This window comes from Curtobacterium sp. Leaf261, assembly GCF_001422205.1.
In the GTDB taxonomy this organism is placed as follows: Bacteria; Actinomycetota; Actinomycetes; order Actinomycetales; family Microbacteriaceae; genus Curtobacterium.
Window position 1 is genome coordinate 632,353 of record NZ_LMMJ01000001.1, and the last position, 57,671, is coordinate 690,023.

The 57,671-nt window shown below is 71.6% G+C and carries 49 protein-coding genes (2 of these 49 only partly in view); 11 read left to right on the forward strand and 38 right to left on the reverse strand.

Features of this window, described 5'->3' with window-relative positions; translation table 11 throughout:
- From ftsZ to ASF23_RS02845, 14 genes are all read right to left on the reverse strand, one after another.
- Positions 1-994 carry the 5' portion of a cell division protein FtsZ gene (gene ftsZ, locus ASF23_RS02780; protein WP_055948482.1) on the reverse strand. Its footprint begins 167 nt before the window's first position, so 994 of the gene's 1,161 nt are visible here — the first part of the coding sequence; its start codon is at positions 992-994; its stop codon lies beyond the left edge, outside the window.
- Positions 995-1,122: 128 nt separating this feature from the next.
- Positions 1,123-2,355, reverse strand: a complete 1,233-nt coding sequence (locus tag ASF23_RS02785; protein ID WP_055948484.1) for an FtsQ-type POTRA domain-containing protein — start codon at positions 2,353-2,355, stop codon at positions 1,123-1,125.
- The gene (gene murC / locus ASF23_RS02790) at positions 2,352-3,803 is read right to left on the reverse strand and encodes a UDP-N-acetylmuramate--L-alanine ligase (RefSeq protein ID WP_055948487.1); all 1,452 of its coding nucleotides are present in this window, start codon (positions 3,801-3,803) and stop codon (positions 2,352-2,354) included. Before murC ends, ASF23_RS02785 begins: the two co-directional genes overlap by 4 nt.
- Complete coding sequence (gene murG / locus ASF23_RS02795; RefSeq protein ID WP_055948490.1) at positions 3,800-4,912, reverse strand: undecaprenyldiphospho-muramoylpentapeptide beta-N-acetylglucosaminyltransferase; 1,113 nt, start codon at positions 4,910-4,912, stop codon at positions 3,800-3,802. The genes murC and murG overlap by 4 nt, the downstream gene beginning before the upstream one ends.
- Positions 4,909-6,285, reverse strand: a complete 1,377-nt coding sequence (gene ftsW, locus ASF23_RS02800) for a putative lipid II flippase FtsW (RefSeq protein ID WP_082473732.1) — start codon at positions 6,283-6,285, stop codon at positions 4,909-4,911. The genes murG and ftsW overlap by 4 nt, the downstream gene beginning before the upstream one ends.
- Positions 6,233-7,945, reverse strand: a complete 1,713-nt coding sequence (murD, locus tag ASF23_RS02805) for a UDP-N-acetylmuramoyl-L-alanine--D-glutamate ligase (RefSeq protein ID WP_442855007.1) — start codon at positions 7,943-7,945, stop codon at positions 6,233-6,235. The genes ftsW and murD overlap by 53 nt, the downstream gene beginning before the upstream one ends.
- Positions 7,946-7,973: 28 nt before the next feature.
- Entirely contained in the window at positions 7,974-9,080 is a 1,107-nt protein-coding gene (gene mraY, locus ASF23_RS02810; protein WP_055948493.1) for a phospho-N-acetylmuramoyl-pentapeptide-transferase, read from the reverse strand.
- Positions 9,077-10,540 carry a UDP-N-acetylmuramoyl-tripeptide--D-alanyl-D-alanine ligase gene (locus tag ASF23_RS02815; protein ID WP_055949178.1) on the reverse strand — a complete coding sequence of 488 codons (1,464 nt, stop codon included), beginning with the start codon at positions 10,538-10,540 and terminating at the stop codon, positions 9,077-9,079. The genes mraY and ASF23_RS02815 overlap by 4 nt, the downstream gene beginning before the upstream one ends.
- Positions 10,537-12,117: a Mur ligase family protein gene (locus ASF23_RS02820; RefSeq protein ID WP_055949181.1), complete on the reverse strand. Its 1,581-nt coding sequence runs from the start codon at positions 12,115-12,117 to the stop codon at positions 10,537-10,539. The genes ASF23_RS02815 and ASF23_RS02820 overlap by 4 nt, the downstream gene beginning before the upstream one ends.
- 14 nt (positions 12,118-12,131) lie before the next feature.
- Positions 12,132-13,919 (reverse strand): peptidoglycan D,D-transpeptidase FtsI family protein, encoded by a 1,788-nt coding sequence (locus ASF23_RS02825; RefSeq protein WP_055948496.1) that lies wholly within the window; start codon positions 13,917-13,919, stop codon positions 12,132-12,134.
- A gap of 149 nt (positions 13,920-14,068) precedes the next feature.
- Positions 14,069-14,752 carry a hypothetical protein gene (locus ASF23_RS02830; RefSeq protein WP_055948499.1) on the reverse strand — a complete coding sequence of 228 codons (684 nt, stop codon included), beginning with the start codon at positions 14,750-14,752 and terminating at the stop codon, positions 14,069-14,071.
- A gap of 1 nt (position 14,753) precedes the next feature.
- Positions 14,754-15,728 carry a 16S rRNA (cytosine(1402)-N(4))-methyltransferase RsmH gene (rsmH, locus tag ASF23_RS02835; protein WP_055948502.1) on the reverse strand — a complete coding sequence of 325 codons (975 nt, stop codon included), beginning with the start codon at positions 15,726-15,728 and terminating at the stop codon, positions 14,754-14,756.
- 105 nt (positions 15,729-15,833) lie between these two features.
- Entirely contained in the window at positions 15,834-16,265 is a 432-nt protein-coding gene (gene mraZ, locus ASF23_RS02840) for a division/cell wall cluster transcriptional repressor MraZ (protein ID WP_055948507.1), read from the reverse strand.
- A gap of 357 nt (positions 16,266-16,622) precedes the next feature.
- Positions 16,623-17,027 (reverse strand): DUF3040 domain-containing protein, encoded by a 405-nt coding sequence (locus ASF23_RS02845; protein WP_055948510.1) that lies wholly within the window; start codon positions 17,025-17,027, stop codon positions 16,623-16,625.
- An 81-nt stretch (positions 17,028-17,108) separates the two neighbouring features.
- Here ASF23_RS02845 and ASF23_RS02850 point away from each other — a divergent pair, with 81 nt between their 5' ends.
- The gene (locus tag ASF23_RS02850; protein WP_055948514.1) at positions 17,109-18,227 is read left to right on the forward strand and encodes a polyprenyl synthetase family protein; all 1,119 of its coding nucleotides are present in this window, start codon (positions 17,109-17,111) and stop codon (positions 18,225-18,227) included.
- 192 nt (positions 18,228-18,419) lie between these two features.
- On the opposite strand, the gene ASF23_RS02855 is transcribed toward ASF23_RS02850, so the two are convergent.
- Complete coding sequence (locus ASF23_RS02855) at positions 18,420-18,773, reverse strand: Rv2175c family DNA-binding protein (protein WP_326998985.1); 354 nt, start codon at positions 18,771-18,773, stop codon at positions 18,420-18,422.
- 206 nt (positions 18,774-18,979) lie between these two features.
- Between ASF23_RS02855 and ASF23_RS02860 the strand changes: the two genes are divergently transcribed.
- Positions 18,980-20,215 carry a LysM peptidoglycan-binding domain-containing protein gene (locus tag ASF23_RS02860; RefSeq protein ID WP_055948518.1) on the forward strand — a complete coding sequence of 412 codons (1,236 nt, stop codon included), beginning with the start codon at positions 18,980-18,982 and terminating at the stop codon, positions 20,213-20,215.
- 259 nt (positions 20,216-20,474) lie between these two features.
- Positions 20,475-22,649, forward strand: a complete 2,175-nt coding sequence (locus ASF23_RS02865; protein ID WP_235510769.1) for a protein kinase domain-containing protein — start codon at positions 20,475-20,477, stop codon at positions 22,647-22,649.
- Between the two features lie 321 nt (positions 22,650-22,970).
- Here ASF23_RS02865 and ASF23_RS02870 read toward each other — a convergent pair whose 3' ends face one another.
- From ASF23_RS02870 to ASF23_RS02880, 3 genes are all read right to left on the reverse strand, one after another.
- Positions 22,971-24,326, reverse strand: coding sequence for a class II 3-deoxy-7-phosphoheptulonate synthase (locus tag ASF23_RS02870; RefSeq protein ID WP_442855008.1), 1,356 nt, complete (start codon positions 24,324-24,326; stop codon positions 22,971-22,973).
- Between the two features lie 127 nt (positions 24,327-24,453).
- Positions 24,454-25,143 (reverse strand): lysophospholipid acyltransferase family protein, encoded by a 690-nt coding sequence (locus tag ASF23_RS02875; protein WP_055948528.1) that lies wholly within the window; start codon positions 25,141-25,143, stop codon positions 24,454-24,456.
- 46 nt (positions 25,144-25,189) lie between these two features.
- A complete protein-coding gene (locus tag ASF23_RS02880) occupies positions 25,190-26,146 on the reverse strand; it encodes an ROK family glucokinase (protein WP_055948531.1) in 957 nt (318 codons plus the stop codon).
- A 134-nt stretch (positions 26,147-26,280) separates the two neighbouring features.
- Here ASF23_RS02880 and ASF23_RS02885 point away from each other — a divergent pair, with 134 nt between their 5' ends.
- Positions 26,281-28,107, forward strand: a complete 1,827-nt coding sequence (locus ASF23_RS02885) for an AMP-dependent synthetase/ligase (protein ID WP_055948534.1) — start codon at positions 26,281-26,283, stop codon at positions 28,105-28,107.
- A 103-nt stretch (positions 28,108-28,210) separates the two neighbouring features.
- Here the strand turns inward: ASF23_RS02885 and ASF23_RS02890 are convergent, their stop codons facing one another.
- Together ASF23_RS02890 and ASF23_RS02895 are read right to left on the reverse strand one after the other, a co-directional pair.
- Complete coding sequence (locus ASF23_RS02890) at positions 28,211-28,714, reverse strand: peptide deformylase (RefSeq protein WP_055948537.1); 504 nt, start codon at positions 28,712-28,714, stop codon at positions 28,211-28,213.
- A complete protein-coding gene (locus ASF23_RS02895; RefSeq protein ID WP_055949189.1) occupies positions 28,711-32,124 on the reverse strand; it encodes a pyruvate carboxylase in 3,414 nt (1,137 codons plus the stop codon). Before ASF23_RS02895 ends, ASF23_RS02890 begins: the two co-directional genes overlap by 4 nt.
- A 128-nt stretch (positions 32,125-32,252) precedes the next feature.
- Here ASF23_RS02895 and ASF23_RS02900 point away from each other — a divergent pair, with 128 nt between their 5' ends.
- Positions 32,253-33,059 carry a ParA family protein gene (locus tag ASF23_RS02900; RefSeq protein WP_055949192.1) on the forward strand — a complete coding sequence of 269 codons (807 nt, stop codon included), beginning with the start codon at positions 32,253-32,255 and terminating at the stop codon, positions 33,057-33,059.
- A gap of 338 nt (positions 33,060-33,397) precedes the next feature.
- Here the strand turns inward: ASF23_RS02900 and ASF23_RS02905 are convergent, their stop codons facing one another.
- From ASF23_RS02905 to ASF23_RS02935, 7 genes are all read right to left on the reverse strand, one after another.
- Entirely contained in the window at positions 33,398-33,883 is a 486-nt protein-coding gene (locus ASF23_RS02905; RefSeq protein ID WP_326998989.1) for a MerR family transcriptional regulator, read from the reverse strand.
- A 351-nt stretch (positions 33,884-34,234) separates the two neighbouring features.
- Positions 34,235-34,891 (reverse strand): transcriptional regulator FtsR, encoded by a 657-nt coding sequence (gene ftsR / locus ASF23_RS02910; RefSeq protein WP_055949199.1) that lies wholly within the window; start codon positions 34,889-34,891, stop codon positions 34,235-34,237.
- A gap of 83 nt (positions 34,892-34,974) precedes the next feature.
- Positions 34,975-35,517 (reverse strand): FHA domain-containing protein, encoded by a 543-nt coding sequence (locus ASF23_RS02915; protein ID WP_082473736.1) that lies wholly within the window; start codon positions 35,515-35,517, stop codon positions 34,975-34,977.
- Positions 35,518-35,642: 125 nt separating this feature from the next.
- On the reverse strand, positions 35,643-37,310 hold the full coding sequence (locus ASF23_RS02920; RefSeq protein WP_235510749.1) for a chitinase: 1,668 nt from the start codon (positions 37,308-37,310) through the stop codon (positions 35,643-35,645).
- 205 nt (positions 37,311-37,515) lie between these two features.
- Positions 37,516-39,969: a glycosyltransferase family 2 protein gene (locus ASF23_RS02925; RefSeq protein WP_082473738.1), complete on the reverse strand. Its 2,454-nt coding sequence runs from the start codon at positions 39,967-39,969 to the stop codon at positions 37,516-37,518.
- Positions 39,970-40,324: 355 nt separating this feature from the next.
- On the reverse strand, positions 40,325-41,404 hold the full coding sequence (locus ASF23_RS02930) for a FecCD family ABC transporter permease (RefSeq protein ID WP_235510750.1): 1,080 nt from the start codon (positions 41,402-41,404) through the stop codon (positions 40,325-40,327).
- Positions 41,401-42,447 (reverse strand): FecCD family ABC transporter permease, encoded by a 1,047-nt coding sequence (locus ASF23_RS02935; protein ID WP_055948544.1) that lies wholly within the window; start codon positions 42,445-42,447, stop codon positions 41,401-41,403. Before ASF23_RS02935 ends, ASF23_RS02930 begins: the two co-directional genes overlap by 4 nt.
- Positions 42,448-42,663: 216 nt before the next feature.
- Between ASF23_RS02935 and ASF23_RS02940 the strand changes: the two genes are divergently transcribed.
- Positions 42,664-44,142, forward strand: coding sequence for a S1C family serine protease (locus ASF23_RS02940; protein ID WP_235510751.1), 1,479 nt, complete (start codon positions 42,664-42,666; stop codon positions 44,140-44,142).
- 194 nt (positions 44,143-44,336) lie between these two features.
- Here the strand turns inward: ASF23_RS02940 and ASF23_RS18620 are convergent, their stop codons facing one another.
- Together ASF23_RS18620 and ASF23_RS02950 are read right to left on the reverse strand one after the other, a co-directional pair.
- Positions 44,337-45,785 carry a hypothetical protein gene (locus ASF23_RS18620; RefSeq protein WP_055948547.1) on the reverse strand — a complete coding sequence of 483 codons (1,449 nt, stop codon included), beginning with the start codon at positions 45,783-45,785 and terminating at the stop codon, positions 44,337-44,339.
- 125 nt (positions 45,786-45,910) lie between these two features.
- Complete coding sequence (locus tag ASF23_RS02950; RefSeq protein ID WP_055948550.1) at positions 45,911-46,174, reverse strand: hypothetical protein; 264 nt, start codon at positions 46,172-46,174, stop codon at positions 45,911-45,913.
- An 82-nt stretch (positions 46,175-46,256) separates the two neighbouring features.
- On the opposite strand from ASF23_RS02950, the gene ASF23_RS02955 reads away from it, so the two are divergent.
- Positions 46,257-46,619, forward strand: a complete 363-nt coding sequence (locus ASF23_RS02955; protein WP_055948552.1) for an RNA-binding S4 domain-containing protein — start codon at positions 46,257-46,259, stop codon at positions 46,617-46,619.
- 39 nt (positions 46,620-46,658) lie between these two features.
- Here the strand turns inward: ASF23_RS02955 and ASF23_RS02960 are convergent, their stop codons facing one another.
- The 3 genes from ASF23_RS02960 to ASF23_RS02965 all read right to left on the reverse strand — a co-directional run bounded on the left by ASF23_RS02960 (position 46,659) and on the right by ASF23_RS02965 (position 48,783).
- Positions 46,659-47,606 (reverse strand): J domain-containing protein, encoded by a 948-nt coding sequence (locus ASF23_RS02960; RefSeq protein ID WP_055948556.1) that lies wholly within the window; start codon positions 47,604-47,606, stop codon positions 46,659-46,661.
- A gap of 148 nt (positions 47,607-47,754) precedes the next feature.
- On the reverse strand, positions 47,755-47,907 hold the full coding sequence (locus ASF23_RS18095) for a hypothetical protein (protein ID WP_156364060.1): 153 nt from the start codon (positions 47,905-47,907) through the stop codon (positions 47,755-47,757).
- A 132-nt stretch (positions 47,908-48,039) separates the two neighbouring features.
- Positions 48,040-48,783 carry a phosphotransferase enzyme family protein gene (locus ASF23_RS02965; RefSeq protein ID WP_055948559.1) on the reverse strand — a complete coding sequence of 248 codons (744 nt, stop codon included), beginning with the start codon at positions 48,781-48,783 and terminating at the stop codon, positions 48,040-48,042.
- A 198-nt stretch (positions 48,784-48,981) separates the two neighbouring features.
- Here ASF23_RS02965 and pcp point away from each other — a divergent pair, with 198 nt between their 5' ends.
- The gene (pcp, locus tag ASF23_RS02970) at positions 48,982-49,629 is read left to right on the forward strand and encodes a pyroglutamyl-peptidase I (protein ID WP_055948561.1); all 648 of its coding nucleotides are present in this window, start codon (positions 48,982-48,984) and stop codon (positions 49,627-49,629) included.
- A 14-nt stretch (positions 49,630-49,643) separates the two neighbouring features.
- Here pcp and ASF23_RS02975 read toward each other — a convergent pair whose 3' ends face one another.
- The 3 genes from ASF23_RS02975 to ASF23_RS02985 form a co-directional block, all read right to left on the reverse strand.
- The gene (locus ASF23_RS02975; protein WP_055948564.1) at positions 49,644-50,594 is read right to left on the reverse strand and encodes an NUDIX domain-containing protein; all 951 of its coding nucleotides are present in this window, start codon (positions 50,592-50,594) and stop codon (positions 49,644-49,646) included.
- 77 nt (positions 50,595-50,671) lie between these two features.
- Positions 50,672-51,175, reverse strand: coding sequence for a metallophosphoesterase family protein (locus tag ASF23_RS02980; RefSeq protein WP_055948566.1), 504 nt, complete (start codon positions 51,173-51,175; stop codon positions 50,672-50,674).
- 3 nt (positions 51,176-51,178) lie between these two features.
- Positions 51,179-51,685, reverse strand: a complete 507-nt coding sequence (locus ASF23_RS02985; RefSeq protein WP_156364062.1) for a MarR family winged helix-turn-helix transcriptional regulator — start codon at positions 51,683-51,685, stop codon at positions 51,179-51,181.
- Positions 51,686-51,772: 87 nt separating this feature from the next.
- Between ASF23_RS02985 and ASF23_RS02990 the strand changes: the two genes are divergently transcribed.
- Positions 51,773-52,987 carry a hypothetical protein gene (locus tag ASF23_RS02990; RefSeq protein WP_055948571.1) on the forward strand — a complete coding sequence of 405 codons (1,215 nt, stop codon included), beginning with the start codon at positions 51,773-51,775 and terminating at the stop codon, positions 52,985-52,987.
- A 453-nt stretch (positions 52,988-53,440) separates the two neighbouring features.
- Here ASF23_RS02990 and ASF23_RS02995 read toward each other — a convergent pair whose 3' ends face one another.
- Entirely contained in the window at positions 53,441-53,905 is a 465-nt protein-coding gene (locus ASF23_RS02995) for a VOC family protein (RefSeq protein WP_055948574.1), read from the reverse strand.
- Between the two features lie 94 nt (positions 53,906-53,999).
- On the reverse strand, positions 54,000-54,284 hold the full coding sequence (locus ASF23_RS03000; RefSeq protein WP_055948577.1) for a GNAT family N-acetyltransferase: 285 nt from the start codon (positions 54,282-54,284) through the stop codon (positions 54,000-54,002).
- Here ASF23_RS03000 and ASF23_RS03005 point away from each other — a divergent pair.
- Positions 54,283-55,014 carry an NADPH-dependent F420 reductase gene (locus ASF23_RS03005; RefSeq protein WP_156364064.1) on the forward strand — a complete coding sequence of 244 codons (732 nt, stop codon included), beginning with the start codon at positions 54,283-54,285 and terminating at the stop codon, positions 55,012-55,014. The two genes, ASF23_RS03000 and ASF23_RS03005, sit on opposite strands and share 2 nt — an antisense overlap.
- A gap of 134 nt (positions 55,015-55,148) precedes the next feature.
- Here the strand turns inward: ASF23_RS03005 and ASF23_RS03010 are convergent, their stop codons facing one another.
- Positions 55,149-56,114 carry an aldo/keto reductase gene (locus ASF23_RS03010; RefSeq protein ID WP_055948583.1) on the reverse strand — a complete coding sequence of 322 codons (966 nt, stop codon included), beginning with the start codon at positions 56,112-56,114 and terminating at the stop codon, positions 55,149-55,151.
- Positions 56,115-56,212: 98 nt separating this feature from the next.
- On the opposite strand from ASF23_RS03010, the gene ASF23_RS03015 reads away from it, so the two are divergent.
- Positions 56,213-57,671, forward strand: partial view of a hypothetical protein gene (locus ASF23_RS03015; RefSeq protein ID WP_055948585.1) — the 5' portion only. The gene runs 809 nt beyond the window's last position; the window shows 1,459 of its 2,268 coding nt (coding positions 1-1,459); it begins with the start codon at positions 56,213-56,215; its stop codon lies beyond the right edge, outside the window.

Consider the following 57,671-nt stretch of genomic DNA (forward strand, 5'->3'; position numbering starts at 1 on the left):
CCGGGTCGACGTAGCTCGCCCGACGGTCCTTCTGCGGGGTCGTCGGCTCGCCACCGTCGAAGCCGGCCGCGATGACCGTGACGCGGACCTCGTCGCCGAGGGTGTCGTCGATGACGGCACCGAAGATGATGTTCGCCTCGGGGTGCACGGCCTCCTGCACCAGACGCGCGGCGTCGTTGATCTCGAAGATGCCGAGGTTCGAACCGCCCTGGATCGAGAGCAGCACGCCGTGCGCTCCGTCGATCGACGCCTCGAGGAGCGGCGACGCGACGGCCAGCTCGGCCGCCTTGATCGCCCGGTCGGCCCCGCGCGAGGACCCGATGCCCATGAGCGCCGACCCGGCGCCCTGCATGACGCTCTTGACGTCGGCGAAGTCGAGGTTGATGAGCCCGGGGGTGGTGATGAGGTCGGTGATGCCCTGGACACCGGCGAGGAGCACCTGGTCGGCGGTCGCGAAGGCCTCGACCATGCTGATGCCGCGGTCGCTGATCTCGAGCAGTCGGTCGTTCGGGACGACGATGAGGGTGTCGACCTCGTCCTTCAGCGTCGCGACGCCGTTCTCGGCCTGCGACTGACGGCGCTTGCCCTCGAAGCCGAACGGCTTCGTGACGACACCGATGGTCAGCGCACCGATGGACTTGGCGATGCGGGCGACGACGGGAGCGCCACCGGTCCCGGTCCCACCACCCTCACCGGCCGTGACGAAGACCATGTCGGCCCCGGCGAGGGCCTCCTCGATCTCCTCGGCGTGGTCCTCGGCGGCACGACGGCCGACCTCGGGGTCCGCGCCGGCACCGAGGCCACGGGTGATCTCACGACCGACGTCGAGCTTGACGTCGGCATCGCTCAGCAGGAGCGCCTGGGCGTCCGTGTTGATCGCGATGAACTCGACGCCGCGGAGGCCGAGCTCGATCATGCGGTTGACGGCGTTGACGCCGCCGCCGCCGACACCGACGACCTTGATGACGGCGAGGTAGTTGTGGTTCGTGGTCACGTCAGTCAGGCCTCCGGTGGGAACCTTGAACCTCTAGTTGAAGTTCAAGGACTTTGCTGGTATGTGGGGTGCTCAGCTCGACGCTACGGGGGTGCGCGGTGCGCTGGACACCCGCCACGCCGAACGGTTCAGGACTGGGTGCGGATGATGCCGTTGTCCGGCGCGGACACGTCGTACTCGACAGCCGTGGACGGGTCCCTGGCCTCGTGGTCCTTGACGAGCGCCGCGAGGAGCGCGGCCTTGGCATCCGAGTCGTCGGGGCTCCCCCACACGACCTTCGCACCCGAGTTCAACGTGAGTGTGACGTCGTCGGACGTCGTCGCGGTGACGTCGGTGACGGTCGACCGGACCGACGCGGGGAGCGCCAGCACGACGCTCGCCATCGTCCGGTAGGCCGCACCGCCGATCTGCGAGGGTGTGACGTCCGCGAGGGGCATGCCGTCCGGCCGGTTCGGGTCGGACTCCACGACGATGCCCGCCGGGTCGACGAGGTCGAAGCCGGAGGCGGTCTGCACGGCTACGATCGGCTCGCGCTCGGTGACCGTGATCACGAGGGTGTGCGGCGGCGCTTCCTCGGTCACGTAGCTCTCGATGAGGGGGAACCCGGCGAGCTGGTGCTTGAGCTCGCCGAAGTCGATGCGCGCGAGGGGTGTGCCGAGCTGGCCGTCGACGGCCGAGAGCAACTGCGACCGGTCGATGCGGTCGGTGCCCTTGATCTCGATCTTCGTGAGGGCCATGAGCGGCGAGAACACCGCGACGACGATGGAGAGCACCAGCACGACGAGGACGGCACCGCTCGTGATCCAGATCGATCGGCGGTGGCGGCTCCGACGGGTGAACCGACGGACCTCCTGCCGCTCGACGAGACGACGGCGCTTCCGGGCGGCCCGCGCTTCGCGAGCCGTCTCCGCGGCGCGCGCGCCGGCATCCGGGATGTGGTCGTCGTCGTCGCTGCTCGGCGTGGACCGGACCGGAGCGTTCGGGTCGACGTAGTCCTCGTCGGGGCTCAGCTCCTGGAACCGCCCGCGCACCGATGCGAGACCGGCGCCGAACCGCTTGCCGGCGACCCCCGCCAGCCGGGAGGCGCGGCTGGCGTCCGACGGGTCCGCTGCGGGCTCCGAGACGGCATGTTCGGCCGGTGGCGCGTCGTCGGACGCGCGCCGTGCCTCCAGTCCGTCGTCCGGAGCGTCCTGGGCGGCGACCTCGTCCTGTCGGCCGCGTCCGAACCGGCGACCGAGACCGCCGAGGAATCCGTCACCCTGCGACGAGGCTCCGCCGTCCCGGGACTCCTGCTGCGCCGCGGGCTGGTGCCGGCGCTCGTCCGCGTCGGTCCGGTGGTCGAACCCCTCGGGCCGCTTCACCGGGCCGGTGCCTCGGCGGGGCGGCCGTCGGCCGGGACACCGTCGTGCAGTGCCGCGAGGACCTGCGGGATGATCCGGTACACGTCGCCGCAGCTCAGCGTCATGATGATGTCGCCCGGTTCGGCGATCTCCGCGGCGCGCGCCGACGCCTCGGCCCAGTCCGGCAGGTAGTCGACGCGTGCCTGGTCCGCGAACCGCTCCTGCACCATCGCCCCGGTGACACCCGGCTCCGGGTCCTCACGGGCACCGTAGACGTCGAGCACGACGGTGTGGTCGGCGAGCTCCTCGTACACGTGCGCGAAGTCCCCCGCCATGAGCCGGGTGCGCGAGTACAGGTGCGGCTGGTGGATCGCGATGAGCCGGTGCCCGTCGAGGACGGTCCGAGCGGCGTGCAGCGCTGCCGCGACCTCGGTCGGGTGGTGTGCGTAGTCGTCGTAGACGCTCACGCCGCGCTCGACGCCGTGCAGCTCGAACCGGCGCTCGGTGCCGCCGAACGCCTCGAGGCCGCGGACCGCGTCCGCCGGGTCGACGCCGAGACCGACCAGCACCGCGAAGGCTCCTGCGGCGTTCACGGCGTTGTGTCGCCCGGGCACCCTGAGGCTGACACGGTGGGTCTGCCCCGCGTACACGATGTCCGCACCGACGCCGGCGAGTTCGTCGATGCCGGTGACCCGTACGTCCGCGTCCTCGGCCTCGCCGAACGTGACGACGGTGCTCGCCGAGCCGTCCGACCGCGCACGGAGTCCGGCCGTGACGCGCTGGGCGCCGGCGTCGTCACTCGAGATGACCACACGCTCGGTGGCCTTCGCGGCGAACGTGACGAAGGCGTCCATGAACGCCTCCTCGCTGCCGTAGTGGTCGAGGTGGTCGGCGTCGACGTTCGTGATGAGCGCGATCGCCGTGTCGTAGAGCAGGAACGAGCCGTCGGACTCGTCGGCCTCCACCACGAAGTGCTCGCTCGCGCCGCTCCCGGAGCTCACGCCGAGGGACTGGATGACACCGCCGTTGACGAAGTTCGGCTCGAGGCCGAGCTCGACGAGCGCCGTGACGATCATGCCCGTGGACGTCGTCTTGCCGTGCGCGCCGGCGACGCTGACGAGACGGCGTCCGGCGATGAGTGCGGCGAGGGCCTGCGACCGGTGCAGGATCGGGAGCCCACGACGCCTGGCCTCGAGGAGCTCGGGGTTGTCCGGCCAGAGGGCGCTCGTCACGACCACGGTGTCGGCGTCGCCCACGTTGCCGGCGTCGTGCCCGATGCGGACGTCGGCGCCGAGCTCGCGCACACGGCCCGTCGTCGCGGACTCGCGCGAGTCGGACCCGGTGACGCGGTGACCGTCGTTCAGGAACATCCTGGCGATGCCGCTCATGCCGGACCCGCCGATGCCGATGAAGTGCAGCGTCCCGAGGTCGTCGGGGATCGGCTGGGAGAAGTCGGGCTTGATGGTCATGGTTCGGTGCTCCTGCTCTGCTGCTGCGCGCCCCGCCGGTCGTGTCCGGCGTCGACGACCAGGTCGGTCATCCGGTCCGCGCCGTCGCGGTGTCCGACACTGCCGGACCTGACCGCCATGTCGGCGACCAGCGCGCGGTCCTGCAGGATGCCGAGCAGTTCACGGGTGACCCATTCGGGCGCGAAGTCCGCGTCGTCCACCACGACGGCACCACCGGCGGCGACGACGTCACGGGCGTTGTGGCGTTGCTCGCCGTTCCCGACAGGGTACGGCACCATCACGCTCGGCAGGCCGACGGCGGTCAGCTCGCACACCATGCCGGCACCGGCACGTGAGACCACGAAGTCCGACGCCGCGTAGGCGAGGTCCATCCGGTCGCAGTAGCGGAGCACCCGGTACCCGTCGAGGGTGCTGTCTGCGATCTCGGACTTGCCACCGACCACGTGCACCACCTGCCACCCGGCACCGACGATGGTCGCGGCCGACCGGTTGATCGTCTCGTTGATGCGACGCGCGCCGGACGACCCGCCGGTGACGAGCAGCACCGGACGGTCCGCGTCGAGGCCGAACTCGGCGAGCCCCTCGGCGCGGGATCCTCGGCGGTCGAGCTGCTCGATCTCACGGCGGAGCGGCATCCCGACGAGGCGGGCGTGCGGGAGCCTGGTGTTCGAGAACGTCGTGCCGACGTGCTGCGTGAAGAGCGCCGCGAGCCGGTTCGCCAGCCCGGGTCTCGCGTTCGCCTCGTGCACCGCGATCGGCGTCCGGGTCCGGCGCGCCGCGATGTACGCGGGTGCCGCAGCGTAGCCGCCGACCCCCATCACGACGTCGACACCGCGGTCGCGGATGATCTGCTCCACCGCGCGGACCGCCCCGCGGAACGCTCCGGGGAACCGCAGCGCCGCCGCGTTCGGCCTGCGCGGGAACGGCAGCCGCGGGATCGTCACGAGCTCGTACCCGCGCATCGGGACGAGCCGGGCCTCGAGCCCCTCCGCCGTGCCGAGCACGAGGATCTCGGCGTCGGGCTCACGCTCGCGGAGACGGTCCGCGACGGCCAGCAGCGGGTTGACGTGCCCCGCGGTCCCGCCGCCGGCGAACAGGTAGCGGCTCATCGGCGCGACCCTGCGCTCCGCTGGGCGGCCCGGTCTGCCGCGCGCTGTGCCGCGCCCGCCGCGGACCGCTGCGTGGGTGCGGTCGCCGCACGCTGCGCCGCCGCGCGCGCCGACCGGTCGGCCGCGGTGCCGCGGAGGTCGCCGGAGAGCCGGGTCTCAGCCGCCGCCGGGGCCTCCCGAGCGAAGGACAGGACGACGCCGATCGCGACGAGGGTCATGATGAGCGCGGATCCACCGGCGGAGATGAGTGGCAGGGGGACGCCGAGCACCGGGAGGAGCCCGAGCACGACGGCGATGTTCACGAAGGCCTGCCCGATGATCCAGGCGAGGACACCGCCCGTCACGGTCCGGACGAACGGGTCACGGCTCGTGCGGATCACCTTGATGAACCCGATGGCGAGCACGACGAAGAGCGCGAGGACGACGATCGCGCCGATGAGGCCGAGTTCCTCGCCGATGATCGCGAAGATGTAGTCGTTGTCCGCCTCGGGCAGCCACGACCACTTGGCCTTGGAGTTGCCGAGTCCGACGCCGAAGATCCCGCCGGACGACAGCGCCCACATGCCGTGGGTCGGCTGCCAGCAGAGGTCCTGGTACTGGCTCGCGTTCGTGCAGCCGGAGAGCCAGGCGCCGATGCGGTCCCCGCGCGAGCTGGAGGACGCCGTGACGAACGGGACGATGACGGCCAGGGCGAGGACCCCGACGCCGAGGTGTCGGAGGCGAGCGCCACCGACGAACAGGGCACCGAACACGAGGATCATCATGATCATCGCCGTCCCCTGGTCGCCGCCGACGAGGACCAGACCGATCGACGCGAGACTCGCGAGGCCGATCGGGACGAATACCTCGCGCCAGTCGTGCAGCTTGTCGCGCTTGGCGTAGATGATCGCGCCGATGCCGAGGACGAGTGCCAGCTTCAGGATCTCGGACGGCTGGGCGGTGAACGAGCCGAGCCGGATCCAGTTCCGGTTCCCCTGGATGGAGTACCCGAGCGGGGTGAGCACCACGAGCGCCTGGACGAACAGCCCGACGAGGACGATCCGCATCGCCCACTTCCGCCAGAACCGTACGGGGAGCCGGGACGCGATGAGCATCAGCGGCACGCCGATGATCGCGTAGAGGCCCTGCCGGGTGAACGCGCCGAAGAAGTCGTGGGTCGCGGCGTACTGCTCGACGCTCGACGACGACAGGACCATCACGACGCCGAACACGACGAGGAAGAGGGTCACCCCGAGGATCGTGTAGAACGCCCCGGTCTCCGCGACGAAGAGCTGCTTGACGGCCACGACCGCACCACGTCCGGTGCGCTGGCCGACGTTCTCACGCCGGTTCGTCGCGGTGCCCCGCCGGAGGCTCGTCGGTGGATTCGCCATCGGCGTTCCCCTCCAGGTGTTCGTGGTCCGACAGTTCGCGGCCCGGGTGTTCGTGGTCCGACAGTTCGCGGTCCGGGTGTTCGTCGTGCGGGTGTTCGTGGTCTGCGTGGTCGGGGTCCAGCAGGTCGGGGTCCGGCAGGTCGCGCACGGCGGCTGCGAACCGTCGTCCCCGGTCGCCGTAGGACTCGAACTGGTCGAAGGACGCCGCGGCCGGGGCGAGGAGGACCGTGTCACCGGATCGAGCAACACCGGCGGCGAATCGGACCGCCTCTGGCATGACCTGATCAGTGTCGATCCCGGTGACCTCGAGGAGGGTGACATCGGGCGCGTGTCGCGCGAATGCCTCGACGACGGGGGTCCGGTCCTCGCCGATCACGACGACGGCCCGGACGCTGCTCCCGGAGCGCGCGACGAGCTCGGCGACGTCGACGCCCTTGAACAGGCCGCCCACGATCCACACCACGTGCTCGTAGGCCGACAGGGACGCGCTCGCGGCGTGCGGGTTCGTCGCCTTCGAGTCGTCGACCCATGTGACGCCGTCCCGCACCGTGACGAGTTCGGTCCGGTGGTGGTCGGCCCGGAAGCCGCGGACCGCGTCGCGGATCGCGAGCGGTTCGACACCCCCGGCCCTCGCGAGTGCGGCCGCCGCCAGGACGTTCGCGAGCATGTGTGGCGATGCGAGTCCGGCGACGGCCAGGTCCTCGTGCGTCGCGAGTTCGAGCGCGGCGTTCCGACGGTCGTCGAGGAACGCGCGGTCGCAGAGGACCTCCTCCACCACCCCGACGTCGCCCGGTGCGGGGATGCCCGGCGTGAACCCGACCGCCCGACACCCCTCCACCACGTCCGCGTCCTCGACCATCGTCCTGGTGGCGGTGTCCGCGACGTTGTACACGCACGCGAGCACGGTGTTCGCGTAGACCTTGGCCTTCGCCGCTCGGTAGGCATCGGCGGATCCGTGCCACTCGAGGTGGTCGTCCGCCAGGTTCAGACAGGTCGACGCGAGCGGCACCACGGCACCGGGGCCGTCGGTCGGCATGGTGTGCAGCTGGTGGCTCGACAGCTCGACGACGAGGACGTCGTACCCTTCCGGGTCGCGGACGACGTCGAGCACCGGGACGCCGATGTTGCCGCACGCCGCGACGCGGTGTCCGGCCTCGGCGTACATCGCGGTGGTGAGCTGCACGGTCGTCGTCTTGCCGTTGGTGCCCGTGACGAGCACCCACGGCGCGATGCCGTCCGGCCGGACGACCTTGTCGCGGACCCGCCACGCAAGCTCGATGTCACCCCAGACGGTGCTGTGCCCGGTGCTCCAGAGGATCGACGCGTTCGACGGCGGGAGCCCCGGGGACGCGATCACGAGGTCGGGAGCGAAGGCGACGAGGGCGTCGGGGGTCGTGTCGAGCGGTGTCTGGACGAACTCCGCCCCGATCACGTGGAGGAGCTCGACGCGGTCCTCGGGAGCGTCCGACGACAGCACGAGCACCGCGGCGCCGAGCTCGACGAGCGTGTCGGCGACGGAGAACCCGGTGGCGCCGAGACCGAGGACCGCGACGCGGAGACCGCGCCACCGCTCGGAGTACCAGGAGGTCAGGCCCGACAGGCGGTCCGGATCCGGCCTGGAGGGACGGCTCGCGTCCGCCCCGTCCGTCCGGCCCGGCACGTCAGGCACGTCAGGCACGTCAGGCACGTCAGGCATTGGCCATCGTGATCCACTCGAGGTAGAACACCCCGACCCCCGCGGCGACGCAGAGTCCCGCGATGATCCAGAACCGCACGACGACGGTCACCTCCGCCCAGCCCTTCAGCTCGAAGTGGTGGTGCAGCGGGCTCATCAGGAAGATCCGCTTGCCGTGGGTGATCTTGAAGTACGCCCGCTGCAGGATGACCGAGCCGGTGACGATGAAGAAGAGCCCGCCGATGAGGATGAGCAGGAGCTCCGTGCGGCTGAGGATGGCGAGTGCGGCGAGTGCCCCGCCGAGGCCGAGCGATCCGGTGTCGCCGAGGAAGATCTGTGCGGGCGAGGTGTTGTACCAGAGGAACCCGATGAGCCCACCGCAGATCGACGCCGCGACGACGGCGAGGTCGAGCGGGTTCGTCACCCGGTAGCACGCGTGCACCACCGAGTCGTCGAGCCGGGCACCGCCGCACTGCTGGTTGTACTGCCAGAACCCGATGAAGATGTACGAGCCGATCGCGAGGATGCTCGTGCCCGTCGCGAGCCCGTCGAGTCCGTCCGCGACGTTGACGCCGTTCGACGTCGACACGGTGAGCAGGACGATCCACGCCAGGTACAGCACGGTCCCGATGACGGTCCCGACGAACATGAAGTTGAGCCAGTCGATGTCGCGGACCGCCGAGATCATCTTCGACGCCGGGTACTGGCCGTTCGCGGAGGGCACCACGAGCGCCACCGTCGCGAAGATCACGCCGACGATGACCTGCCCGAGGACCTTCGCCCAGCCGCCGAGACCGAGGCTCCGCTGCCGACGGACCTTGAGGAAGTCGTCGAGGAACCCGACGAACCCGAGCCCGACCATCATGAACAGCACGAGCATTCCGGACAGCGTCACGTGGTCGCGGCCCGCGATGTGACCGATGAAGTACCCGATCACGGTCCCGATGATCAGGACGATGCCGCCCATGGTCGCGGTCCCGCGCTTGGTGTGGTGCGACTGCGGACCGTCGTCGCGGATGAACTGCCCCCAGCCGAGGCGGTGGAACAGCTTGATGAACAGCGGCGTGAGCAGGAGCGTGAACGCCAGCGACACGGCGCCGGCGATGAGCAGGGCGATCATGCGGGGACACCTCCCAGGCGGTCCCCGAGGAAGCGGAGACCGGCGGACTTCGAGGACTTGACGAGGACGACGTCGCCGGGGCGGACCATCTCCTCGATGGCACGGACGGCGTCGTCGACGTCCTCGATGTAGACCGACTCGCCGTCCCAGGATCCCTCGAGGGAGGCGGCCTGGTGGATGGGCATCGCCCCGCGGCCGACGACCACGAGCTGCCCGATCCCGAGGCGGACCACGAGCCGGCCGATGCGGTCGTGCTCCTCGACGGAGTACTCGCCGAGCTCGGCCATCTCGCCGAGGACCGCGACGGTCCGCTCCCCCGGCTGCACGATCTGGGCGAGCGTCCGCAGGGCTGCGGCCATCGAGTCGGGGCTCGCGTTGTACGCGTCGTTCACGACCGTCACACCGACGGGTCCGGCCTGGAGGAGCTCCATGCGCCAGCGTTCGGCGCGCGTCATCGACGCGAGGGCCTCGGCGCCGTCGGCGAGCGGGACACCCCACGCGTGGGCGACCACGAGCGCGGCGGTGGCGTTCATGGCGTGGTGCTCACCGAGGATGGCCAGCTGGACCGTCTGCGTGTCCGCGGCCTGCGGGTCCTCGTCAGCCGTGCCTCCCGGCTGTCCGGCGGAGCCGTGCGTCAGCACGAACCGCGTGCCGGTCCGGTCCGTCGTGAGATCGGTGATCCGGTACTCGGCCGACGCGTCGGTGCCGAACGTCACCACGTGCGCATCGGTGGTCCCCGCCATCGCCATCACCCGGTCGTCGTCGGCGTTGAGCACCGCGGTGGCGGTCGCCGGCAGGTCGGTGACCATCTCCGACTTCGCCTTCTGGGTCATCTCGATCCCGCCGAACTCCCCGGCGTGGGCGAGCCCGACCTTGAGCACGACGCCGACGTCCGGCTCGGCGATGCGGACGAGCTTGGCGATCTCGCCCATGCCGCTGGCGCCCATCTCGACGACGAGGAAGCGCGAGTCGTGCGTCAGTCGCAGCATCGAGATCGGTGCGCCGACGTGGTTGTTGAACGAACCCTCCGGCGCGATCGTCTCGCCGTGGCGGGACAGGATCGTGCGGAGCATGTTCTTGGTGCTCGTCTTGCCGTTCGAGCCGGTGATGCCGACGACCCGCAGCGGGCCCTCCGGACGGTCCGCGGTACTCGCTCGGACGCGGGCGACGACCTCGTGCGCGAGTGCGGCGAGGGCGGTGTACCCGTCGGCGACGACGATCTGCGCCGCGGTCGTCTCGACCGCGTGCTCGGTGACCACGAGGGACGCACCGGCGGCGGTCGCGTTCGGCACGAACCGGTGGCCGTCGGTCTCCTCGCCGAGCAGGGCGAAGAAGACGCTGTCGGGTCCGACGAGTCGGGAGTCCGTCTCGACCGAGCCCGCGACGACCGTGTCCGGCGCACCCTGGACGAGCTCGCCGCCGACCGCGCTGGCGATCTCGGCGAGGGTCAGGTCGATCATCGGTGCGCCTCGGCCGGGGTCCATCCGGCCTCACGGAGCGCCGAACGGGCCTCGTCGCGCGCCGAGTACTCGGTGCGGACGCCCTGGATGTCCCGGTAGTCCTGGTGTCCGGGGCCCGCCCAGAGGATCGCGTCGCCCTCGCCGACGAGCTCGACGGCGCGACGGATGGCGGCCTCCGGCGGGACGACCTCGTACAGCTCGCGGTCCGGGTAGGCCTCGCGGGCGGCGTCGACGAGGACCTTCCGGATGCTGGCCGGGTCCTCGAACCGCGGGTGGTGGTCGGTGATCACGAGGACGTCGCTGCCCGCTGCGGCGACCCTGGCCATCTCGGCGCGCTTCGTCGTGTCGCGGTCGCCGTCGACGCCGAACAGCATGAGGACCTTGCCGGGCGTCGCCTGCCGGACGGCCGCGAGCGTCGTGAGGAACGCATCGGGGCTGTGTCCGAAGTCGACGTAGACCGTCGGGCCGTCGTCGCCCGAGACACGCTCGGTGCGGCCCGGCAGGTAGGTGTCGATGCCGCTCGTGCCGTCGTCGGCCTCGAGCGCCTGGGCGATCGCGCCGAGCTCGTACCCGCCCTCGACGAGCATCACGATCGCGAGTGCCGCGTTGGCGGCCATGTGCCACCCGATGAGCGGCACCCGGGTGGTGAGCTCGCGACCCTCGGGCCCGGTCAGGCGGAACTCGGTGTACGCGGCGGCTGCCTCGGTGATGTCGACGTGCCACTCGGCCTCGACGTCCGGGTGCACCGTGATCGTCGTCAGCGGGATGCGGGAGTCCTCGACGACGCGCTGGCCCCACTCCGAGTCCAGGGACACCACACCACGACGCCCGTGCTCCGGCTGGAACAGCGGGAGCTTCGCCTGGAAGTACTCCTCCATGTCGGCGTAGTCGTCGAGGTGGTCGTGGCTCAGGTTCGTGAAGGCGACCACGTCGAACACGATGCCGTCGACGCGGTGCCGGCTGAGGGCCTGCGCGCTGACCTCGACGGCCACGGCGCGCACCTCGCTCTCGCGCATGCGTGCGAGGAGTGCGTGCATCTCGGACGCCTCGGGCGTGGTGAGACGGCTCGTGACGCTGAGCGACCCGATGTGGCGTTCGGCCGTCGAGCTGAGACCGGTGACGAGCCCGAGCTGGACGAGGATGCCCTCGAGGATGTACGCGGTGCTCGTCTTGCCGTTCGTCCCGGTGACCGCGAAGAGCTGCGGGAGGTCATCGGTGTCGGCGTCGGTGCGGTAGATCCAGGCAGAGACGTCGCCGAGCGCGGCCCGGGGATCGTCGACCACGAGGACCGGCAGTCCGGACGGGGCGGCGATCGTGGCACCGTCGCTGTCCGTCATCACCGCGACGGCACCGCGCTCGGCGGCCTCCGTCGCGAAGTCCGCGCCGTGACGGTGTACGCCGTGCACGCCGACGAAGACGTCGCCCGGCTGCACCTCGGCGGCGCTCAGGGTGACGCCGGTGGCCTCGACCCCGTCGACGGAGCCGACGACGCGCAGGCCGAACGCGTTGGCGAGTTCGGCGAGCGGCCGCGGGGCCGGGTGTTCCGGGCGGAGGACCGGGGGGATCCGAGCGGTCAAGTGCTCCTTCTTCCTCACCACGTCGTCGGGTACGTCTTGACGGTGGTCGTGGAGGGGGTGACGCGGTACTTCTCGAGCACCTGGGACATGAGGGTGTGGAACGCCGGGGCTGCGGAGCTGGAGAACCGGTGTCCGGGTCCGGGCTTCGTGAACGTCACCGTGACAACATACTGGGGGTCCTCCGCAGGTGCCATTCCGGCCACCGAGATGATGCGCTGGCTGCCGTACCCGCCCCCGTTCGCCTCGGCGACCTCGGCGGTACCGGTCTTCGCCGCGACGTTGTACCCGGAGATCGGGCCCATCGCGTGCAGCGTGCCGGCCGTCGAGGTGATCGTGCTCTGCAGCATGTCGACGGTCTGGGTCGCGGCCGTCTCGGAGACCACGCGCGTCGGCGTGAGGTCGGGCTGGTCGGTGACGGTGCCGTCGGCCTGCTTGCACCCGCTCACGAAGTGGAGCGGGATGCGCTCGCCCTTGTTCGCGAGGGTCTGGTAGATGCCCGCCACCTGGAGCGCGGTCGTCGAGATGCCCTGCCCGAACATCGAGTTGATGTTGGTCTGCTGGTCCCAGTTCGGACTCGAGGCATCCGGCCACGTCGGCTGCCCGGGGAACTGGAGCGCCGGATCGGAGGTGAACAGGCCGAACTTCTTCATGTAGTCGTACCGCTGCTGGGCCGTGAGGGCCTCGCCGACCTCGGAGATCCCCACGTTCGACGACTGGGCGAGGATGCCCGTGAGTGTCAGGTTCTCGCGGCCGTGCGCCTCGGCGTCGGTGATCCGGCCGCCCCACGGGAAGGTCCGCGAGTAGTCGACGGACTTCTGCGTGGTCGGGGTCGCCTTGCCGCTGTCGATGAGCGCGGCCGCGATCGCCGCCTTGATCGTCGAGCCGGGCTCGTAGGCCGAGGTGATCGACCGGGCTCCGAAGTCGTTCGGGTCCTTCGTGGCGTTGATGTCGTTCGGGTCGACGCTCGGACTGTCCGCGAGCGCGAGGATCTCACCCGTCTTGGCGTTCGTCACCACCGCGGTCGCCGACTCAGCGCCGAGGGCCTCCCGCTGCTGGGAGATGTCCTGCTGCGTCATGTACTGCAGGTCCTCGTCGATCGTCGTCTGGACCGTGCCGCCGTTCTTGGCCTGCTTCGTCGTCACGGTGCTGCCCGGCAGCTGCACGCCGTCCTCGCCGCGCTCGTAGACCTGGGAGCCGTTCGTCGCCGCGAGGCACTTGTCGTAGGCGTACTCGAGCCCGGCCTGCGCGCCGTCGGTACCCATGAAGCCGGTCAGGTTCCCTGCGGCGGCACCGTTCGGGTAGACCCGGGCCGACTGCTTCTCCGGGTAGAGCCACGGGATGCCGAGGTCGGTGACCGCGCGGTACTGCGCGACGTCGAGACCCTTCACGAGGTAGGCGAAGTCGGACTTCGGGTTCGCCGCGATCGCCTTCCGCATGGTGGCGACGTCGGTCTTGCCGCCCGACGCCTCCGCGAGGGCGGTCAGCGCCTGTGCGACGGTGACGTCCTTGACCCTGGTCCCGCCGAACTTGCCCGAGAAGCCCGCGACGATCCGCGGCGCCGTCGTGATGTTGTACCGCGTCACGCTGTTCGCCAGGTCGGTGCCGTTCCGGTCGACGATCGCGCCGCGCGTGCCGTAGAGCGTGACGGGGATGCTCCGTTTCGCCGCTGCGGCCTTGTTGAGCTCGGCGGCCTGCACGACCTGGATGTCGACGAGACGGACCACGAACACCGCGACGAGGGCGATGACCGCGAGCATCACGACGCTGTACCGGAGCCGACGGTTCTGGAGGGTCTTCTTCACCTGGTGTCCTTCCAGTACCCCGCTGCGGCACAGCCCGGGGGTCGAACGCCGACCGGGGCCGGGTGCTGGGTGTCACGACGCCGTCCGCGCCGCATGTCGACGCCTGGTGTCGGCGCCGGGGTCTCAGGACCGTGCGTCAGGCGACGGGGTCACCGTGTCGATGGCGCCTGGAGCTGATCCGCGTCAGACGATACGGAGGACTCGGACGAACCCCCGGCCGACTCGCTGGCCGCTCCGGTCTTCTCAGGATCGGCGGCCGCGGACCCCGTTGCGGCAGCGCCCGTGGCGGCCTGAGCGGCCGTTCCGGCCGGCTGCTCCGCGCTCGCGGCGGTGTCACCCTGCTTCGTGACGACCTTCGTGGTGTCGAGCAGGGAGTTCGGGACCTGGTTGTCGGTGGTGGCGGCAGCGGCGTCGGTCGCAGCGGCGGCGGTGGGGGTCCCGAACACCGCACCCGTCTTCGGGTCGAGGTACACCGGGGTGGAGTTCGCGATCATGCCGAGGGCCTGTGCGTTCCGCGCCAGGTTCTGCGGGGAGCGGAGGACCGACAGCTGCTCGTCGAGCTGCTGCTGCGACCGGCTCAACTCGGTCTGCTGCGCCTGCAGCGAGCTCAGCGTGTACGCCCCGCTCGAGAGCACCATGCTGATGCCGAGCTGCGCGAGCAGGAGGATGCCGAGCGCTCCCATCGCGATGATCGCGTAGACGATCCGCGGGCGGGCACGGCGCTGGGCACGGGTCGGGGTGACCTCGACGAGCTCCGGGCGACTCCGGTGTTCGCGGTGCGGGACACCGGGTGCGGCGGGCAGAGGCGTGGCCAGGGCCAGGTTCGTGGTCATGTCACTTCCGGGTTCGCTCGGCCGCGCGGAGACGCACGGGTGTTGCACGGGGGTTGGCGGCGCGCTCGGCCTCGTCGGCCTGCTCGGCGCCCTTGACGACTGCGGTGAAGGTGGGAGCGTGCTCGGGGAGCTCGACCGGCAGGCCGGCCGGGGCGGTCGACGACGTCCGCTCGACGATCGCGCGCTTGACGATGCGGTCCTCGAGCGACTGGTACGCCTCCACCACGAGTCGACCGCCGACGGACAGGGCGTCCATCGCGGCCGGGATCGCGCGCTCGAGGACGCTCAGCTCTTGGTTGACCTCGATGCGCAGGGCCTGGAACACGCGCTTGGCCGGGTGCCCCTGCCGCTGGATCGCCACCGGCGTCGCGGCCTGGAGGACCTCGACGAGGTCGCCCGAGCGCTCGAAGGCCCGTTCGACGCGGCGTGCGACGATCGCGCGGGCGTACCGCTGCGCGAGCTTCTCCTCGCCGTAGTTGCGGAAGATCCTGACCAGGTCGCGCTCGCCGTACGTGGCGAGGACCTCGGCGGCAGTGGTCTCCGCCGTCTGGTCCATGCGCATGTCGAGCGGGGCGTCCTTGCTGTACGCGAAGCCGCGTTCGGCCCGGTCGAGCTGCAGCGAGGAGACGCCGAGGTCGAAGAGGACGCCGTCGACGCGGTGGAAGCCCTCGCCGGCGATCGCGTCGGGCAGTTCGTCGTAGACCGTGTGCACGAGGCGGACCCGGTCGCCGAATCGCGCGAGCCGCTCCCCCGCGATCCCGAGCGCGTCGGTGTCGCGGTCGAGGCCGATGAGCGTGACCTCGGGGAACCGCTCGAGCAGTCCCTCGGCGTGCCCGCCCATGCCGAGCGTGGCGTCGACGACGACCTTGCCCGGACCGTCGAGGGTCGGGGTGAAGAGCTCGACGATGCGCTCGAGCATCACCGGGGTGTGCGGGAAGGGAGCGCCAGCCGTGGCGTCGGGAGTGGTGTCGGCCATGTCAGCCCCTGCTCTCCTGGTCCGTGGGCCCGGATCCCCATCCATCCCGACCTGGCACCGGGGAAGGTGCACCAGGGCGGACGGCTGGGAGTCCGGGTCAACGGATCAGAAGATGCCCGGGATCACCTCCTCCTCGTTGTCGGCGAAGTCCGCCTCGCTGCTCGCGTAGTAGGCCTCCCACGCGTCGGTGGCCCAGATCTCGGCACGGTCGCCGGCGCCGATCACCGTGAGGTCGCGGTCGAGACCGGCGTACTCGCGGAGGTTCTGCGGGATGGTGACGCGGTTCTGCTTGTCGGGCTGCTCGGCGCTCGCTCCGGACAGGAACAGGCGCATGTAGTCGCGCGTGCGCTTGTTCGTCATCGGCGCCTGGCGGATGCGGTCGTGCAGGGTCTCGAACTCGCGGGTGCTGAAGACCACGACGCACCGCTCCTGCCCACGGGTCATGACGAGTCCGCCGGAGAGCTCGTCGCGGAACTTGGCGGGGAGGATGACGCGGCCCTTCTCGTCGAGCTTCGGGGCATGGGTTCCGAGCAACATGTCCGAACCCCCCTTCGCTCCAACGATCACCCTGTTCCTCCACTTTACTCCACCACGCCCCACAACACCACGGGACGAGGCGGCCGACGGGGGCTGACGCCCCGAAATGGGGGCAGCAAGCACCGGTCGGGAGGCACGGATCACCGCATCGAGGCCCGGAACGACGCGGAACGGCGGGCTGGGCGACGCGGTGGAGGAAAATGGAGGGAATTGCGCGTGTTCCGAACACGCGCGTCCACGACGAACACCCCGGTCCGCGTGTTCGGCGTGGACCGGGGTGTTCAGAACACGGCTTAAACGACTGACGGGGCCGACCCGGAGGTCGACCCCGTCAGGGAGTCATGCTTAGAACGCTGTTCAGCGGTCCTGGCTGCGCTTGTCCCAGCGGTCGTTCATGCGGTCCATGAAGGACCCGCCGCCCTTGCCGGACGAGCCGCCCTTGCGGGGGCCGGACGCACCCGGTCCGGACGTACCGCCCTGGGCCCCGCCGCTCCGGGCTGCCCGGAACCCGGGCCGCAGCGCGAACAGCACGCCCGCGAGCATCAGGACGAACCCGACGACACCGATGAGCGGCTGCCGGATCACGAGCCCGAGGATGATGACGGCAACGCCGGCGAGGGCCCCCAGGACACCGAGCGTGATCGACGTGTACGTCGGTCGGCCCTGTCGTTTGGTGACGCGCGCCACGAAGTCGGAGTCGTTCTGATAGAGGCTGCGCTCCATTTCTTCGAGGAGTCGCTGCTCTTGCTCCGAGAGTGGCATCTGGAGTCCCTCATCCCTGGGATCGACGCGTGGATCTAGTGGACCGATTGTATGTCTCGGCCACGCACTAGGCTAGAGAACGTGGCTGAGAGTACGCGATTAGTGGACCTCGTTTCGAGCCGTGTCGACCGGGCACTCACGGAGCAGCAGGAACGACTCGACGGGATCAGTCCGGACCTGGCTCCGCTCAGCGTGTTCTCGCGGGACCTGCTGTCCGGGGGCAAGCGGTTCCGAGCCCTGTTCTGCTACTGGGGATGGCAGGCCGTCGCCGGTCGTTCCGGGTCCTTCGACCCCCTCGCCGAGGGCTCCCGCCAGACCACCGCCGAGGCCGTCGTCACCGCCGCCGCCGCGCTCGAGGTGTTCCACGCCGCGGCGCTCGTGCACGACGACATCATGGACCGCTCGGACACCCGTCGCGGGATGCCGGCGGCGCATCGGCGGTTCGAGTCCATGCATGCGGATTCCGGATGGATCGGCGACCGCGCGCTCTACGGCACGAACTCCGCGCTGCTCATGGGCGACCTGCTGCTCTCGCTCTCGGACAGCGTCTTCGACGAGGCCCTCGCGCTGCTCGAGCCGGCGCGGGCGCGCATCGTCCGCCAGGAGTTCCACGCGATGCGGCTCGACGTGACGGCGGGGCAGTACCTCGACGTCCACGAGGAGATCGCCTGGCCGACCGTGGACGAGGCCGAGCTGCTGCTCCGTGCGCAGCGGGTCATCGTCTTCAAGTCGGCCAAGTACTCGATCGAGGCCCCGCTCGCCATCGGGGGGCTCATCGCCGGCGCCTCCGAGGCCCAGCTCGACGGTCTCCGCGCCTTCGGACTCCCCCTCGGTGTCGCGTACCAGCTGCGCGATGACCTGCTCGGCGTCTTCGGTGACCCGGGGCGCACCGGCAAGCCCGCCGGGGACGACCTCCGGGAAGGCAAGCGCACCGTGCTCATCGCCACGGCACGGAAGGCCCTCGGGCCGGGGGCCCGGCAGCTCGTCGACGAGCTGCTCGGCGACCCGGACCTCGATGAGGACCAGATCACGATGCTCCGCGCGACCATCACCGAGTCCGGTGCGGTCGCCGCCGTCGAGCGGTCGATCGAGCGGCACGTCGTCCGAGCCAAGGCGGCCCTCGACGCCGCCCCGCTGAGTCCGTCGGCGCGCGAACAGCTCGCCACCCTCGCCGACACCGTCTCGCGCCGGTCCGCCTAGCGGCTCCCTCGTCCCGCTGGACACCAGGTTCGCCGCATCGCGGAGAGACATGACCCTGCGCCATGCGGCCGAGGTGGCGTTCCGTGGACCGGGACTCGCGGACTGGAGGGACGGTGCGGGGACGACCCGTCCCTCCAGTCCGGCAGCTGGTCGCGCCGGACGCGACGCGCTCGCTGCAGCAGGGTCTGCTCGCTAAAGCAAGGTCTGGGCGACGCGGCGCACCTCGGCCTTGCGGCCGGCGCGCAACGCGGCGATCGGCGAGACGCCGATGGACTCCTCGACGGTGAGCATCCATCGCACGGCCTCGTCATCGGTGAAGTGGTTGTCGCCGAGCACGACGAGCGTGCCCTTCAGCTCGGGGAGCGGCTCGGTGTCGCCGAGGAACTCGACCGGGACCCGCAGCACACCGTCGACCCGTGCGGGCAGCAGGGTCCGCTCTTCGAAGAGCCGGTGGATGCGGCCGGGGCTCACCTGCAGGAGCTCCATCAGGTCGGGGACCGTCAGCCAGCGCTCGGACAGGTCGGCGTCGTTCGATGCATCACTCACGTGTCCATGGTGCCAGACGTGGGGCGGTCCGGCCCTCTGTCGTCTTGACGAGTGGATATCTGTCACTCGCGTCACTCGCGTCATTCCGACCCCAGGAGACACGCTGTTCTCAGCAGCCTCCCTGATTGACTCCAGCACTGTTTCATGCCACCGTGTTCCGAACCGTGGCAACCCCCATGTCACGGACCAGGGGAGAGTGATCGCACGTGGACACCGCCGACGACGCAGCCCGCAGGGCCCGCGCAGCACGGTTCGCGACCGTACCCATCGTCCTGGCCGGCACCATCGCCGTCGCCGCGGGACTCACCGGCCCGGTCGGGGCGGTGCACGCAGACGAGCGCCACCGGGACGAGCAGCGCGATCACCACCGCCGCACCATGGACGAGAACGTCGGTGGTGGCCCGGTCTTCGGGGCCGCGGTCGAGCGCAACGTGTCCGCCGTCGTCGCGACCCCGGTCGCAGCGGTCACCCGGACGGCTCCCGCCTCGTACACCGTCGTGCAGGGCGACACCGTGAGCGCGATCGCCGCCAGGTACGGCCTCGGCACCCGCGACGTTCTCGCCGCCAACGGGCTCAGCTGGAACGCGATCATCCACCCGGGCCAGACCCTCCGCCTGGCGACGACCCCGGCACCCGCGACCGCCGTCGCCGCGGTCAGCACCTCGTCCACCTCGGGCAGCTACCACGTCGTCTCCGGCGACACCGCGAGCGCGATCGCCGCGAAGGTCGGCGTGTCGACGTCGTCCCTGCTGTCCGCGAACCAGCTGTCCTCCACGAGCACGATCTACCCCGGCCAGACGCTCCGCGTCCCGTCGGCTGGTGCAGCAACACCCGCGGTCGCCGTGGTCGCGGCCTCCCCCGCGCCGTCCGCGTCCGCCGCCGCGAAGTCGGTGACGATCGCATCGGGCGACACGCTCGCGACGATCGCCGCCGCGCACCAGATCAGCGTCAGCGACCTCCTGGCCGCGAACGGGCTGACCTACACGTCCACCATCTACGCCGGCGGAACGCTCGTCGTGCCGGCGCCGAGCGGTGTCGTCCTCACGAACGAGATGCGCGCGAACGCCGCCACCATCGTCGCCGTCGGACGCTCGCTCGGGGTGCCGAACCGCGGGCTCGTCATCGCCCTCGCGGCTGCCATGCAGGAGTCCGGGCTCCGGAACGTCGACCACGGCGACCGCGACTCGGTCGGGGTGTTCCAGCAGCGGCCGAGTCAGGGCTGGGGAACGCGCGCGCAGCTCATGGACGTCGGACACGCGGCACGCCTGTTCTTCGGCGGGCGGTCGAACCCGAACGCCGGCGTGACGCGCGGACTCCTCGACGTCGCCAACTGGCAGGGCATGTCGGTCACGCAGGCCGCGCAGAACGTGCAGTTCTCGGCCTACCCCACCGCGTACGCGCAGTGGGAGAAGCCGGCCACCGCGTGGCTCGCGACGCTCTGACGTCGTTCCTCCCGGCATCCTGACTCCGCGGCACGCCGGGGGCTCCACACGGTGCGTCTCGGCCGGTCCGCGTGGTGCGTCCCGACTGCCCCGCGTGGTGCGTCCCGACTGGTCCGCGCGGTGCATTCCGACCGCACCGCCTGCTGCGTCGTGACGGCGCGGCACGCGCCGGAGTCATCCTCAAGATCGAGATTGGGTCACGGACGGTGCGCCTGCCCGTCGTGCCCAGGTCGGGATTCGTAGAATGCCGACCGTGACGATGAACGCTGCGACGGACCCAATGATCGGTCGCATGATCGATCAGCGGTACCGTGTCCGCTCGCGCATCGCCCGCGGCGGCATGGCGACCGTCTACCTGGCGACCGACGTGCGCCTCGAACGCCGTGTCGCGATCAAGATCATGCACGGCCACCTGGCCGACGACGTCGCGTTCCGGAACCGGTTCATCCAGGAGGCCCGGTCCGCGGCGAGGCTCTCGCACCCGAGCGTCGTCGGCGTGTACGACCAGGGCGCCGAGGACGACGCCGCGTACATCGTCATGGAGTACATCCCCGGGATCACCCTGCGGGACCTGCTCCAGGAGCACACCGCACTGACGAGCGAACAGGCCCTCGACATCCTGCGTGCCGTGCTCGGCGGACTCGCCTCGGCGCACCGGGCCGGGATCGTGCACCGCGACCTCAAGCCGGAGAACGTCCTCCTCGCCGACGACGGTCGGATCAAGCTCGGTGACTTCGGACTCGCCCGCGCCGCGTCCGCCAACACCGCCACGGGCGCGGCTCTCCTCGGCACGATCGCCTACCTCTCCCCCGAACTCGTCACCCGCGGCGTCGCGGACACGAGGAGCGACATCTACGCCGTCGGCATCATGCTGTACGAGATGCTCACCGGCGAGCAGCCGTACAAGGGCGACCAGCCGATGCAGATCGCCTACCAGCACGCGAACGACACGGTGCCCGCGCCCGGCCTCGCGAACCCGTCGGTCCCCCGGGAGCTCGACGAACTCGTGCTCTGGGCGACCGCGCGGAACCCGGACGACCGGCCTCGCGACGCCAAGACCATGCTCGACGCGCTGGCCGGCGTCGAGGGGCGCATCGCGGACCCGAACAGTCGGACCGCGGTGATCCGGCCGCTGAACACCACGTCGGTGCTTCCCCGGGACGACGCCTCCGGTCGGAACACGACGTCCGCGCGGCCGCCCACGCCCGGTCGGAACGACGGGTCCGGACGGAACGACGGGCCCGATCGGAACGGCGGGCCCGACCGAGGTGACTCCGACGACACGACCGTGCTCGGAGACCGCCGCTCCGGAGTCCACCCGCAGCCGAGCGGCGGCCGCGGAGCGTTCTCCGGAAGCCAAGCAGTCGGCGGCGGTGGGGCGGTCGCACCCGGTGCCGATCGTCACGGCCAGCGTCCCACGGGTCCGAACGGGCGTCGCCACTCCGGCCAGGCCCTCAGTCCGGCCGCGGAGCGACTCGCGGACAAGTCCGGCCGGCGCCGGAAGCGCGGGTGGATCGCCCTCGCCATCATCGTCGTGCTCGTCCTGGTGGCCGGCGGCGTCGCGTGGTACCTCGGGCCGGGCCCGGGCGGCAACGTGCGGATCCCGGCCGTGACCGGCAAGAGCGTGTCCGAGGCGCGGCAGCTGCTCGAGGCCCGCGGACTCCACACCGACCGCGCGACGTCGAGCCGCCACGACGCGGACATCGACGAGGGCGAGGTGTCCGCGACCCGTCCGAGCGCCACCGCCACGGTCCGCAAGGGCACCTCGGTGCGCCTCGTGGTGTCGTCCGGCCCGCGACTCATCAGCCTGCCCGCGATCGTCGGACAGCCGCTGTCCACCGTGACGGCGGCGCTCGACGACGACTTCTCGCTCGAGAAGCCCTCGTACCGCTTCGACCCCGACGCCGCCAAGGACACCGTGCTCGCGGTCGAGGGCGTCAACGAGGACGGTTCGGGTCTCGACCTCACGACGGTCCAGACGTACCCGGAGCGTCAGCCGATCCGGCTCACCGTCTCACTCGGTGCCGTGCCGGACGTGGTCGGGAAGACCGCCGCCGACGCGACCACGACGCTGCAGGGGGTCGGGCTCACGGTCTCCGACCAGCAGACCGGCAAGTACAGCGACGACGTCCCCACCGGCCAGGTCATCGCGACGACCATCCAGGACGATCCCGTGGTCGAGGGCTCCCAGGTGGTGCTGACGGTGTCGAAGGGCCCGGCTCCCATCTCGCTGCCCGACGTCACCGGCAAGACGATCAGCCAGGCAGCGTCGACGCTCGAGGCGCTGGGGCTCAAGGTGTCCTACCCGGACTGCACGAACATCCTGTGCTCGTTCTACGACTGGAAGTCCTCGCTCCCCGTGTCCGGCATGGACCCCGGTGCGAACGCCACGGTGCACAAGGGCGACACGGTCACCCTCTCCTACAAGCAGTAGTCGGAGCCGGGCGGTCCGAGCACGGCGGTGTGCGCAGTTCGCGTCGGCTGCTGCGGACGCATCGAGCGACATCCGGGCCCATTCGCGACGTCGTATTCTCACGAGGACGTCGCCGCATGCGCACACATCGGATGCGAACGCATGCGGCGACATCGTGCCCGAGGAACGACGTCGCAATCGGGGGAGGATGCCGCTCGATGCGATCACATGAGGCGACCCGGCAACCTCCGGCAGCAGGCGCGCGCACCAGGGTACGCATGGACGGACTGGAGGCGCGGCACCAGCTGGCACCGCGCCTCCCGTCCCTCTGTGGCTCGTCCGCTAGGGGCGCACCGGTGCGTTGCTCAGTTCCTCGGCGACCAGGAACGACAGCTCGAGCGACTGCATGTGGTTGAGGCGCGGGTCGCAGAGCGACTCGTACCGGGTCGCGAGGGTGGCCTCGTCGATGTGCTCCGAGCCGCCGAGGCACTCCGTGACGTCGTCACCGGTGAGCTCGACGTGGATGCCGCCCGGGTAGGTCCCGACGGCCTTGTGCGCCTCGAAGAACCCGCGGACCTCGTCCATGATGTCGTCGAAACGACGCGTCTTGTAGCCCGTCGGCGTCGTCAGACCGTTGCCGTGCATGGGGTCCGTCACCCAGAGCGGGTTCGCGTCCATGCCCTTGATCGCCTCGAGCAGGGGCGGCAGGGCATCGCGGACCTTGCCGGCACCCATCCGGGTGATGAAGGTCAGGCGTCCCGGCTCCCGCTCGGGGTCGAGCTTGTCGATGAGGCGCTCCATGGCGTCGATCGAGGTGGTCGGGCCGAGCTTGACGCCGAGCGGGTTCCGCACCCGCGACAGGAAGTCCACGTGCGCGCCGTCGATGTCCCTGGTCCGCTCACCGATCCAGATGAAGTGCCCCGAGGTGTCGTACGGCAGCCCGGAGCGGGAGTCGATCCGCGTCATCGGACGCTCGTAGTCCATCAGCAGGCCCTCGTGCGAGGCGTAGAACTCGACGTGCTTCAGCTCGTCGAAGTCCGCGCCGGCAGCCTCCATGAACTTGATCGCGCGGTCGATCTCGCGTGCGAGGTGCTCGTACTGCGCGTTCGCCGGGTTCGCCGCGAAGCCCTTGTTCCAGGAGTGCACCTGCCGGAGGTCCGCGAACCCGCCCTGGGTGAACGCCCGGACGAGGTTCAGCGTGGATGCCGCCGTGTGGTACCCCTGCACGAGCCGACGGGGATCGGCGGTCCGGGACTCCAGCGTGAAGTCGTACCCGTTCACGATGTCGCCGCGGTAGGCGGGCAGCGTCACGTCGCCACGGGTCTCGAGGTCGCTCGACCGGGGCTTGGCGAACTGGCCCGCCATCCGGCCCATCTTGACGATCGGCATCGACGCGCCGTACGTCAGGACGACTGCCATCTGCAGGATCGTCTTGACGCGGTCGCGGATCGAGTCCGCGGTCGCACCGGCGAAGGTCTCGGCGCAGTCACCGCCCTGGAGCAGGAACGCCCGGCCGGACGCCGCTGCTGCGAGCCTGGTGCGGAGCTGGTCGACCTCGCCCGCGAACACGAGCGGGGGGAACGTGGCGATCTCCGCCGACGCCGCCTCGGCCGCGGCGGGGTCCGGCCAGGTCGGCTGCTGCTTGATGGGGAGCGTCCGCCAGGAGTCGAGACCCTCGATGACGTCCGGATCCTGCAGGGCGACGGTGTCGGTGGGGTCGAACAACGGTGGTACCTCGAGGTTCTCGTCAGTGCTCACCCCGCGGACTCCGCACTCGGGTGCGCGGAGGTGGCGGGGATCCCCGCCGTCGGGGGACGGTCAGAGCCTAACGTGGAAGCGCGGCCCGCTGCTCCTTCATGCTCGAGGCGTAGATGTCCGCGTACTCCTGCCGGCTGACCCCGCGGAGCTCGTGCATGATCTCGTCGGTGACGCTCCGCAGGATGAAGCGGTCGGACTCCAGACCCTCGAACCGCGAGAAGTCGAGCGGCTTGCCGAACACGACACCGACGCGCTTGATGGACGGGACGTGCTGGCCGATCTTCATCACCTCGCGCGTACCGACCATCGCGACGGGGACGACGGTCACCCGGCCCTCGAGCACCATCCGGGCGACACCGGTCCGTCCGCGGTAGAGCCGGCCGTCCGGGCTCCTGGTGCCCTCCGGGTAGATGCCGAGCTGTTCTCCGCGCGCGAGGACCCCGAGGCCCGTGCGGAGCGACGCCTCGCTGGCCTTGCCGCCCGAACGGTCGATCGGGAGCTGTCCGAGCGCACCGAACGCCGTCTTGGTCGCCCAGCCCTTGAGTCCACGCCCGGTGAAGTAGTCGCTCTTGGCCAGGAACGAGATCCGCCGGTCGAGCACCACCGGCAGGATGACGGAGTCGATGAACGAGACGTGGTTGCTCGCGAAGATCACCGGGCCCGACGTCGGCACGTTCTCGCGACCGACGACCCACGGCCGGAAGACCGCGGTCAGGACGGGCCCGACGATCAGGTTCTTGAGTACCCAGTAGAGCATCGATGCGTCCTCGGTGTGCGGTCGTTCGCCGGCGGCCAGGAGGCCGTCAGGCGGTCCTGGCGTGGATCCGGGCGAGGTCGGCTGCGCCGACCACCCCCGCGTCGTTGCCGAGCTCCGCGATCACGAAGTCGGGCTCCGGGTGGTATCCCCTGGCCGGCAGGTTGTTGAGGTACGCCTGACGGATCGGCTCGAGGAGCCGTTCGCCCGCACTCGCGACGCCGCCGCCGAACACGAAGAGCTGCGGGTCGAGGACGGCGGAGAGTGATGCGCAGGCCTCGCCGAGGTGCCGTCCGAGTCGTCGGAGCGCTGCGAGCGCGCCGGGGTCGTCGGCCAGGATCAGGTCGCCCACGATGGCCCCGTCGAGCGTGCCGCCGTTGCCGTCCCGCGCCTGTGCGAGCGCGACCCCGATGCCGCCGGCGTCCGCGACGTCGTTCGCCATCCGCTGCAGCGCGCGTCCGGAGCCGTACTGCTCGATGCAGCCGCGGGCACCGCACCCGCAGGGCAGACCGTTCGGGACGATGCGGAGGTGTCCGATCTCGCCACCGGTGCCGAAGCCGCCGCGGAACAGCCGGTCCTCGGTGACGATCGCGCCACCGACACCGGTGCCGATCGTGAGCATGGTCATGTCGCTGACGAGCCGACCGGCACCGAAGCGGAACTCGGCCCACCCGGCGGCGTTCGCGTCGTTGTCGACGGTGATGTGCAGCGAGCCGAGACGCTCCTGCAGTTTCTGGCGGAGCGGCTCGTTCCGCCAGCGGATGTTCGGCGTGTAGTAGACGATCGACTGTGACGCGTCGATGAACCCCGGAGCGGCGACCCCGACCGCGCCGACGTCCGGCTCCTGGGTCCGGAGGCGCTCCACCATCGCGACGACGTCGTCGAGCATGGCGGCCGGGTCTGCCGCGTTCGTGGGGACGCGGTCCTCCGCGATGATCTCCCCGAGCTCCGTGACGACCGCGCCGGCGATCTTGGTGCCCCCGATGTCGATTCCGATGGCGTGCACGAGGGTCGATCCTACCGGTTCCTCCGCATCGACCGTTCGCGCCGCGTCGCGTCCTATGCTTCAGGCACGGACTCGACGATGAGTCCGGCTCGATTCGACGGTCGACGAAGGAGTTCACCGTGTCAGGACCCCGCATGGACCCCCGCACTGCCCGCGACGCCGGCTCCGCCGCACGGATCCTCACGAACCGAGCCGCCGAGACCCCTGACCGGGCGATCCTCGCCGAGCGGCACGGCGACGCGTGGACGCCGATCCCCGCCCGTGACGTGCTCGTCCGCGTCCGCGGGATCGCCAGAGGCCTCGTGGCCGCGGGACTCGAGCCCGGCGCGCACGTCGCGATCCTGTCGAGGACGCGACTCGAGTGGACGCTCGTGGACTTCGCCATCTGGCAGGCCGGCCTCGTCTCGGTGCCCGTCTACGAGACCAGCTCCCCCGACCAGGTCCGGCACATCCTCCGCGACTCCGAGGCCGTCGCGGTCATCGTCGAGTCCGAGGAGCACGCACGCCGGGTGGCCTCCGTCGCGGCGGACCTGCCGCTCCTCGGCCAGCACTGGACCATCGACGGCGGCGGACTCGAGGACCTCACCCGACTCGGCGAGGGTGTCACCGACGCCGACCTCGAGGAGCGCGTCGCGGCGGTCACCGGGCACGACGACGCCACGATCATCTACACGTCGGGGAGCACCGGACGGCCGAAGGGCTGCGTGCTCCGGCACGACAACTTCACCGCGCTGATCGACGGCGCCGCAGAGGCGATGCCCGAGGTCGTCGAGGACGGCGCATCGACCCTCCTGTTCATCCCGATGGCGCACGTGTTCGCACGGTTCATCGCGGTCATGTCCGTCGGCACCGGTGTCCTCGTCGGGCACGAACCGGACACGAAGGACCTCATGCACGCCGTGTCGACCTTCCGGCCGACGTTCCTGCTCGCCGTCCCCCGGGTGTTCGAGAAGATCTACAACGCCGCCGAGCAGAAAGCGACGATCGCCGGCCGCGGGCGGGTGTTCCGGATGGCGGCGACGACGGCCGTCGCGCACTCCGAGGCACTCGCCCGCGGACGTGTCGGACTCGGGCTCCGCGCACGGTTCCGCCTGTTCGACCGGCTCGTCTACGTGAAGCTCCGCGACGCCATGGGTGGCCGGGTGTCCTTCGCGATCAGCGGATCGGCGCCGCTCTCACCGCGGCTCGCACACTTCTTCCGCTCGGTCGGGGTCCTCATCCTCGAGGGGTACGGCCTGACCGAGACGACGGCACCCGCGACCGTCAACCGCGCCGCCGAGGTCCGGATCGGCTCGGTGGGCCGTGCGCTCCCCGGCGTCGAGGTCCGGATCGACGACGACGGCGAGATCCTGGTCCGCGGTGTGGACGTGTTCGACCGGTACTGGAACGACCCGGACGCCACGGCCGCCGCGTTCGTTGACGGTTGGTTCCGGACGGGCGACATCGGTGCGCTCGACGGCGCCGGCATCCTCACCGTCACCGGGCGCGCCAAGGAGCTCATCGTCACGGCGAGCGGCAAGAACGTCGCACCGGCACCGCTGGAGGACGGCATCCGCGAGCACCCGCTGATCGCACAGGTCGTCGTGGTCGGTGAGGGCCGGCCGTTCATCGCGGCGCTCGTCACACTCGACCGCGAGATGCTCCCCGGCTGGTGCGCCGCGAACGGGATCGCACCCGCGCTCTCCCCCGGGGCCGCGGCGTACGACGAACGGGTGCACGCCGCGGTGCAGGACGCGATCGACGCCGCGAACGGACGGGTCTCCCGCGCCGAGTCGGTGCGGTCGTTCACCGTCATCGACGCAGACCTCTCCGAGGCGTCGGGCCACCTCACCCCGAAGCTCACCGTCAAGCGGCAGCGCGTGCTCGAGGAGTTCGCGGCCGACGTCGACCACATCTACTCGGGGTCGGCGGTGCAGACGACGGCAGTGCCGGTGGTGGAACACCGGCACCGCAGGTCCTGAGCACGTCGGCCGACGCCCGCCGGACGCGCACCATGACGGACTGGAGGGACGGTGCCAGCTGGCACCGTCCCTCCAGTCCGTCACACGGTTCGGCAGACCGCGGTCAGAACCAGTCCTGCTCGCGGATGTCGCGGAGCGCCTGACGGCGGGTCTCCGCGTCGAGCGTCATGACGTAGACGGTGCCCCTGAGGTGGTCCGTCTCGTGTTGGAGGGCCTGTGCCATGAGGCCGGTGCCCTCGACGACGACGGTGTTGCCGTCGACGTCGACGCCGCGCACCCTGGCGTACGGGTACCGCCTCGTCGGATAGGCGAGCCCGGGCACGGACAGGCAGCCCTCGTCCACCAGCTCGGCCTCGCCGGAGACCTCGACGACCTCGGGGTTGATCACGTAGCCGACGTCGCCGTCGACGTTGTAGCTGAACGCGGTGAGCCCGACGCCGATCTGGCACGCGGCAACGCCCGCGCGGCCGGGTTCGCGCACCGTGTCGAGCAGGTCCTGCACGAGGTCGCGGACCCCGTCGGGGACCCCCTCAGGCCCGACGCGGACCAGGTCGGAGGGGGAACGGAGCACCGGGTCGCCGAAGAGGCGGATGGGACGGACGGTCATCGTGCCTGCAGCACCACCAGGAGATCGCCGGCGTCGACCTGCTGGGTCGCCGGGATCGCGAGACGCACCACCGTGCCGCCGACCGGAGCCGTGATCGCTGCCTCCATCTTCATCGCCTCGATGCTCGCGACCGCCTGCCCGGCCTCGACGACGTCGCCGACCGCGACCTTGAGGGTGACGACCCCGGAGAACGGGGCCGCGACCTGCTGCGGGTCGGTCCGGTCGGCCTTCTCGGCGGCCTTCGTCTCGACCTCGATCGAACGGTCGCGGATGTACACCGGCCGCATCTGGCCGTTCATGGTCGTCATCACGGTCCGGATGCCACGCTCGTCGGCCTCGCCGATCGCCTCGAGCCCGAGGTAGAGGTTCACGCCCCTGCCGATCGAGACGACGTGCTCGTGCCCCTGCCGGAGACCGTAGAGGTAGTCGGCCGTCCCGACCACGGACAGGTCGCCGTACTGCTCCCGGACCTGCTCGAACTGCTTCGTGGGTTCCGCGAACAGCAGCCGGTTGAGGGTCTGCTGGCGCTTCCGCCCCGGCGTCCCCAGGGCTGCCGCGTCCGCGTCGTCGATGGGGGTGATCGTCAGGTCGACCGTCCGTCCCGCGAGGACCTTCGTGCGGAAGGGCTCCGGCCAGCCACCGGGGAGGTCGCCGAGCTCGCCGGCCATGAACCCGATCACGGAGTCCGGGATGTCGTAGTTCTGCGGGTTCTCCTCGAAGTCCGCGGGGTCCGCGTCCGCCGCGGCGAGCTGCAGCGCGAGGTCGCCGACGACCTTGGAGGACGGCGTCACCTTGGTCGGCCGCCCGAGGATGCGGTTCGCCGCGGCGTACCAGTCCTCGACCTGCTCGAACCGGTCGCCGAGTCCGAGGGCGATGGCCTGCTGGCGGAGGTTCGAGAGCTGACCGCCCGGGATCTCGTGCTTGTAGACGCGACCGGTCGGCCCGGGGAGCCCCGACTCGAACGGCCGGTAGACCTGGCGGACCGCCTCCCAGTAGGGCTCGAGGTCGCTCACGGCCGCGAGCGAGATGCCGGTGTCGCGCTCGGTGTGGGCCAGGGCGGCCACGAGCGCGGACATGCTCGGCTGGCTCGTGGTGCCGGCCATCGGGGCTGCCGCGACGTCGACGGCGTCCGCTCCGGCACGACTCGCGGCGAGGAGCGTCGCGAGCTGCCCGCCGGCGGTGTCGTGGGTGTGCACGTGCACCGGCTGGTCGAACCGCTCGCGGAGGGCCGTGACGAGCTTGTCCGCGGCACCGGCGCGGAGGAGCCCCGCCATGTCCTTGATGCCGATGACGTGCGCACCGGCCTCGACCATCTGCTCCGCGAGGCGCAGGTAGTAGTCGAGGGTGTAGAGGTCCTCGGCCGGGTCCAGGAGGTCCGCGGTGTAGCAGAGCGCGGCCTCGGCCACCGCGGTCCCCGTCGCGAGGACGGCGTCGAGCGCCGGACGCATCTGCGAGACGTCGTTCAGGGCGTCGAACACGCGGAAGACGTCCACGCCGGTCGCGGCCGCCTCGGCGACGAAGCCCGCAGTGACCTCGGTCGGGTAGGGGGTGTAGCCGACGGTGTTCCGGCCGCGGAGGAGCATCTGGATCGGGATGTTCGGCATCGCCTCGCGGAGGGACGCCAGACGTTCCCACGGGTCCTCGCCGAGGAACCGGAGGGCGACGTCGTAGGTCGCACCGCCCCACGCCTCCATGCTGAGGAGCTCGGGGGTGAGCCGCGCGACGTGCGGTGCGACGGCGATGAGGTCCGTCGACCGGACACGGGTCGCGAGGAGCGACTGGTGGGCGTCCCGCATCGTCGTCTCGGTGACGGCGAGGGCGGTCTGCTCGCGGAGCGCCTTCGCCCAGGCCGCGGGGCCGACGGCCTGCAGGAGCGCGCGCTGGCCGGCGGGCGGCTCGGTGGTCAGGTCGACCGTCGGCAGTTTCACGCTCGGGTCGACGGCGCCGAACGACGGCCCGTTCGGCTGGTTCACCGTGACGTCGGCGAGCCACCCGAGGATCTTCGTGCCGCGGTCCCGCGACACGTGTCCGGTGAAGAGCTGCGGGCGCTCCTCGATGAAGGACGTGCTGACGTCGCCCCGCGCGAAGTCGGGGTCCTCGAGCACCGCCTGGAGGAACGGGATGTTCGTGGAGACACCGCGGATCCGGAACTCCGCCAGGGCACGACGCGCACGGGCCACCGCCGACGGGAAGTCCCGGCCACGGCAGGTCATCTTGACGAGCATCGAGTCGAAGTGCGGGCTGATCTGCGCGCCGGTGGCGACCGTGCCGCCGTCGAGCCGGACCCCGGAGCCGCCCGGGCTCCGGTACGTGGTGATCCGCCCGGTGTCGGGTCGGAAGCCCTGGTTCGGGTCCTCGGTCGTGATGCGGCACTGGAGCGCGGCACCGTGCACGGCGACCGTGTCCTGGGAGAGCCCGAGGTCGGCGAGCGTCTGGCCGGCGGCGATCCGCATCTGGGACTGCACGAGGTCGACGTCGGTGACCTCCTCGGTCACGGTGTGCTCGACCTGGATGCGCGGGTTCATCTCGATGAAGACGTGCTGACCGGCGCGCTCCCCCACCGTGTCGAGCAGGAACTCGACGGTGCCGGCGTTGACGTACCCGATGCTCCTGGCGAACGCGATGGCGTCGCGGTGCAGTGCGGCCGCGACGGCGGGGTCGAGGTTCGGGGCCGGCGCGATCTCGACGACCTTCTGGTTCCGGCGCTGGACGGAGCAGTCGCGCTCGAACAGGTGGATCGTGCCGGCGTCGGTGCCGGTCGCGTCGGCGAGGATCTGCACCTCGATGTGGCGCGGGCGGAGCACGGCCTGCTCGAGGAACATCGTCGGGTCGCCGAAGGCGCTGTCGGCCTCGCGCATGGCCTCTTCGAGCGCTGCGCGGAGGTCCTCCTTGCGCTCGACACGCCGCATCCCACGACCGCCGCCTCCAGCCACGGCCTTGGCGAAGATCGGGAACCCGACGGCGTCCGCGCCCGCGATGAGCGCATCGATGTCGCGGCTCGCCGGGGTGCTCGCGAGGACGGGGACCCCCGCCGCGATCGCGTGCTCCTTGGCGGTGACCTTGTTGCCGGCCATCTCGAGGACGTGTTCGCCCGGCCCGATGAACGTGATGCCGGCCGCCGCGGCCGCTGCGGCGAGCTCCGGGTTCTCGGACAGGAAGCCGTAGCCCGGGTAGATCGCGTCGGCGCCGGACTCCACGGCCACGCGGACGATCTCCGCGACGTCGAGGTAGGCGCGCACCGGGTGCCCGACCTCGCCGATCTGGTACGCCTCGTCGGCCTTCAGACGGTGCTGGGAGTTCCGGTCCTCGTACGGGTAGACCGCGACGGTGCGGGCCCCGAGTTCGTAGGCGGCGCGGAACGCACGGATCGCGATCTCGCCTCGGTTCGCGACCAGGATCTTGCTGAACACTCGGAGCCCTTCGAGCGGTTCGGGGCGACTCGGGCCCGAACGGATGTGCGACCCGGCGGAGTGCCGGAAGGCTCCGGTTCGGCGGATCTTGAGGTGGTTCAACCCTAGTGCGGCTATCGTTGCTCGACGTGCATGTACTCAGCGTCAGCTCCCTCAAGGGAGGCGTCGGAAAGACGACCGTGACACTCGGCCTGACGTCGGCCGCGTTCGCGAAGGGTCTGCGGACCCTGGTCGTCGATCTGGACCCCCAGTCCGATGTCTCGACCGGCCTCGACATCTCGCTCGCCGGCCACCTCAACGTGGCGGACGTCCTCGAGTCCCCGAAGGAGAAGATCGTCCGTCAGGCGATCGCCCCCTCCGGCTGGACCAAGGGACGCACCGGCAAGATCGACGTCATGGTCGGCTCCCCCTCCGCCATCAACTTCGACGGGCCGCACCCGTCGATCCGCGACATCTGGAAGCTCGAGGAGGCCCTGGCGAACGTCGAGGCCGACTACGACCTCGTGCTCATCGACTGCGCGCCGTCACTGAACGCCCTGACCCGGACGGCGTGGGCGGCATCCGACCGTGTGACCGTCGTCACCGAGCCCGGACTGTTCTCCGTCGCGGCCGCCGACCGGGCGCTCCGTGCGATCGAGGAGATCCGTCGGGGCCTCTCCCCCCGGCTCCAGCCACTCGGGATCATCGTGAACCGCGCCCGCGTGCAGTCGCTCGAGCACCAGTTCCGCATCAAGGAGCTCCGCGACATGTTCGGGCCCCTGGTGCTCAGCCCGCAGCTGCCCGAGCGCACCTCGCTGCAGCAGGCTCAGGGTGCCGCGAAGCCCCTGCACGTCTGGCCGGGCGAGTCCGCGCAGGAGATGGCACGGAACTTCGACCAGCTGCTTGAGCGGATCATGCGCACGGGCAAGATCGGCGAGTACGCCGACCAGGCGTAGCCCCCCCCCGGCCCCCGGCCCCCGCAAAACACCGCTCTTCGGCCAAGACACCGCCCATCGGGGCGGTGTCCTGTTCTCAGGGCGGTGTCTTGCTGTCTGGGCCGACGGGGGCGGCCGGGTTGGCGGGGCCGGTGTCTGGGCCGGGGGGCGGATGTCTGGGCTGGCGGGGCGGGCCGGTGCCGTTCCTCCAGGCCGGTGCGGCGCACATGCCGGACTGGAGGCGCGGCGGAGGTCCGGCACGTCGCGTCACCGTGCCGAAACACCACTCTCATGACGAAACACCGCCCTGCGGGGCGGTGTTTCGTACGGAAGGCGGTGTTTTGCGGAGGCGGGGGGGGTCAGCTCGCTCGCGTCGCCCGTCGCGCGGCGAGCTCGTCGGCCGGGTCGGCCGCCGCGGTCGCGTCGAGCTCCACGAGGCTGGTCTCGACCTCGCGGAGGACCTTGCCGACCGCGATACCGAACACGCCCTGCCCGCGGGACACCAGGTCGATGACCTCGTCGTTCGAGGTGCAGAGGTACACCGAGGCACCGTCGGACATCAGCGTCGTCTGGGCGAGGTCGTTCACGCCGGACTCGCGGAGCTGGTTCACGGCCGTACGGATCTGCTGCAGGGAGATGCCGGTGTCGAGGAGGCGCTTGACGAGCTTGAGCACCAGGATGTCGCGGAAGCCGTAGAGCCGCTGCGAGCCGGAGCCCGCCGCCCCGCGGATGGTGGGCTCGACGAGGCCCGTGCGAGCCCAGTAGTCGAGCTGGCGGTAGCTGATCCCCGCGGCCCGGGCGGCGACGGTGCCGCGGTAGCCGTTGGACTCGTCGCGCTCGGGCATGCCATCGGTGAAGAGCAGGCCGAGGTCGTACCGGGACGCCTCGACGGACGCACCGTCAGCGTGGGAACCGTCGCCGTCCGCAGGGGTCAGCGGGGTACCGGTCGTGCCGGGGGTGTCGTTCCCGCTCATGCGTTCCCACTCATTCGGATTGCCTTCCGCGACGTCCTGACTCCCTTCCGAACGTTCAACATTCGGTTGAGAGTTATGCCGAGGTCCACGCTAGCGAGTCGGAGTCGAACGTCGCGGGACATCCGGCTCGGCACGTCCGGCGTGTCGAGGATATGCCGCCGAAGCGTGACCTGTAAATGCCCGGGCGCATCGAGGGAGCCGACGATCACGGGAGTTCCCTCGTCACGCGTCGAGCTGGCCGATCGCCGCGCGGATGAGCGACGAGCGGACGACCTCGAGGTGTCCGGCGATCTCGCGCGCGAGTTCTGCCGCCTTGGCTCGCGAGGTCCCGTCACCACGACGACGGACGGGCATGAGGGCCGACTCGATCAGTCCGAGCTCGCGCTCGGCCGTTGCGCGGAAGGTCCTGAGGTGCCGCGGCTCGATGCCCGAGCGCTGCAGGTCGACGAGCGCCTTCATGACCGTGAGGGCGTCCTCGCCGTAGTGCTCCGCTGCGGGCAGGAGCGAGGCGGACACGGCGTCCGAGACGAGCATCGGCGTCGAACCGGACGCCCGGACGAGCTCGTCGCGGGTGTACCGACGCTCCGTCCCGAGGATCGACGGCCGGGGACCGTCGATCCCGCCGGGGAGCACGGGCTCGCGCCCGGCATCGATGTCGGCGAGGTACTCCTTGATGACCTTGAGTGGCAGGTAGTGGTCGCGCTGCAGACCCAGCACGATCCGGAGACGTTCGACGTCGGCGGCGGAGAACTTGCGGTAGCCGCTCTGCGTCCGGACCGGCGTGACCAGCTCGCGCTCCTCGAGGAAGCGGAGCTTGGAGCTCGACAGGTCCGGGAACTCGGGCTTCAGGCGCGCGAGCACCTGGCCGATCGTGAGCAGGTCGTGCCCGACGGCGCCGCGGGCCGCAGGTGCGGACCCGGTGCGAGCAGAGGCGGCAGCTCGCGCCGCCGACTGCGCCGGCACTACGCGGTCGCCAGGCGCGCGAGGTCGACGCGGGACGCGTAGAAGGTCAGACGGAACTTGCCGACCTGGACCTCCGCGCCGTCGGCGAGGAGTGCCTCGTCGATGCGGACGCCGTCGAAGTAGGTGCCGTTGAGCGAACCGTTGTCCTTGACGCTGAACGACGAGCCGTGGCGGAGGAACTGCGCGTGCCGGCGCGAGACGGTGACGTCGTCGAGGAAGATCTCGGCGTCGGGGTGCCGTCCGGCGGTCGTGACGTCGGAATCGAGCAGGAATCGCGCCCCGATGTTCGGACCGCGGCGGACGACGAGCAGCGCCGACCCCGACGGGAGCGCACCGATCGCCTCGGACTCCTCGCCCGAGACACCGGCCTCCGGCGTGAGCGTCGCGGCCAGGTCGAGGCTGAAGGTCAGCGTGGTGTCGACGCGACCCGTCACTGCGTTCTCCGTCGCCTGTGCGTCGTTCGGGGACTGCTGGGCGGCCGGCGTCGACTGCTGACCGGCGTGCGGCTGCTGGGGCGTGTCCGCACCCGTTGGATCTACCATCGTGGACCTCCTTCTGGCGGACCAGCGTATCGGAAATCCCGACCGGTTCGGGAGCCGCTTTCGAGGGTCGACACCGAATCCGCGGCGGGTGACCAGGATCCACCCGCCGCGGAGATCGGACGGCCTCAGCCGGCCGCGGGGGCCGAGGACGAACGGGACCCCGACGACGGCGTCGCCTCGCCCGTCGGCGCAGCACTCCCGGCGGTGACCCCCGCGGCGATCTGGGCGATCTCGGCGTCCTTGAGCTTCACCCACGGCGAGCCGTCGGGGTCGGACGTGGAGGCCTCGGGGCTGTTCCCGGTGTTCCACCACTTGGCCTGGTAGGGCACGCCGCCGAAGAGCACGCGGTCCGCCGTGTCGTACGTCGCCGTGCCGGACCACGCGGGGTAGGTGCCGGCCGGCAGGGTGACGGCCTTCACCGGCTTCTCGCCCGGGAGCACCGGCCCGACGAGCGACCACGGTGTCTCGTAGGAGCTCAGCACCGGGTCGTCCGGCAGGTCGCCGGACGTCCACCACTTGGCCACGTAGACGTCGTGGTGCCAGACGACCTTGGTGCCCTCGAGGTACGACCCGTCGGCGTCCCAGATCTGGTACGGACTCGTCGACGGGTCGTCGGTCGGCACCGTGGTCGCGCTGGGTTCGGCGGTCGTGACCGTCGTGGCCGCGTCCACGAGCTTGCCGGAGAACCCCTTGCCGAGGACGTTCGCGTACAGGAGCGCCCCCTGGTCGACGCCGCTGCAGGAGTCGGAGACCCGCGAGAGGTTGACGTAGTTCGAGCCGCACGTCGTGTCGCGGTTGAGCGACCACATCGACATCCGACCGATGCCCTGCTGGCGGGTCCACGCGTTGAACTTCGCGGCGTCGGCGAGGCTGAACACCTCGGCCTGCACGTCGTTCTGGCCGATCATCGGGGTCGCTCCGACCTTGCGCCAGAGCGTCGCGGACGTCAGCGGCGTGCCGGCGCGGCTGTAGAGGATGCCGAGCTGCCGGTGGGTCTGCTGCAGGGCCTCGACCGACGCCGAGTACATCGTCTGCCCGGACCCCTTGCTCTGGCCGTAGTCCATCGTCATCGCGTTGACACCCGCCAGGTCGACGCCCGCCTTGAGCATCTGCGTCACGGCGGTCGTGCCGTCGGTCGTCAGCCCGTCCGTCGACGCCGGGAGCGTCAGCCACACGGCCAGGGGGTGTCCGGACGCACGGCGCTCGTCCTGCAGTGCCGCGACGGCCTCGGCACGACGGACACCCGCGGCGTGGTCCGCGAGGTCGTCGCCCTCGACGTCGAGGTCGATCGTCGACAGGTCGTACCGCGCGACGACGGACCGGTAGGCGCCCGTCAGCTTCGACACCGTGGTGCAGGTCGTCGCGAGCTCGTCGTTCGCGAGCCCCCCGAACGACGCGCCCACGGCGCCCTTCTGCTGCTCGAGCCGCGCGATCCGGCGGTCGAGGTCCAGGGTGTCCGCCGCGCCGTCGAGCGTGTAGGCGGTGCCCCACGTCGGCGTGCAGGCCCGGTCCGGGTCGGCGACGATGAACGACAGCATGACGTCGCGGCCGGCCGTGGACTTGACGTCCTCGAACGAGAACGTCGGCGTGGCGGTGACGTCGGTGTACGCGGCGAAGAACGGGTGCTCGGTCTCCGAGGCCTGCGCGGACTGCCACCACGAGAAGCCGACGAGCCCGCCGCCGGCGACGGCGACGACCACCGCGACGGCGGTGAGGACGCGGACCCAGGAGAGCCTGGGACCCGTGGGGGGTGTGCGGGGAACGGGCGCTGGTGCGCCGGCGATGGAACTCACGGGAGTGCTCCTGGGATGTGTTCGGGTCACGGTGCCGACGTGCGTCGTCGACGGACTGGAGGCGCGGCGCGGCTCGCGCAGGGAGGCGCGGCCCGGCCGCCGGCCGGGCTGGGTGGGCCCGGACAGAGGTGTGTCGGTGGTGTGTCGGGGAGGCACGGTGTCCGCGGGAACGGCACCGTGCCTCCCGGCCTGTGCGGCCGAGCGCCTAGGCGGCGGAGCGTTCTCGCGCTGCCGGTGACACGTCGGAGGTGGGGGTGTCCACGTGGCGCGGGAGGGGCCTCCCGGCATGGCCGAAGTACAGGACCGCGCGCCAGTCGACGGGCTCGGCCACGGGGACCGGTGCCGGTTCGCCCGCGCGGCGACGGCGCTTCGCCTCACGTGCGGCCAGGACCGCGCTCACACGTGCCTCGCGGCGCGCGTCGCGCTTCGCCTGGTCGACGTACATCCAGCGCGTCGCCGCGATCCAGACGTCCACCACCGAGGCCCAGACGCCGATGTAGGCGACGATGGCGTACGACGCGAGCACGGCGTTGAAGGCCGCGAACGCCGCGTTCCCCCAGTTGCCGACCGCGGCGTCCCGGACGAGCGTGAACAGGCTGAACGCGACGATCACGTACGGCGCGAGGACGTACAGCGCCGGCGACGCCGTGCGGTTCCGGACCTTCGGGGTGCGGGCGAACGGGATCTTCTTGTTCGTCAGCGCCTGCTCGAGGCTCTTCAACACCCCGGCGACGTTCACCGGCATGAGGATGATGTTGAACCCGTAGATCCGGAGGATGTCGCTCCGTCGGTACCCGGCGTAGGCCAGGTCGGACGCGAACAGCATGAAGTACGGCAGGGCCGCGAGGAGCACCATCGGGCTGAGGAGCCTGGAGTCGTACGGGTACGCCAGCAGGAAGACCAGGCCGAAGCTCCCCCACGAGATGCTCGCCATGTAGTTGATCCGGAGGGCCATCTCGGTGAGGGTCACCCGCTCGCCGCGCTGACGTCGCTCGCGGACCTGCCGGAGGTACTTCGGCAGGATCAGGAGCCCACCGTTCGCCCAGCGTCGCCGCTGCACGATCAGGGAGCCGAAGTCCGGGGGCGTCGCGCTGTAGCTCAGGCGCTCCGGGTAGTTGACGAGGGTCCAGCCGTGCATGCCGAGGTCGACGCTCGACTCGGTGTCCTCGATGACCGTACGGTCCTGCACGTAGCGCTTCACCTCGAAGCCGCCGACGGTCTCGACCTCCTCGATGTCCTGGAGCGCACGCACCCGGATGACCGCGTTCGCGCCGACCCAGAACGTCGCCCCGTGGTACGACATGCCCTGGTGCAGGATGTGCTGGATGTCCGTCGTGGCACCGGCGAGACGCTCGATGCGGGTGTCGGCGCCGCGGAACGACGAGTACGGGGTCTGGGTGACGGCGACCCTGGCGTTCTCCGGCTGCTCCAGGAAGTAGACGAGGCGGAGGCAGTAGTCCCGCAGCAGGATCGAGTCGGCGTCGAGCGTGAGGACGTAGTCCGATGCGGGGACGACGAGGTCGGTGTGCTCCGCGGCGTCGGTCGCCTGCCGGAGGATGGTGCCCTCGGCGCTCTCCTCGTGCACGTACGAGCCACCGAGCAGCCCGATGTACGAGTTGAGGTTCATGGCCTTGTTCGCCTCGTGCGACAGGTTCGCGTAGCGCTTGCGTTCGAAGGTCGTGAGTTCGGCCGAGAACGTCCACGCGAGGCGGCGCTGCAGCTCCACCGCGCGGGTGCTGGGGATGCTCGAGTCCGTGGTCGTGGCGGTGCTGGTGCTGGTGCTGGTGCTGGTGCTGGTGCTGGTGCTGGTGCTGGTGCTGGTGCCCAGGGTGTCCGCGATCGCGGCGTCGAGGGCGTCGGCGGCGAGTCGGAGCTCCTCGGCGAGGGCGAGGAGCACCTGGTCGTGGAAGAACGTGTCGACGTGGTCGACGACCTCCTGCTCACGCGCGTGCCGCTCCAACCATGCGATCGCGTAGCGGTGGTGGCCGACGAGGGTCCGGAGGGACGCGACGGTCGCGAACGGTGCGTGCGCGGCCTCGACCTCGGCGACGAGCAGGGCTTCCTGGAACCGCTGCGCCGGTGCGGCGAGTTGGGTCTGGATGTCCCCGGCGATGCGGCGGGTGGCCTCGAGGCGCGCCGCGACCTCCGGATCGGTCGGGAAGGGCGGGTCGTCGAGGAGCAGCACGACGCGGAGCGCGGGGTACTCCTGCAGCGCCGCCGACCAGAGTGTCGCAGCGACGACGTCCGGTTCCTCGGCGTAGCTCGGCACGAGGACCGTGAGGGGCTCCTGGTGTCCGGTGCCGAAGTGGCGGTCGAGCTCCGCGCGGGGGACGCGGACGTGGGTCGCGAAGCGCTCGAGTGCACCCTGCCTCGCGACGAGGTGCATGAGCGCGGAGAACGTCAGGAACGTGACGACCACGACGTAGGAGACGGCCTCGGTGGTGAAGCGGAAACTCTCGGTGCCGTAGTCGAGGAACTGACGGATCACGGTGTAGACGACGTAGGCCGACCAGAAGGCCACGGTCGCGATGATCGCGAGGCGGCCCAGGACGAGCTTCCGGTCGGATGGGCGGGCGTGCAGGGTGTCGAGCGGCTGGGTACGACGCTCGGAACCCCACTGACGACGACGCTTCTGGGCGCCGTCCAGCGTTCGGGGCATGGGTGTCCTTCGGTGCCGGTCTCAGGCCCCGTCGGGTCGGGGTTCTGTCGGGAAGACCAGCGGTGGACAGACTATGCGTCCTGTCCCCCGGTCTGGCATCCCTCGAACGGGGGTGAAACGGGGGTGCCGTCACACTGGTCACACGGGCCACTCGGGCCCCGTGTGCGGGTGTCGCTCGGGCGGTCGCGGGTGTCGGTCGGGCGGGGTCGGGCGTCCGCGTCCTCGTGTTCAGAACACGTGCGTCCGGGCCGAACACCGGGATCCGCGTGTTCGGGATGGACGCGGGTGTTCTGAACACGCGCGGTCTTGGGGGGCGGGGGCGGGAGTGGCGGGAGCGGGAGTGGCGGCGGGGGCGTCAGCGCTGGCGTGCGATGAGCCACAGCAGGTAGGGCGCCCCGACGATGCCCGTCACGACACCGACCGGGAACTGCACCCCGGGGACCGCGAACTGCGCGATGAGGTCGCTCGCCACGACGACCGTCGCCCCGGTCGCCGCCGATGCCGCGAGGGCGACCCTGCCCCGGCCGACCAGCCGCCGCGCGATGGGCGCGGACATCAGCGCGACGAACGACACCGGTCCCGCCGCCGCCACGGCACCCGCGGTCAGGCACACCGCGGTGAGCACGAGGAGCAGCTTCGCCCGGTTCGGCGGGAGTCCGAGCGACGCGGCGAGGTCGTCGCCGAACGCCAGCACGCCGAGCCGCGAGGACTGCAGGAGCGCGAGGACGAACAGCACGACGAACGCCACACCGAGGATCCCGAGCACCGACCCGTCGACGTTGTTGAGACTGCCGGTCAGCCAGAGCAGTGCCACCGCGGCGTCCTGCACGTCCCCGCGGGTCAGCATCCACCCGGTGACGCTCACCCCGAGGGCCGCGACCCCGATGCCGACGAGCACGAGTCGGTTCCCGCCGATGCCGCGACGCCAGCTGAGACCGATCATCACGACCGCCACGAGCAGGGCACCGGCCACCACGACACCGAACAGCGCGAGCCCCGACGCTGCGAACAGCGTGATCGCCGTCAGGCCCGATGCGCTCGCCCCCGCGGTGATGCCGATGACGTCGGGGCTCGCGATGGGGTTCCGCACGACGCTCTGCACGATGGCACCACCGACACCGAGGCTCGCACCGACGAGCACTGCCGCCAGGAGCCTCGGCCCGCGGAGCTCGGTGATGACGAAGCTCGTGACACGGTCCGCCCGGCCGGTCAACGCGGCGAGGATCTCCCCCGGACTGAGCGCGATCTCGCCGACGGAGAGCGCGACCACGGCGAGCGCGAGGCAGACGGCCACGAGGACCGCGAGCACGAGGAGCTCCCGACGGAGACCCCCGTCACCTGTCGAGCCGTCACCTGCCGAGCCGTCGCGGGCCGAGCCGTCACCCGCCGAGGCGTCGCGGGCCGTCGTCCCTCGTCCGCCGATCCGCTCCCTCACAGCGCCCGCGCCGTCCTGCCGCGCACGAGGGCGATGAACACGGGCGCGCCGATGAACGCCGTGACGATGCCGACCGGGACCTCGCCGGGGAACGCGATGACCCGTCCGATGACGTCGGCGACGAGCAGGAGGGACGGTGCGACGATCGCCGAGAGCGGCAGCACCCAGCGGTTGTCCGGGCCCGTGAAGCGCCGGACGGCGTGCGGGACCGCCAGTCCGACGAACCCGATCGGCCCGACGGCGGCCGTCGCGGCGCCGGCGAGGAGCACGGACGCGAGTGCCCCGAGACCCCGCGTCAGCATGACGTGCTGCCCGAGTGACGCGGCGAGCTCGTCCCCGAGCGCCAGCGTGTTCAGGGACCGCCCGAGTGCGAGTGCGAGCGCGAGACCGATCGCGATCGGGACCGCGACCACGCCGACGACCCCGAGACCGCGCCCGTCGAGTCCGCCGACCTGCCAGAAGCGCAACTGGTCGAGCACCGAAGCGTCGAGCAGCTGGACCGCGGTCGTCACCGACGCGAGTGCGGCCGCGACCACGGCGCCGGACAGGGCCAGGCCCACCGGGGTCGGGCCGCGCCTCCCGGCAGACGCGATGCCGTAGACGACGATCGCCGCGACCGCGGCGCCCGCGAATGCGAACGGCAGGTACGCCCCCGTCGAACCGATCCCGAACACGACGATCCCGACGACCACCGCGAGCGCCGCACCCGCGTTGATCCCGAGGATCCCCGGGTCCGCGAGCGGGTTGCGTGTGACGCCCTGCATGACCGCACCGGCGACTCCGAGGGCCGCGCCGGCGACGATGCCGACGAGCGTCCTCGGGACACGGCCGTCGAGGACGATGAGCGAGAGCTCGTCGGTCCCGCCCGGGTGCAGCAGGATCCGGAGGACGGTGCCGGGGTCGATGGCCCGTGCGCCGACCACGATGCTGAGCGCGGCGACGACGACGAGCACACCGACCGAGAGCGCGGCGACGCCGACGAGACGGGCGACCGGCGCCGGGCGGGCTCGCCGCGCGGGTGGGGTCTGCACGCTGGAGGCCATCCCGGTAAGGCTACCCTCAGCTCGATCAGCGGGCGATCGCGCTCGACCACCGGGCGATCGCGCTCGACCACCGGCCGATCGCACTCGACCACCGGGCGGTTGCCGAGGGAGCCCGGAGCGAACGTACTGTCCGCTCATAGGTTCCTCATCGGAAGCAGGCCTGTACTGAGTTCATCGACGCCCTCCCGGCAGTCGCACGAGCCACCGGAGACAGTGATGAACGAGTACCCAACCTCCCCCGCAGACGACGAGCAGCAGCGCCAGGACGGCGCCCCGGCTCCCGCACACGCCCCGGCCCCCGCATCTGCGCAGGCGCCGCACGTGGACCCGTCGACCCTCCGCAGCGCCTACGCGTTCGACGGCTCGGGCCCCTACCTGTACGGGCCGGACGGATCCGGGCCGTACAGCTACACCCACGACGGCCACGGCCCGTTCCTGGTCGGCAGCCACGCCGCCACGGGCGCGCACCACCTGGACGCCGCACGTCCGAAGCGTCGCCGGATCGGCCTCATGGTCGGCTCCGGGATCGCGGCACTCGCGATCGTCGGCGCCGCCGGCGGCACGGCGTTCGGGCTCGCCACGCAGTCGTCCGAGCGGACGACGTCGAGCCAGACGCAGACCGGCACCCAGGGCAGCTTCGGCGGCACCCAGGGCGGGACCGGCACAGGTACTCAGGGCGGGACCGGCACGGGCACCCAGGGCGGCACCGGCACCCAGGGCGGCACGGGCACCCAGGGCGGTACGGGGTCGACACAGTCGCAGGCCACCGCGGCCACGGACTCCCAGAAGGCCGGTGTCGTGACCATCGTCTCGACGCTGAACTACGACACCTCGTCCGAGGCGGCCGGCACCGGCATGATCATCTCCTCCGACGGCGAGGTCCTGACGAACAACCACGTCATCGACGGCGCCACGAGCATCACGGTGACCGACGAGTCGACCGGCAGGGAGTACACCGCCGACGTGGTCGGCACCGACTCCACCGACGACGTGGCGGTCCTGAAGCTCCGGGACGCATCCGGTCTGACCACCGCGACGCTCGACACGTCGGGCAACCTCGCCGCCGGCGACACCATCACCGACGTCGGCAACGCCGAGGGCACGGGCGACCTCGTGTCCGCCACCGGGACCGTGACCGCCCTGAACCAGAGCATCACGGTGCAGAGCGAGTCCGGCTCGGGCAGCGAGTCGTTGAAGGGCCTCATCGAGGTCGACGCGGACGTGGTGTCCGGCGACTCCGGCGGCCCGATCCTCGACACCGACGGCGAGGTCGTCGGCATGACGACGGCCGCCTCCTCGGGCACCGCGGACGTCACCGGCTACGCGATCCCGATCACGACGGCGAAGACCATCGCCGACCAGATCCTGGCGGGCAAGGCGTCGTCGACGGTCACGATCGGCCTGCCGGCGTTCCTCGGTCTCGAGCTGTCCACCGCGTCGAGCGGATCGACCGGCACGACGACCTCCGGGGTCACCCTCGGCGGCGTGGTGTCCGGCTCCCCCGCCGAGAAGGCCGGGCTCGCCGCGGGCGACGTCGTGACCAGCATCGACGGCACGACGGTCACGGGTTCCGCGCAGCTGAGCGACCTCATCAAGACGCACGCCATCGGTGACACGATCACGGTCGGGTACACCGCGGCGGACGGCACCACGGGGACGGTCACGGCGACGCTCGTCTCCGGCCCCGCGGACTGACGCGGCCGGCGCGGCCGCACACGGCGGTCCGTGCCGCTGCACCACCGGATCCACCCCGCGCGACGCGACCACGTCGCGCGGGGTGGATCTCGTCGCGCGGGGTGGAGCACGCGGGCAAGAGCGCTCGAGCAGGCGCAAGCGGACGGGAGCGCGCGGGCGCGCAGCCGCACGGAGCAGCGGCCGGGAGGCCCGGGTCAGGACCCGAGGACGCTCTCGACGAGCAGGCGGTACAGGTTCGCGGGCGCCTCGACGCGGAACGCCGTCTCGTCGCCGGTCACCGCCCCGACCCGCGCGAACCCGACCTCGTCGGCACGGACGATCGTCAGCGGACGGGGACGCCCCGGTCGGCGCAGGTACGACACGGTCCACGGCGCCGCCCAGAGCCTGGCGAGCACGGGGTCGGCATCACGGATCGCCGTCGGGAGGGCGGCCGCGTCGGCATCGCCCCCGAGCCGCCGTTCGACGAGCCCGGTCGGGAGGCGGGGCGTGAGCGTCGGGACGGTCCATGCCGGAGCGATACCGATCCTCCCGGCCAGCAGCGCCACCAGCGCGTCCAGCGTGAGCGTGCCCACCGCCGACTCGTCGGCGTCGGGTGCGGTGCTGACGAGCACCGTCGCGGTGTCCACGCCGGTCCATGCGCGGACACGCGAGGTCGTCGCGTCCGGGTGGTGCTGTTCGAGCGTCAACGGCTGGGCGTCGTCGGCCCACGGCGCGAGGATCGCCGTGGTCGACGCCGGGATCGTGCCGAACCGTCCGACGAGGCCCCGCTCGACGAGGGTGCGACCGGCGGGAGAGCGGAGCGCAGAGGGGTTCCAGCGCCGACCGGCCATGCCCTGGAGTGCGGCGAGCGCGGCGTCGTCGATCGCCGGGCCGACGGCGGGTTCCGCGGGGTGCGCCGCCGGGACGAGGTCCTCGAGCGGCGCGTTCGGTGACATCGCGTCGAGGAACGCCGCCGGGACGGTGGACGTCACGCGGACGGACTCGAGCACGGCGAAGACGACCTCGTCCGTCGACCGCACGTCCGCCTGGGCTCGTTCTGCGACGACGTCGATGCGGTGCCGGCCCGTGGTGAGGAGCAGGTGCGCGACGAACCGGTCGCCCGCGGCGTCCGACGTCGCGCGGTCGTCGTGCTGGTGGCGGTCGTGCCGGTGGCCGTCGTGCCGGTGGCCGTCGTGCCGGTGGCCGTCATCGTGCTGGTGGCCGTCGTCGGGGCGCCGGCCGGTGTCCGCGGCGGCGGGAGCAGGAGCAGGAACGGGAGCCGGCGATGGTGCCTGCGCGCCTGCTGCTCCGGCTCCGGCTGCGACGTCGGGAGCGGCCGCGGACATGTCGACGGTGCTCGGCTTCCGGTACTCGACGAGTCGTCCGGGTGCGTCGGCGGCGGACCACGGGTCACACCCGACGACGAGGACGCCGTCGACCTGGCCGGGAAGCCTTGCGAGGAGACCCCGCGCTTCGTCGGCGATGGTGTTGTCGCTCGGTCGGGACCGGACCGTCACGACGACGCCGTCGCCGCTGATCCGGAGGTCGGTGCCGGACGGGACCTCGCTCCGCCAGTGCACGGGTCGCGTCAGGGTGATCCGCGCGGTCCGCTCGACGATCCCCGCGCTGGTGGGTGCCGGACCGGGACGAGCGGGGACGACCATGGTCACACGGTACGTGGGAGCGCGGAACGGGCGGCCGAGGCGCGCGGGCGGGCCAGACGCCCGACGGGTCAGACACCGGGTCAGACGCCGGGTCAGGCGCCCGACGGGTCAGGACGCCCGGCGGGTCAGGACGCCCGGCGGCGGGGTCGCGGCGCCGGCGGCGGCGGGACCTGCTTCGCGGCGACGACCGCGTCGAGGTCGACCTCGACCTCGTCGCGCTTCGTCCGCACGGTGCACGTCGTCTCGGTCCGTCCGACGAGGTCGCCGAGCGCGTCCCGGGCACCGCCGCCGTCGAGCATCCGCACCACGACACGCGTTCCGAGCGGGACGACCCGCAGCAGGGTCAGGGCGCGGCGGCGGAGTGCCGCGGCATGCTCGTCCTCGTCCACGCCGCAACCCTACGACCGGTGCCGACTCCCCTGGACCGCAGGTCCCGTGGACCGCGGACGGAACGCGCCTAGGCTGACGCTCATGGAACGCGCCAGGGTCGACAGCTGGATCTGGGCGGTGCGGCTCGCGAAGACCCGCTCCGCCGCGACCGCCGCCTGTCGCGCCGGACACGTGCGGGTGAACGGCGAGCGGGCGAAGGCGGCGCAGGTCGTCGGCCCCGGGGACGAGGTCCGGGTCCGTGCGAACGGGTTCGACCGGATCGTGGTCGTCAAGGGCGTGATCGTGAAGCGTGTCGGCGCCGCGGTGGCGGGCGAGTACCTCGACGACCGGACGCCCCCGCCGCCGAGCCCCGAGGAGGCCGGCTTCGTCCCGACGCGTGAGCGGGGTGCCGGTCGTCCGAGCAAACGCGAACGCCGGGACCTCGAGAAGCTCCGGGGCCACTAGCCCAACCGGTCGTCCCCGTCAGCGGGACGCGGCCGCGTGCTACACGAAGCGGACGGTCTCCTGCAGGCGCGCACGGACCTCGAACACGTCGACCGCACCGCGATCGGGGCCGTACCCGCCGTTCAGCACGATCGCGAGGCTCCGCCGCTTGACGATGAGCGCGACGGGCTTCTTCGGGTTGCCGACGACCTGGACGTCGTCCTCGATCGCGGTGTCCGGCACGACGAGGATCCGGCCGGTGAACCGCACCCGGGTCTGCTTCGTGACGACCCGTGCCGCGCGGACGAGCTCCTTGACGGGGCGCTCCCCCGGCAGCAGTGTCTGCCCGGTGATCTCGCCGCGCTCGAGTTCGACCGGTCCGCCCCAGTCGATGGACTCGAGCGCCCAGAGACCGGACGGCGCGAGCACCGCGTGGTCGAGCTTGCCCTCGGGCCCGGCGTCGATGTCGTGCCAGACCGTGACGCCGATCCCCATGTCGCCGACGATCAGCGCCGTCGCCTCCTCCGCCAGGGCCTCGCCGAGGAGCCGACGGATCGCCCGCGGTGCGCTGCGGACGAGCGCTGGGTCGTACGGGTCCTCGATGGGATCGCCGAGGCCCACCCACTCGCGCTCGGCGGCCAGGAACACCTCGCGCGACCGGCCCCCCGGATGTCCGAACGACCGGGCCCGCGGTCGGGAGTCGCGGCGTCCGGCGGGCGGTGCGTACGCGGAGCGGCCGGCGTCGGATCGCCACACCGACGAGCCCGACGGGGCGAACGCCGACTCGGTCGACCTGGCCGCCCCGGTGTCGTACGCGCGACGCGCACCCGGCGTCCCGACGCGTTCCCAGGCGGTCTGCAGCGCACGGAACCGCTGCGGGTCGCCGCCGAGGTCCGGATGGGTCTCGCGGGCGGCTCGGCGGTAGGCGCGGCGGAGTTCGTCGTCATCGACGGTCGCGGCGACCCCGAGGACCTCGTACGGGGTCGCGTCTGCAGGGCTGTCGGTCATGGCAGGGGAACAGTACCGAACCTGCGTGGGCGACCGCGTCGGAGCGCCTGGGCCTTTCCTGCAAGAACTCCGGATCGGGGCCGGCGAGCCGGGAAGGCACGGGCCGGTGGTTCCGAACCGGTCTGGAGGCGCGGAGAACCCCCGCCACTCAGGTGACGGTCACCGACACGGGCACCTCGGCGAAGCGTCCCCAGCGCGCCGCAGCGGCGTCGATCGCCCGTCGGTCGGCGGCCCCGACCTGCCGGAGGAGATCGCCCGCATGCGCGAGACGCGACCGCCCGCCGGACTGGAGGGACGGCACAGGCCCGCACCGTCCCTCCAGTCCGGCGGTTCCACACCGGTTCGGGACACACGCACCACGAACGACCCACGCCCGATGTCCCGAACCCGTCCGGGTGGCGGGCCAAGTGCGGGTCCGCGCGGAGCGACCGCGTCAGCGCACTGCGTCTGCGATCGCGGCGGCGTGCGTCTCGATGTACGCGACGTCGGCGCGGTAGAGGTCGACATGCCCCTCGGCGAGGTCCTCGGCGAACTTCTCCACGCCCGCCGCGGCCTGCGTCTCGATCGTCGTGACGAGCGCGACGATCCCCGCGACCATGGCGTCGACGAGCTGTGCGCGGCTCGTGACGTCGAGGTCGTAGGCGCGGCAGAACTCCTCCGCCCGCGCGAGTCGGGTCTCGAGCGCCGGGATCGGACCACCCTCGACCGTGCCCGTGGTGAACGGGGCGAAGCGGTACACCGCCGACGCGACGTCCCAGACGCGCGGCCCGGGGTGTGCCGTGTCGAAGTCGATGATCCCGACCGCGTTCCGACCATCGAACACGCAGTTGTACGGCGCGAAGTCCCCGTGGCAGATCGTCTGGACGGGCGCGCGGTCGGCCTGGGACCAGAGGTCGGAGTCCGACCGCGGGTAGGTCGCGGCCTCGTCGTGGTAGTTCCGGAGGAGCCTGGCGGCGGTGACGAGCGCCGCCTCCGATGCGACGTCGGCGGTCCAGGGGTACTCCCCCGCGTGTCCGGGGAGGAACGAGACCGTCTCGAGGGACTCGCCCAGGGCGATGGGCTCCGGTGCCTCGACGAACCCCCGCTCGTGGAGGTGGGCGAGCAGTCGGTGGACGGTCGGTGTCCACGGCCCGGCCGGGCGGTGGACCCGGTCCTCGGCTCTTTCGATCCGTTCCATGGTGGAACCTCCAAGCGAGAGGCGTCTCCGTCGACGCCGTTCGTTCGAGGGTAGCGGGAACGCACCCGGTCGTGTGCCGTCCGTCGACAACCGCCTGGGAATCGTCACACCGTGGAAACGCGCTCGACGCACGAGCTCCGGACGCGGTGTCTGCCGTGCCGGACGCGGTGTCTGCCGTGCCGGACGTACCCTGGGGGCGTGACCACGATCCTCCTGACCGGATTCGAACCGTTCGCAGGCGCGGTGCGCAACCCGTCCTGGGACGCCGTGTCGCGCATCGCGGCCGAGTGGCAGGGTGACGAGCGGGTCGAGGCGGTGCTGCTGCCGGTGTCGTTCGTCCGCTCGGTCGAGGTCCTCGCCGAGGCGCTCGACCGGCTGACGCCGGACGTCGTCGTCGCGGTCGGGCTCGCGGAGGGCCGCTCCGGCATCACCCCGGAACGGATCGCGGTGAACCTCGACGACGCGCGGATCCCCGATGCGGACGGCGCGCAGCCCGTCGACGCCCCCGTCCTGCCTGGAGGCCCGGCCGCGTTCTTCACGACGCTGCCGGTCAAGCGCATGGTCGCCGCCGCACGCGACGCCGGCGCCCCAGCCTCGCTCTCGGCGACCGCTGGCGCGTACGTCTGCAACCACGTGTTCACCGCGCTGCAGTCCCTGCTCGCCGGTCGCCCGGGTGTCCGGAGCGGGTTCGTGCACGTCGGCGCGACCCCGGAGACGCGGGACTCGGAGCGCCAGGACCCGACCTCGGTCCCGCTCGAGACGATCGTCGCCGGGCTGACGGCGGCCGTGCGCGCGGCGATCGACCCCCGACCGGACCTCGACGTGCCCGAGGGCGCGGTCGCGTAGCGGAGTCCGCCGGGTCAGGAGGGGTCGCGGAGCCAGGACGGACCGCGCACGACCGCGCCGACGGCCTCCGCGCGCTCCCGCAGCTCGCGATCGGCGGTCACGACCACCACGGGCGACGCGCCGGAGCCGACCACGCGGGATGCCTCGGCGACGATCGCGTCGTCGCCGCTCGCCGGAGCGCGGACCACGGACAGCGAGGCACCGACGGACCCAGCGGGCCCCTGCGCCGGCCCGGGATCGGCGGCCGCGCGGGCATCACCCTCGAGGACGACCGTCCACGACGGCCACCAGGTGGTGAACGGCAGATCCAGTGCGTCGGACGACAGTCCACCGGTCGCGAGTGCGGACACCCGTGTGAGCAGTCGGTCGGCCGCCGCGGCACGATCCCGCCACCAGCCGTCGGGCACGCTCCCCACGACGTTCGCGGCGTCGACGACCACGACGGGCCGGGCGTCGAGGACCGCACGGAGCCCCGGCCAGCTCCGACCGAAGCCCGGGTGCAGCAGGAGGTCCTCGACGGCGTCCGCGGGGACCCACTCGAGCGACAGGCTCTCGCGATCGCCGATCTCCGGCGCGAACGCGGTGGCAGCGCGGGCGACGACGGTGGTGTAGCTCCAGTACCCGAGGTCGACGACCGACGTGTGGCGGAGCTGCAGTGCGGCGGCAGGGACGGCAGCCTCCTCCGCGGACTCCCGGAGGGCACCGGTGACGGCGTCCTCGCCGACGTGTCTGGCACCGCCGGGGATGCCCCACGTCCCGCCGTAGTGACTCCACTCGACGCGGTGCTGCAGGAGGACCCGACCGGCGTCGTCGGCCACGAGCAACCCGGCTGCCCCGACCGTGCCCCACGCCTTCTGGCCGTCGGGGCCGTACGCCCAGCCGTCGCCGGGGTCGCGCGGACCCGGCGGTGGACCGGTCGGTCGGCCCGCTGGGACCTCGGGATGCTCGACCGGCTCGTGACCCATTCCCCTAGCGTATGCGCCGACCGCTGGTCGTGGCGGTCCTCGCGGCAGCCGGTCGTCAGCTCCGCGGCACCCGGTCGTCAGCTCCGCGGCACCCGGTGCAGCTCGACCGTGAAGACACCCGCGTCGGCGACCGCGGTCATCCACGTGCAGAACGGCTGCCGACGTCGATCCGTGGGCGACCCGGGGTTGACGAGCCGGAGCCCGGTGTCGGCGACGGTGTCCCAGGGGATGTGTGAGTGCCCGAACACCAGGACGTCCGTGTCCGGGTACCGCTCGGCCATGCGGGCCTCACGCCCGGTCGCGGGGCCGGTCTCGTGCACGACGGCGAACTGGACGCCGTCGAGGACCGTACCGGCCTCGAGCGGCAGGCGCTCGTCGAACTCCGGACCGTCGTTGTTCCCCCGCACGGCGACGAGACGCCGGGATCGTGCCGCGATGAGGTCGAGGGTCGCGAGGTCGACCCAGTCGCCGGCGTGCACCACGACGTCGCTCTCCTCGATCGCCGTCCAGAGTGCCGCCGGCAGGTCCTTGGCGCGCTTCGGGAGATGGGTGTCGGAGAGCAGGGTGATCCGGGTCGCCATGGGTCAGTCCTCGCGCGCTCGGGCGCTCTCGGGCACCGGCGCGGCCTCGCCGGACACGGGCGCAGCCTCGTCCGCAGCGTCCGCCGCGCCGAGCCGCTCGAGGAGTCCCGCGAGGAGCGCCACGTCGTCGTCGGACCAGTCCGCGAGCCGGGCGTCGAGGCTGTCCCGGTGCACGCGGACGCTCCGGACGAGCGCGGCACGCCCGGTCTCGGTGACGCCGAGGGGCTTCGCGTTCCCCGAACCCCCGTCCGTCGTCTCGATGAGCCCGGCCCGCACGAGCCCGGCGAGCTGTCGCGAGATCGTCGACCGGTTGAGGCGCAGGAACCGCGCGATGTCGATCGCCATGCAGCCGGGATGCTGCGCCACGAAGTCGACGAGCGAGTGGTCCACGATGCTGAGCGCTGCCTCGGGTCCCCTGGCCCGGACGGCCGCACGACGGGTGATCCGGGAGAGCTCCGCGTAGGCGCGCGTGACGTCCGCCTCCCGGAGTCGGTCGGTGGTCTCGGACATCGTCACTCCTCGCGTCGTTCCTCGAGCAACGGTAGCGGCCTCGGCCCGTGGTGGCGGTTCGGCCGTGTAAGTTGTAAAGTGCAACACATGTCCGATGTTGCAGAACACAACCTACTGCCCGTCCGCCGCCTCCCGCAGACGGACGTCCCGCAGACGGACGCCCCGCACCCGGACACCCCGCCGACGCACACCCGGCGCTCGGTCGACCTGCACCCGGAGACCGGGCGGACCGAGCCGGACCGGCAGCACGCCGCTCCGCGCACCCCCTCCGTCGCACACCCCGAGGGGCTCGGCAGAGCCCTCCTCACCTTCGCGACACACATCCTCGTCCCGCTGTTCCTCGCTGCCGGGATGGGCCTCGCCTACCTCGGGGCCTTCCACGCGCCCCAGCCGAAGGACCTGCCGGTCGGCATCGTCGGCCAGGGATCTGCGAGCCAGGTGTTCGCGCAGACGGTGACGGACGAGTCCGACGGTGCCCTCGTCGCGCACGTGGTGGCGAGCTCAGCGGACGCGAGGACGAGCATCCGCGACCGCGACCTCGCCGCGGTCTACGAACCCGGTGCGACGAGTGCGACCCTCTACGTGTCGAGCGCGGCCTCGGACACGACGGCGACCGTCGCCGGCAAGGTGTTCGCACCGATCGCCTTCGCGCAGAAGCTCCCCCTCCGCACCGTCGACGTCGTGGCCGCCGGGGCGGACGACTCCACCGGACAGGGCCTCTTCTTCCTGCTCGTCGCCCTGAGCGTCGGCGGGTACTCGAGCGCCATCGCCGTGGCCGCCTTCGCCGCACGCCTCCGTCTGCTCTGGACCGCGGTCGTCGGCCTGGCGACCGCCGGTGTCGTCGCCGGCATCGGGATCGTCATCGCCGGACCGGTCTACGGCGTGGTGACGCACCACGAGTGGCAGATCTTCCTGTTCGCGTGGATGTACGACGCCGCGATCATCGGCCTCGGCGTCGGTCTCCACCCGATGCTCGGCCGGTGGACGACGCCGGTGCTCACGATGCTGTTCGTGATGCTCAACTTCACCTCCTCCGGCGGCATCTTCCAGCCCGCGCTGCAGCCGGGGTTCTTCGCCGGCCTGAACACCTTCTGGAGCGGTGCCGCCTGGCTCGGTGCGGCGCAGGACCTGCAGTACTTCCCGGGGGCGTCCCTCGGGAGGAGCGCGCTCGTGCTCTCGCTGTGGCTGGCGGCCGCGGTGCTCCTCGTCGGGATCGTGCACGGCCTGGTGGCCCGTCGCACCCGGATCGCCCGGGAGCGCGCCGTGACCCCGCTCGAGGAGGAAGAGGTCGTCGCCGCCTGACCGGCACCGTCGACGGACCGGAGGGACGGTGCCAGGCCGGACCGCGCCTCCCGTCCGGCTCGCGCCGTTGACGGACCGGAGGGACGGTGCGAGGCCGGACCGCGCCTCCCGTCCGGCACCTGGCCGCATCGCGGACCGTCAGCCGAAGCGAGCGCGGTCGTCGGCCGGCGATGCCCCTCGGTCGCACCACTCCTGCCGCATCGCCCCACCATCCACCGCTGGTGCGATGCGCGGCCCGTGGTGCGATGAGCAGGTGATGGTGCGATGCGCAGATCATGGTGCGATGCGCGGGCATTGGTGCGATGCGCGAGGAACGGCCGGCGGCCGTGGCGTACCGGACTGGAGGCACGGCTGGCGTCACCGACGTCGGGTGCGCTGGGTGGGCCTCCAGTCCGGCTGTCCGCGACCGTCGTTCGTTCAGTGACCGTCGTTCGTTCAGTGACCGTCGTTCGTTCAGCGACCGTCGGCGGCGGCTTCGAGCGCCGCGATGTCGAGCTTCACCATGTCCATCATCGCGGTCATCGTCCTCGCGGCCCGTTCGGGGTCCGGGTCGGACAGCAGTTCGGACATCCGCGTCGGGGTGATCTGCCACGCCACGCCCCAGCGGTCCCGGAGCCAGCCGCACGCGACCTCCTCGCCGCCGTCGGTGAGGGCGTCCCAGTACCGGTCGAGTTCCTGCTGGTCGTCGACGTCGACCTGGAACGAGACGGCGTCGTTGTGCGGGTGCCCGGGGCCGCCGTTCATGGCGCGCCACCGCTGCCCGGCGAGGGTGAACTCGACGACCGTCGTGGTGGTCGCGTCCCCGTCGCTCATCCGGTTGACGGTGTCGATCCTCGAGTCCGGGAAGAGGCTCGTGTAGAGGGTGGCGGCCTCTTCGGCCTGGCCGTCGAACCAGAGGAACGGGACGATGCGCTGCATGATGAGCTCCTGTGCTCGGGTGCTTCCTGGTGTTCCGTGCGGGCTGCGCCGTGGGTCTGTCCCGTGGCGCCGTGGGTCTGTCCTGCTCCGGCGTTCAGCGGCTCAGCAGCGCCGCCTTCTCGGGGTGCTCGTCGAACCACTGGCCGACGAACCAGCACATCGGGACGATGCGCATCGTCGAGGTCTGCTCCACGTCGTCGATCGCCGCCGTGACGAGCTCCCCGCCGTACCCGTGCCCGCGGTGCTTCGGGACCGTGTAGGTGTGTGGGAACGCGATGGCGTCGCCGTTGACGCTGTAGTCGAGCACGCTCACGAGGTCGCCGTCGACGCTCAGCGTGTAGCGGTTCTGGTCGGTCTCGTTCCGGAACTCGTGCGCCATGCCGTCATCATGCACCCTTCGGAGCCGCTCCGAACTGGGTGGTCCCTGGAATTCGAGCGCGTCGGCGGCGTTGTCTTGCTGCATGACCACGATCGGATTCATCGGCTCAGGCAACATCGGTTCCCAGCTCGCTCGGCTGGCCGTCGCACACGGCTACGACGTCGTGATGAGCAACTCGCGCGGCCCGGAGACGCTCTCGGACCTCGTCGCGGAGCTCGGCGAGCGCGCGACGGCGGGCACGCGGGACGAGGCCGCGGCCAAGGGGGACCTGGTCGTCGTGACCGTGCCGCTCGCCGCGATCTCGACGATCCCCGTCGAGCCGCTCGTCGGCAAGGTCGTCGTCGACACGAACAACTACTACCCGCAGCGCGACGGACAGATCAGCGAACTCGACGCCGAGACCACGACGGTGTCGGAGATCCTGCAGGACCGGCTCCCGGAGTCGCACGTCGTCAAGGCGTTCAACCACATCGCAGCCGCCGACCTGACGACCGCCGGGAGCCCGTCCGGCACCGCTGGCCGACGCGCGCTCATCGTCGCGGGCAACGACCCCGAGGCACGGAAGGCCGTCGGGGACCTGATCGACGAGTTCGGCTTCGAGCCGGTCGACATCGGCGTGCTCAGCGAGGGATGGCGCATCCAGCGCGACACCCCCGGGTACGTCGCACCGTTCGACGCGATCGGCCTCGAGCTCGCGGTGGCGGACGCCAAGCGCTACGCCGACATGTAGCACGCGAGGCCGCCGCGGCGGTCGCTCGTCCCTGCATTGAGAAGTGCCCATCTGTCGGGTCTGGTTCGACACTCGACAGATGGGCACTTCTCATGCGCTCGACGGCCCCGCGCTGGGCCGCGCGCGGGGCCTCGTCAGGCGTCGAAGAGCACCGTCAGTTCGGCGAGCTCGTCCTCGTCCGGCGTCCACGCGGTCCCGGCGTCGACGTTCTGGGTGATCTGCTCGGGCTTCGTGGCACCCGCGATGACGCTCGTCAGCCCGGGCTGCGCGAGCAACCACGCGAACGTCGCCTGCAGCATCGTGATCCCCCGGGCGTCGCAGAAGTCCTGGTACCCACGGAGCACGCCCCACGGCGCGTCCTCGAGCAGCTCGGGCTTGAGCTTCGAGATCCGGCCGTCCGCCGGGCCGCCGTCGGCGGTGTACTTGCCCGTCAGCAGCCCGTTGTACAGCGGGAAGTACGGCAGGAACCCCAGTGCGTAGGCGCGGACCGCCGGCAGGACCTCATGCTCGACGCCGCGGGCGAGCGGGCTGTACTCGTTCTGTGCGGACACGAACGACGCGGTCCCGGCGATCGCAGCGGTCAGTTCGGCCTCCGCGATCTGCCACCCGGCGAAGTTCGAGTGCCCGATGTACCGGATCTTGCCCTCGCGGACCAGGTCGTCGAGCACCGACAGCGTCTCCTCGATCGGCGTGATCGGGTCCGGCGTGTGCATCTGGTAGAGATCGATCCAGTCGGTGTCGAGTCGGCGGAGCGAGGCCTCGACCGCGAGCCGCACGTACCGCCGTGAGCCCCTGGCACCCCAGTCCGGGCCGTTCGCGCCGCGCATGTCCGCGCCGAACTTGGTCGCGAGGACGATCTCGTCGCGACGGCCGGCGAGCGCCGCGCCCATCATCGACTCCGAGCGTCCGGGCTCCCCGCCGTAGATGTCGGCGGTGTCGAACAGGGTCACCCCCGCGTCGATCGCGGCCGAGATCACCGCGTTCGTGCCCTCCTGGGACTCGGTGGCTGTCCCCGGCCTGCCGAAGTTGTTGCACCCGAGGCCGACCGTCGAGACGACGAGGCCGGAGGGTCCGAGTGGGCGGTGTTCGATGTCTGCCATGCCTCGACCGTACCGGCGTCGCCCGAACTGGGGCATGAGTCCTGCTCGGACAACCGGTACAACTTGGACAACACATCTGCAGGATCGAGGAGTCAACCGTGGGGTCACATCGTCTGCCGGGTCGGCCCGACCGACCGTCGTCCCCCGACGCACCGGTCCCCGAGCAGCCGGCGCGTCGCCGCCTCGCCTCGGCGTTCGACGCGATCTCGAGTGTCCCCGACGAGCTGGCCGCCGTCGTGCTGCCGGTCGACGACGCCACCTCGGACCACCTGCCCGCCGTCATCGCCCCCGCAGCGACCGCGTCGGCCGTGCCGGGCGAGAGCGCGCGGTCGCATGCTGCCGCTCCGTCGCCCCGGCCGAAGCGCCCGCTCCCGGCGTGGGTCACGGCGCCGCCCGTGCCGATGGCGTCCGACGCGGCATCGCCGTCGCTGCCCGCTGCTCCCGTCTCCCCCGTGGTCGCGCCGGGTGCGGCGGTCCCGCGGACCGTCCGGCCGGAGGCGACCGGGAACGGGACGCCCGACCCCTCGAACGTCCACGGCGCGCTGCCGCACGATCCCGCCGCGCACCGGGCCGACCCGTCGCTGACGGGACACGATGCAGCGCACGACGAGCGCGAACCGACGGACGGACTGGAGGGACGGCGCACCCCCGCAACGCCGGCCCTCGACCCGAACGCCACGGCACCCGACTTCCCGCCGCAGGCCGGGACACTGCCGCCGGCGCCGACCTCACCGACGGTCGACACCACCCCCGTGATGCGACAGCCGGACGGGAGCGTCGCGGTCCCCCCGGCCGGATCGTGGTTCACCACGCCGCCGGTCGTCGCAGCCGATGCCGTCGCCGCGGAGCAGGATGCTCAGCAGGGTGCAGTGCCCAACGGCGCTCTGCCCGGAGCAGCACGGCCCGACGGCGCACTGCCCGGAGCAGCACGGCCCGACGGCGCACTGCCCGGAGCAGCACGGTCCGACGGTGGCGCGAGCCCGAGTGCAGCGTCGATCCAACGGCCGCACGACAGCACAGCGATTGCCCCGCACACCGCGCCGCACACCGCGCCGCCCGCCGGCGGTCAGCCGTTCGCGGGAGGTCAGCCGTCCGCCGACCGGTCCACGCCGCCCGCTCCCGGTCGGGCGGCTCCCCTCGTCCACGACGCCACGACGACGGCGCAGGCCGCCCAGTCCGCGCAGGCCGAGCACGAACGTCGTGCGCTCCTCGATCCGAACGCCGGGCAGCCGAGGTTCTCGGTCCCGGGGCTCGAGCACCTCATCGTGCCGGGGAGCGAGACGCCCGGTGCGGGACAGGCGGCAGCGCAGGTCGCCCCGGCCGCGCACTGGACGGCTCCGCAGCAGCCGGCCGCAGCGCCGTCGATCCCGCAGCGGTCCGCCCCGCCGCAGTTCGTCCCCCAGCAGTTCGTTCCGCAGCCGCAGTCCGTTCCGCAGCAGGCGGCCGTCGGGCACTCCGGTGTGCGCAGCCAGGGCCAGCAGCAGTCCATTCCGCAGCCGCAGCCGCAGCCGCAGCCGCAGTCCGTTCCGCTGCAGCAGCCCCTCGCGCGGCAACTCC

What these genes read in the sequence shown, in the direction of transcription:
- murC (WP_055948487.1), bottom strand. Translation starts at nt 3,803, where the DNA reads ATGACCATCAAGCCCGACTTCTCCCAGCCGATCCCCGACGACCTCGGG.
- murG (WP_055948490.1), bottom strand. Translation starts at nt 4,912, where the DNA reads ATGAGCCGCTACCTGTTCGCCGGCGGCGGGACCGCGGGGCACGTCAAC.
- ftsW (WP_082473732.1), bottom strand. Translation starts at nt 6,285, where the DNA reads ATGGCGAATCCACCGACGAGCCTCCGGCGGGGCACCGCGACGAACCGG.
- mraY (WP_055948493.1), bottom strand. Translation starts at nt 9,080, where the DNA reads ATGATCGCCCTGCTCATCGCCGGCGCCGTGTCGCTGGCGTTCACGCTC.
- ASF23_RS02815 (WP_055949178.1), bottom strand. Translation starts at nt 10,540, where the DNA reads ATGATCGACCTGACCCTCGCCGAGATCGCCAGCGCGGTCGGCGGCGAG.
- ASF23_RS02830 (WP_055948499.1), bottom strand. Translation starts at nt 14,752, where the DNA reads ATGACCACGAACCTGGCCCTGGCCACGCCTCTGCCCGCCGCACCCGGT.
- rsmH (WP_055948502.1), bottom strand. Translation starts at nt 15,728, where the DNA reads ATGGCCGACACCACTCCCGACGCCACGGCTGGCGCTCCCTTCCCGCAC.
- mraZ (WP_055948507.1), bottom strand. Translation starts at nt 16,265, where the DNA reads ATGTTGCTCGGAACCCATGCCCCGAAGCTCGACGAGAAGGGCCGCGTC.
- ASF23_RS02845 (WP_055948510.1), bottom strand. Translation starts at nt 17,027, where the DNA reads ATGCCACTCTCGGAGCAAGAGCAGCGACTCCTCGAAGAAATGGAGCGC.
- ASF23_RS02865 (WP_235510769.1), top strand. Translation starts at nt 20,475, where the DNA reads ATGAACGCTGCGACGGACCCAATGATCGGTCGCATGATCGATCAGCGG.
- ASF23_RS02875 (WP_055948528.1), bottom strand. Translation starts at nt 25,143, where the DNA reads ATGCTCTACTGGGTACTCAAGAACCTGATCGTCGGGCCCGTCCTGACC.
- ASF23_RS02885 (WP_055948534.1), top strand. Translation starts at nt 26,281, where the DNA reads ATGGACCCCCGCACTGCCCGCGACGCCGGCTCCGCCGCACGGATCCTC.
- ASF23_RS02890 (WP_055948537.1), bottom strand. Translation starts at nt 28,714, where the DNA reads ATGACCGTCCGTCCCATCCGCCTCTTCGGCGACCCGGTGCTCCGTTCC.
- ASF23_RS02905 (WP_326998989.1), bottom strand. Translation starts at nt 33,883, where the DNA reads ATGCCCGAGCGCGACGAGTCCAACGGCTACCGCGGCACCGTCGCCGCC.
- ASF23_RS02915 (WP_082473736.1), bottom strand. Translation starts at nt 35,517, where the DNA reads ATGGTAGATCCAACGGGTGCGGACACGCCCCAGCAGCCGCACGCCGGT.
- ASF23_RS02925 (WP_082473738.1), bottom strand. Translation starts at nt 39,969, where the DNA reads ATGCCCCGAACGCTGGACGGCGCCCAGAAGCGTCGTCGTCAGTGGGGT.
- ASF23_RS02935 (WP_055948544.1), bottom strand. Translation starts at nt 42,447, where the DNA reads ATGGCCTCCAGCGTGCAGACCCCACCCGCGCGGCGAGCCCGCCCGGCG.
- ASF23_RS02940 (WP_235510751.1), top strand. Translation starts at nt 42,664, where the DNA reads ATGAACGAGTACCCAACCTCCCCCGCAGACGACGAGCAGCAGCGCCAG.
- ASF23_RS18620 (WP_055948547.1), bottom strand. Translation starts at nt 45,785, where the DNA reads ATGGTCGTCCCCGCTCGTCCCGGTCCGGCACCCACCAGCGCGGGGATC.
- ASF23_RS02955 (WP_055948552.1), top strand. Translation starts at nt 46,257, where the DNA reads ATGGAACGCGCCAGGGTCGACAGCTGGATCTGGGCGGTGCGGCTCGCG.
- ASF23_RS02960 (WP_055948556.1), bottom strand. Translation starts at nt 47,606, where the DNA reads ATGACCGACAGCCCTGCAGACGCGACCCCGTACGAGGTCCTCGGGGTC.
- ASF23_RS02965 (WP_055948559.1), bottom strand. Translation starts at nt 48,783, where the DNA reads ATGGAACGGATCGAAAGAGCCGAGGACCGGGTCCACCGCCCGGCCGGG.
- ASF23_RS02975 (WP_055948564.1), bottom strand. Translation starts at nt 50,594, where the DNA reads ATGGGTCACGAGCCGGTCGAGCATCCCGAGGTCCCAGCGGGCCGACCG.
- ASF23_RS02980 (WP_055948566.1), bottom strand. Translation starts at nt 51,175, where the DNA reads ATGGCGACCCGGATCACCCTGCTCTCCGACACCCATCTCCCGAAGCGC.
- ASF23_RS02985 (WP_156364062.1), bottom strand. Translation starts at nt 51,685, where the DNA reads ATGTCCGAGACCACCGACCGACTCCGGGAGGCGGACGTCACGCGCGCC.
- ASF23_RS02990 (WP_055948571.1), top strand. Translation starts at nt 51,773, where the DNA reads ATGTCCGATGTTGCAGAACACAACCTACTGCCCGTCCGCCGCCTCCCG.
- ASF23_RS02995 (WP_055948574.1), bottom strand. Translation starts at nt 53,905, where the DNA reads ATGCAGCGCATCGTCCCGTTCCTCTGGTTCGACGGCCAGGCCGAAGAG.
- ASF23_RS03005 (WP_156364064.1), top strand. Translation starts at nt 54,283, where the DNA reads ATGCCGTCATCATGCACCCTTCGGAGCCGCTCCGAACTGGGTGGTCCC.
- ASF23_RS03000 (WP_055948577.1), bottom strand. Translation starts at nt 54,284, where the DNA reads ATGGCGCACGAGTTCCGGAACGAGACCGACCAGAACCGCTACACGCTG.
- ASF23_RS03010 (WP_055948583.1), bottom strand. Translation starts at nt 56,114, where the DNA reads ATGGCAGACATCGAACACCGCCCACTCGGACCCTCCGGCCTCGTCGTC.